Annotated in this window: 51 protein-coding genes (1 of these 51 cut by a window edge); 32 read left to right on the top strand and 19 right to left on the bottom strand. The window is 64.4% G+C overall.

Annotated features, from left to right (window positions below; translation table 11 throughout):
* From rseP to lpxB, 8 genes are all read left to right on the top strand, one after another.
* On the top strand, window positions 1-523 hold the final stretch of the coding sequence (gene rseP / locus ACEQXV_RS10840) for an RIP metalloprotease RseP (protein WP_370269124.1). Its footprint begins 809 nt before the window's first position; only the last 523 of its 1,332 coding nucleotides appear in the window; its start codon lies off the left edge, out of view; it ends in the stop codon at window positions 521-523.
* A 140-nt stretch (window positions 524-663) separates the two neighbouring features.
* Window positions 664-789, top strand: a complete 126-nt coding sequence (locus tag ACEQXV_RS10835; protein ID WP_370252558.1) for a hypothetical protein — start codon at window positions 664-666, stop codon at window positions 787-789.
* 247 nt (window positions 790-1,036) lie between these two features.
* Window positions 1,037-3,310, top strand: coding sequence for an outer membrane protein assembly factor BamA (gene bamA / locus ACEQXV_RS10830; protein ID WP_372525661.1), 2,274 nt, complete (start codon window positions 1,037-1,039; stop codon window positions 3,308-3,310).
* 7 nt (window positions 3,311-3,317) lie between these two features.
* On the top strand, window positions 3,318-3,908 hold the full coding sequence (locus ACEQXV_RS10825; RefSeq protein ID WP_370252560.1) for an OmpH family outer membrane protein: 591 nt from the start codon (window positions 3,318-3,320) through the stop codon (window positions 3,906-3,908).
* A gap of 66 nt (window positions 3,909-3,974) precedes the next feature.
* A complete protein-coding gene (fabZ, locus tag ACEQXV_RS10820; protein ID WP_370252562.1) occupies window positions 3,975-4,445 on the top strand; it encodes a 3-hydroxyacyl-ACP dehydratase FabZ in 471 nt (156 codons plus the stop codon).
* Between the two features lie 5 nt (window positions 4,446-4,450).
* Window positions 4,451-5,251 (top strand): acyl-ACP--UDP-N-acetylglucosamine O-acyltransferase, encoded by an 801-nt coding sequence (lpxA, locus tag ACEQXV_RS10815; protein ID WP_370269122.1) that lies wholly within the window; start codon window positions 4,451-4,453, stop codon window positions 5,249-5,251.
* Between the two features lie 4 nt (window positions 5,252-5,255).
* Complete coding sequence (locus ACEQXV_RS10810; protein WP_370269121.1) at window positions 5,256-6,038, top strand: LpxI family protein; 783 nt, start codon at window positions 5,256-5,258, stop codon at window positions 6,036-6,038.
* The gene (gene lpxB, locus ACEQXV_RS10805; protein ID WP_370252049.1) at window positions 6,035-7,204 is read left to right on the top strand and encodes a lipid-A-disaccharide synthase; all 1,170 of its coding nucleotides are present in this window, start codon (window positions 6,035-6,037) and stop codon (window positions 7,202-7,204) included. Before ACEQXV_RS10810 ends, lpxB begins: the two co-directional genes overlap by 4 nt.
* A 14-nt stretch (window positions 7,205-7,218) precedes the next feature.
* On the opposite strand, the gene ACEQXV_RS10800 is transcribed toward lpxB, so the two are convergent.
* Window positions 7,219-7,692 carry a YbaK/EbsC family protein gene (locus ACEQXV_RS10800; RefSeq protein ID WP_370252050.1) on the bottom strand — a complete coding sequence of 158 codons (474 nt, stop codon included), beginning with the start codon at window positions 7,690-7,692 and terminating at the stop codon, window positions 7,219-7,221.
* Window positions 7,693-7,785: 93 nt separating this feature from the next.
* On the opposite strand from ACEQXV_RS10800, the gene ACEQXV_RS10795 reads away from it, so the two are divergent.
* Both ACEQXV_RS10795 and ACEQXV_RS10790 read left to right on the top strand, forming a co-directional pair.
* A complete protein-coding gene (locus tag ACEQXV_RS10795) occupies window positions 7,786-10,581 on the top strand; it encodes a glutamine-synthetase adenylyltransferase (RefSeq protein ID WP_370269119.1) in 2,796 nt (931 codons plus the stop codon).
* Window positions 10,581-10,847: a hypothetical protein gene (locus tag ACEQXV_RS10790; protein ID WP_370269118.1), complete on the top strand. Its 267-nt coding sequence runs from the start codon at window positions 10,581-10,583 to the stop codon at window positions 10,845-10,847. Before ACEQXV_RS10795 ends, ACEQXV_RS10790 begins: the two co-directional genes overlap by 1 nt.
* Here ACEQXV_RS10790 and ACEQXV_RS10785 read toward each other — a convergent pair whose 3' ends face one another.
* On the bottom strand, window positions 10,848-11,837 hold the full coding sequence (locus tag ACEQXV_RS10785; RefSeq protein WP_370252054.1) for a GlxA family transcriptional regulator: 990 nt from the start codon (window positions 11,835-11,837) through the stop codon (window positions 10,848-10,850).
* 162 nt (window positions 11,838-11,999) lie between these two features.
* Between ACEQXV_RS10785 and ACEQXV_RS10780 the strand changes: the two genes are divergently transcribed.
* Window positions 12,000-13,370, top strand: coding sequence for a class II 3-deoxy-7-phosphoheptulonate synthase (locus tag ACEQXV_RS10780; RefSeq protein WP_370269117.1), 1,371 nt, complete (start codon window positions 12,000-12,002; stop codon window positions 13,368-13,370).
* Window positions 13,371-13,495: 125 nt separating this feature from the next.
* Here the strand turns inward: ACEQXV_RS10780 and ACEQXV_RS10775 are convergent, their stop codons facing one another.
* Window positions 13,496-14,125, bottom strand: a complete 630-nt coding sequence (locus ACEQXV_RS10775; protein ID WP_372525656.1) for a PAS domain-containing protein — start codon at window positions 14,123-14,125, stop codon at window positions 13,496-13,498.
* A 158-nt stretch (window positions 14,126-14,283) separates the two neighbouring features.
* On the opposite strand from ACEQXV_RS10775, the gene ACEQXV_RS10770 reads away from it, so the two are divergent.
* The 3 genes from ACEQXV_RS10770 to ACEQXV_RS10760 are packed head-to-tail and all read left to right on the top strand — an operon-like array spanning window position 14,284 to window position 16,336.
* The gene (locus tag ACEQXV_RS10770; protein WP_370269114.1) at window positions 14,284-15,162 is read left to right on the top strand and encodes a YicC/YloC family endoribonuclease; all 879 of its coding nucleotides are present in this window, start codon (window positions 14,284-14,286) and stop codon (window positions 15,160-15,162) included.
* A 2-nt stretch (window positions 15,163-15,164) separates the two neighbouring features.
* A complete protein-coding gene (gene gmk, locus ACEQXV_RS10765; protein WP_370269113.1) occupies window positions 15,165-15,818 on the top strand; it encodes a guanylate kinase in 654 nt (217 codons plus the stop codon).
* Window positions 15,815-16,336, top strand: a complete 522-nt coding sequence (locus ACEQXV_RS10760) for a gamma carbonic anhydrase family protein (protein ID WP_370269112.1) — start codon at window positions 15,815-15,817, stop codon at window positions 16,334-16,336. The genes gmk and ACEQXV_RS10760 overlap by 4 nt, the downstream gene beginning before the upstream one ends.
* On the opposite strand, the gene ACEQXV_RS10755 is transcribed toward ACEQXV_RS10760, so the two are convergent.
* Window positions 16,333-16,962 carry a histidine phosphotransferase family protein gene (locus ACEQXV_RS10755; protein ID WP_370269111.1) on the bottom strand — a complete coding sequence of 210 codons (630 nt, stop codon included), beginning with the start codon at window positions 16,960-16,962 and terminating at the stop codon, window positions 16,333-16,335. The two genes, ACEQXV_RS10760 and ACEQXV_RS10755, sit on opposite strands and share 4 nt — an antisense overlap.
* Before the next feature lie 18 nt (window positions 16,963-16,980).
* Here ACEQXV_RS10755 and ACEQXV_RS10750 point away from each other — a divergent pair, with 18 nt between their 5' ends.
* The 3 genes from ACEQXV_RS10750 to ACEQXV_RS10740 all read left to right on the top strand — a co-directional run bounded on the left by ACEQXV_RS10750 (window position 16,981) and on the right by ACEQXV_RS10740 (window position 18,877).
* Entirely contained in the window at window positions 16,981-17,160 is a 180-nt protein-coding gene (locus ACEQXV_RS10750; protein ID WP_370253289.1) for a DUF3553 domain-containing protein, read from the top strand.
* A gap of 131 nt (window positions 17,161-17,291) precedes the next feature.
* Window positions 17,292-18,056: a GNAT family N-acetyltransferase gene (locus ACEQXV_RS10745; RefSeq protein ID WP_370269109.1), complete on the top strand. Its 765-nt coding sequence runs from the start codon at window positions 17,292-17,294 to the stop codon at window positions 18,054-18,056.
* Window positions 18,056-18,877, top strand: a complete 822-nt coding sequence (locus tag ACEQXV_RS10740) for a lysophospholipid acyltransferase family protein (protein WP_370269108.1) — start codon at window positions 18,056-18,058, stop codon at window positions 18,875-18,877. The genes ACEQXV_RS10745 and ACEQXV_RS10740 overlap by 1 nt, the downstream gene beginning before the upstream one ends.
* Here ACEQXV_RS10740 and ACEQXV_RS10735 read toward each other — a convergent pair.
* Window positions 18,858-19,484: a thiamine phosphate synthase gene (locus ACEQXV_RS10735; RefSeq protein WP_370253286.1), complete on the bottom strand. Its 627-nt coding sequence runs from the start codon at window positions 19,482-19,484 to the stop codon at window positions 18,858-18,860. The genes ACEQXV_RS10740 and ACEQXV_RS10735 overlap by 20 nt on opposite strands.
* Before the next feature lie 102 nt (window positions 19,485-19,586).
* On the opposite strand from ACEQXV_RS10735, the gene ACEQXV_RS10730 reads away from it, so the two are divergent.
* The 4 genes from ACEQXV_RS10730 to ACEQXV_RS10715 all read left to right on the top strand — a co-directional run bounded on the left by ACEQXV_RS10730 (window position 19,587) and on the right by ACEQXV_RS10715 (window position 24,212).
* Window positions 19,587-20,330, top strand: a complete 744-nt coding sequence (locus tag ACEQXV_RS10730; protein ID WP_370253285.1) for an RNA methyltransferase — start codon at window positions 19,587-19,589, stop codon at window positions 20,328-20,330.
* 79 nt (window positions 20,331-20,409) lie between these two features.
* Window positions 20,410-21,546 (top strand): heme A synthase, encoded by a 1,137-nt coding sequence (gene ctaA, locus ACEQXV_RS10725; RefSeq protein ID WP_370269107.1) that lies wholly within the window; start codon window positions 20,410-20,412, stop codon window positions 21,544-21,546.
* A gap of 1 nt (window position 21,547) precedes the next feature.
* A complete protein-coding gene (locus ACEQXV_RS10720) occupies window positions 21,548-23,020 on the top strand; it encodes a carboxypeptidase M32 (RefSeq protein ID WP_370269105.1) in 1,473 nt (490 codons plus the stop codon).
* A gap of 1 nt (window position 23,021) precedes the next feature.
* Window positions 23,022-24,212, top strand: coding sequence for an MFS transporter (locus tag ACEQXV_RS10715; protein ID WP_370269104.1), 1,191 nt, complete (start codon window positions 23,022-23,024; stop codon window positions 24,210-24,212).
* A 13-nt stretch (window positions 24,213-24,225) separates the two neighbouring features.
* Here the strand turns inward: ACEQXV_RS10715 and ACEQXV_RS10710 are convergent, their stop codons facing one another.
* The 3 genes from ACEQXV_RS10710 to ACEQXV_RS10700 all read right to left on the bottom strand — a co-directional run bounded on the left by ACEQXV_RS10710 (window position 24,226) and on the right by ACEQXV_RS10700 (window position 25,928).
* Window positions 24,226-24,357, bottom strand: a complete 132-nt coding sequence (locus ACEQXV_RS10710; protein WP_370253279.1) for a hypothetical protein — start codon at window positions 24,355-24,357, stop codon at window positions 24,226-24,228.
* A gap of 3 nt (window positions 24,358-24,360) precedes the next feature.
* Window positions 24,361-24,972, bottom strand: a complete 612-nt coding sequence (locus tag ACEQXV_RS10705; RefSeq protein WP_370253278.1) for a hypothetical protein — start codon at window positions 24,970-24,972, stop codon at window positions 24,361-24,363.
* A gap of 146 nt (window positions 24,973-25,118) precedes the next feature.
* Window positions 25,119-25,928: an enoyl-CoA hydratase gene (locus ACEQXV_RS10700; RefSeq protein ID WP_370253276.1), complete on the bottom strand. Its 810-nt coding sequence runs from the start codon at window positions 25,926-25,928 to the stop codon at window positions 25,119-25,121.
* A gap of 65 nt (window positions 25,929-25,993) precedes the next feature.
* On the opposite strand from ACEQXV_RS10700, the gene ACEQXV_RS10695 reads away from it, so the two are divergent.
* Entirely contained in the window at window positions 25,994-26,416 is a 423-nt protein-coding gene (locus ACEQXV_RS10695; protein ID WP_370269101.1) for a PaaI family thioesterase, read from the top strand.
* Here the strand turns inward: ACEQXV_RS10695 and ACEQXV_RS10690 are convergent.
* Complete coding sequence (locus ACEQXV_RS10690; protein WP_370269100.1) at window positions 26,392-27,012, bottom strand: trans-aconitate 2-methyltransferase; 621 nt, start codon at window positions 27,010-27,012, stop codon at window positions 26,392-26,394. The two genes, ACEQXV_RS10695 and ACEQXV_RS10690, sit on opposite strands and share 25 nt — an antisense overlap.
* Window positions 27,013-27,143: 131 nt before the next feature.
* Between ACEQXV_RS10690 and ACEQXV_RS10685 the strand changes: the two genes are divergently transcribed.
* From ACEQXV_RS10685 to ACEQXV_RS10675, 3 genes are all read left to right on the top strand, one after another.
* On the top strand, window positions 27,144-29,750 hold the full coding sequence (locus ACEQXV_RS10685; RefSeq protein WP_370269099.1) for a penicillin-binding protein 1A: 2,607 nt from the start codon (window positions 27,144-27,146) through the stop codon (window positions 29,748-29,750).
* Window positions 29,751-29,848: 98 nt separating this feature from the next.
* The gene (prfB, locus tag ACEQXV_RS10680; RefSeq protein WP_370269098.1) at window positions 29,849-30,976 is read left to right on the top strand and encodes a peptide chain release factor 2; all 1,128 of its coding nucleotides are present in this window, start codon (window positions 29,849-29,851) and stop codon (window positions 30,974-30,976) included.
* A 141-nt stretch (window positions 30,977-31,117) separates the two neighbouring features.
* Window positions 31,118-31,909 (top strand): DUF2189 domain-containing protein, encoded by a 792-nt coding sequence (locus ACEQXV_RS10675; RefSeq protein ID WP_370269096.1) that lies wholly within the window; start codon window positions 31,118-31,120, stop codon window positions 31,907-31,909.
* A 78-nt stretch (window positions 31,910-31,987) separates the two neighbouring features.
* Here the strand turns inward: ACEQXV_RS10675 and ACEQXV_RS10670 are convergent, their stop codons facing one another.
* The 4 genes from ACEQXV_RS10670 to ACEQXV_RS10655 all read right to left on the bottom strand — a co-directional run bounded on the left by ACEQXV_RS10670 (window position 31,988) and on the right by ACEQXV_RS10655 (window position 35,335).
* Window positions 31,988-32,521 (bottom strand): polymer-forming cytoskeletal protein, encoded by a 534-nt coding sequence (locus ACEQXV_RS10670; protein WP_370253267.1) that lies wholly within the window; start codon window positions 32,519-32,521, stop codon window positions 31,988-31,990.
* Window positions 32,511-33,851: a DUF5930 domain-containing protein gene (locus ACEQXV_RS10665; RefSeq protein WP_370269094.1), complete on the bottom strand. Its 1,341-nt coding sequence runs from the start codon at window positions 33,849-33,851 to the stop codon at window positions 32,511-32,513. The genes ACEQXV_RS10670 and ACEQXV_RS10665 overlap by 11 nt, the downstream gene beginning before the upstream one ends.
* Window positions 33,852-34,037: 186 nt before the next feature.
* Window positions 34,038-34,853, bottom strand: a complete 816-nt coding sequence (locus tag ACEQXV_RS10660) for a ferritin-like domain-containing protein (protein WP_370253296.1) — start codon at window positions 34,851-34,853, stop codon at window positions 34,038-34,040.
* Between the two features lie 20 nt (window positions 34,854-34,873).
* On the bottom strand, window positions 34,874-35,335 hold the full coding sequence (locus tag ACEQXV_RS10655) for a peroxiredoxin (protein WP_370253263.1): 462 nt from the start codon (window positions 35,333-35,335) through the stop codon (window positions 34,874-34,876).
* A 123-nt stretch (window positions 35,336-35,458) separates the two neighbouring features.
* On the opposite strand from ACEQXV_RS10655, the gene ACEQXV_RS10650 reads away from it, so the two are divergent.
* The 5 genes from ACEQXV_RS10650 to lpdA all read left to right on the top strand — a co-directional run bounded on the left by ACEQXV_RS10650 (window position 35,459) and on the right by lpdA (window position 43,386).
* Window positions 35,459-38,725 (top strand): hypothetical protein, encoded by a 3,267-nt coding sequence (locus tag ACEQXV_RS10650; RefSeq protein ID WP_370253262.1) that lies wholly within the window; start codon window positions 35,459-35,461, stop codon window positions 38,723-38,725.
* A gap of 39 nt (window positions 38,726-38,764) precedes the next feature.
* A complete protein-coding gene (gene queA, locus ACEQXV_RS10645; RefSeq protein WP_370269093.1) occupies window positions 38,765-39,829 on the top strand; it encodes a tRNA preQ1(34) S-adenosylmethionine ribosyltransferase-isomerase QueA in 1,065 nt (354 codons plus the stop codon).
* An 87-nt stretch (window positions 39,830-39,916) separates the two neighbouring features.
* Window positions 39,917-41,212, top strand: coding sequence for an MFS transporter (locus tag ACEQXV_RS10640; RefSeq protein ID WP_370253259.1), 1,296 nt, complete (start codon window positions 39,917-39,919; stop codon window positions 41,210-41,212).
* A 51-nt stretch (window positions 41,213-41,263) separates the two neighbouring features.
* Window positions 41,264-41,854, top strand: coding sequence for a DUF924 family protein (locus ACEQXV_RS10635; RefSeq protein ID WP_370253258.1), 591 nt, complete (start codon window positions 41,264-41,266; stop codon window positions 41,852-41,854).
* A gap of 137 nt (window positions 41,855-41,991) precedes the next feature.
* Window positions 41,992-43,386: a dihydrolipoyl dehydrogenase gene (gene lpdA, locus ACEQXV_RS10630; RefSeq protein WP_370253257.1), complete on the top strand. Its 1,395-nt coding sequence runs from the start codon at window positions 41,992-41,994 to the stop codon at window positions 43,384-43,386.
* Between the two features lie 60 nt (window positions 43,387-43,446).
* Here lpdA and ACEQXV_RS10625 read toward each other — a convergent pair whose 3' ends face one another.
* Both ACEQXV_RS10625 and ACEQXV_RS10620 read right to left on the bottom strand, forming a co-directional pair.
* Window positions 43,447-46,689, bottom strand: a complete 3,243-nt coding sequence (locus ACEQXV_RS10625) for a VWA domain-containing protein (RefSeq protein WP_370269092.1) — start codon at window positions 46,687-46,689, stop codon at window positions 43,447-43,449.
* 80 nt (window positions 46,690-46,769) lie between these two features.
* The gene (locus ACEQXV_RS10620) at window positions 46,770-47,120 is read right to left on the bottom strand and encodes a rhodanese-like domain-containing protein (protein WP_370269090.1); all 351 of its coding nucleotides are present in this window, start codon (window positions 47,118-47,120) and stop codon (window positions 46,770-46,772) included.
* Between the two features lie 279 nt (window positions 47,121-47,399).
* Between ACEQXV_RS10620 and uvrA the strand changes: the two genes are divergently transcribed.
* Window positions 47,400-50,258 (top strand): excinuclease ABC subunit UvrA, encoded by a 2,859-nt coding sequence (uvrA, locus tag ACEQXV_RS10615; RefSeq protein WP_370269089.1) that lies wholly within the window; start codon window positions 47,400-47,402, stop codon window positions 50,256-50,258.
* A gap of 138 nt (window positions 50,259-50,396) precedes the next feature.
* Here uvrA and ACEQXV_RS10610 read toward each other — a convergent pair whose 3' ends face one another.
* Window positions 50,397-51,566, bottom strand: coding sequence for a cytochrome P450 (locus tag ACEQXV_RS10610; RefSeq protein WP_370269088.1), 1,170 nt, complete (start codon window positions 51,564-51,566; stop codon window positions 50,397-50,399).
* 148 nt (window positions 51,567-51,714) lie between these two features.
* Between ACEQXV_RS10610 and ACEQXV_RS10605 the strand changes: the two genes are divergently transcribed.
* The gene (locus tag ACEQXV_RS10605) at window positions 51,715-52,953 is read left to right on the top strand and encodes a DVUA0089 family protein (protein ID WP_370269087.1); all 1,239 of its coding nucleotides are present in this window, start codon (window positions 51,715-51,717) and stop codon (window positions 52,951-52,953) included.
* Between the two features lie 66 nt (window positions 52,954-53,019).
* On the opposite strand, the gene ACEQXV_RS10600 is transcribed toward ACEQXV_RS10605, so the two are convergent.
* From ACEQXV_RS10600 to ACEQXV_RS10590, 3 genes are all read right to left on the bottom strand, one after another.
* Window positions 53,020-55,485, bottom strand: a complete 2,466-nt coding sequence (locus tag ACEQXV_RS10600; protein ID WP_370269085.1) for a penicillin acylase family protein — start codon at window positions 55,483-55,485, stop codon at window positions 53,020-53,022.
* A gap of 115 nt (window positions 55,486-55,600) precedes the next feature.
* Window positions 55,601-56,158 carry a YSC84-related protein gene (locus ACEQXV_RS10595; protein ID WP_370253789.1) on the bottom strand — a complete coding sequence of 186 codons (558 nt, stop codon included), beginning with the start codon at window positions 56,156-56,158 and terminating at the stop codon, window positions 55,601-55,603.
* Window positions 56,159-56,284: 126 nt separating this feature from the next.
* On the bottom strand, window positions 56,285-56,560 hold a 276-nt coding region (locus ACEQXV_RS10590; RefSeq protein ID WP_372525644.1), incomplete at its 5' end, for a beta-lactamase hydrolase domain-containing protein.

Genomic DNA, 56,560 nt, shown 5'->3' with positions numbered 1-56,560 from the left:
CGATGGCGAGATGCTGGACATCGCCCTGGCTCCGCGCCGGATGGATTTGCCGTCGCCCGAGGGCGGGTTCGAGACCCGCTGGCTGATCGGGGTGACGGGCGGGCTGTTTTTCGACCCCGAGATCACCCGCGTCGGGTTGGGCGAAGCCATCACGGCGGGCGGGTCGACGGTGGTCAACGTTGTGCAGACCTCTCTGTCGGGCTTGTGGCACATGATCACCGGCGCGATTTCCAGCTGCAATCTGCAAGGCCCCATCGGCATCGCGGAAACCTCGGGCGCGGCTGCAAGCCAGGGTCTGGACAGTTTCTTCTGGTTCGTGGCTGTCCTGTCGACCGCCGTGGGGCTGTTGAACCTTTTCCCCATCCCGGTGCTGGATGGCGGTCACCTGCTGTTTCACGCCTTCGAGGCGGTTGCGGGCCGTCCACCCTCTGACCGGGCGATGCGGCTTTTCATGACCATTGGCCTGACGCTTATCCTGTCGCTGATGTTGTTCGCCCTGACCAATGACCTGTTCTGCCCCTGATCGGGGGCGGGCAGGCCGGGCCGGGCCAGTAATGAACATTTCGTAAAAGCGTCAAGGGCAGGTCAAATTCCCGCCCCAATTCAGCGTCAGACTCGGAACCACGACGGGGGAAATCCCCGCGAAAACCGAGGGCAAGACCGATGCGAATGATTAATGAAAGCTACCGCTCCATCAGCTTCTTCGTCGAAGTGAACATCGACCGTTTCCTGGTGCCGATCACCATCGTGGGCGCCCTGACGGTTGCCGGATGGCTGGTCAGCCTCTGATCCCATTGATTAGATGACAGAAGCGGGCCCGCACGCGGCCCGCTTTGCGCATGGCCAAAGCGCCGTTCGCGCCCCCCGATCCCCCGAAATTGTATATCTTGTGCCACGGTTGGGAAAATGTCCCACACCGTGGGGTCTCGCGTTTTGACATCACCCCACCCAAGCGGTAGAGCTTTGGCAAGCTAGGTTACTTGGCGGGGCGGATACGATGACGGTGATTGCTGGTATTTCCAGTGGAATAAGGCGTTTGGGCGCGATTCTTCTGGTGGCGGTTTCGGTGCTGATTCTTCAGCCGGCCGATGCGGAGGCACAGACCTACCGCTTCACCAGTTTTGCGGTCGAAGGCAATGATCGTGTCGATCCTGCAACCATCCTCGCCTTCCTCGGGATCGAGTCCGGCCAGACGCTGACCGCAGCCGAACTCAACGACGCCTACCAGCGACTTCAGAACTCCGGCCTTTTCGAGAGCGTCGATCTCGATCCGCGCGGCAATCGCCTGGTGGCGATCGTGCAGGAATACCCGACGATCAACCGCATCAATATCGAGGGTAACCGCCGCATCGACGACGAATTGCTGCTGACGGTGATCCGGTCGCAGCCGCGTCGCGTCTATTCGCCGTCGCTGGCCGAACAGGATGCCGCCTCGATCACCGAAGCCTACCAGGTGCAGGGCCGCCTGACCGCAACCGTGACGCCCGTGATCATCCGCCGTTCGGAAAACCGTGTGGACCTGGTCTTCGAAGTGACCGAGGGCCGCGTCGTGGAAACCGAGCGTATCGCCTTCGTGGGCAACCGCGAGTTTTCCGACCGCCGTCTGCGCCGGGTTCTGGAAAGCACGCAGGCCGGGATCTTCCGCCAGCTTATCGGATCGGACACCTTCGTTGCCGACCGGGTGGCCTTCGACCAGCAGCTGCTAACCGATTTCTATCGCGATCGCGGCTATATCGACTTCACGATCCAGAGCGTGACTTCTGAACTGGCCCGCGAACGCAACGCCTATTTCATCACCTTCAATATCCGTGAAGGGCAGAGCTTCTCTTTCGGGGAGATCACCACCGTCAGTGAATTGCCCGACGTGGATGCGGAACCCTTCAACGAAACCATCCGTAGTCGCGAAGGCGTGACCTATTCGCCGCGCCTGGTGGATAACACCATCACCCGGATGGAAAACCTCGCCAGCCAGATGGGCCTGCGTTTCATCCGCATCGAGCCGCGCGTGACCCGCAACGACGCCGACCTGACGCTGGATATCGAGTTCGTCATCTCCCGCGGTGACCGGGTCTTCGTGGAACGCATCGACATCGAAGGCAACGCCACCACGCTCGACCGCGTGATCCGCCGCCAGTTCCGCAGCGCCGAGGGCGATCCGCTCGACCCGCGCGAAATCCGCCAGGGCGCGGAACGGATCCGGGCGCTTGGCTTCTTCGCGGATGCATCCGTCGAGGCGCGCCCCGGCTCGGCCCCCGACCAGGTCATCGTCGATGTGGACGTCGTGGAACAGCCCACCGGCTCGCTCGGCTTCGGCGTGAACTACTCGACCGATGCCGGTGTGGGTCTTGCGCTCAGCTTCTCTGAACGCAACTTCCTGGGTCGTGGGCAGGCCGTGAGCTTCTCGCTCGACACCGCACGTGAATCGCGCAGCTTCAGCTTCTCGTTCACCGAGCCTGCCTTCATGGGTCGTGACGTTGCCCTGACTCTGGATGCCTATCACACCACCACCGACGGGCAGAACGCGAGCTATGACACGCAGAACACCGGCTTCCGCCCGTCCTTCAGCTTCCCGCTCAGCGAATTCAGCCGCTTGGGCCTGTTCTACCGGATCTCGCAGGATGGCATTTCCAACGTGCCGCCGGCCTCTTCGATCATTCTGCAGAACGATGCAGGCGATCTCATCACCTCGGCTGTGGGGTATAACTACTTCTTCAGCACCATCGGCACCGGCCTGAACCCCAATGCCGGGGTCAGCCTGCGCTTCGGCCAGGAATTCGCGGGTCTCGGGGGCGACGTGGAATATGTGCGCACCACCGCAACTGCCACCGCCGAAACCACGATCATGCGTGAAGAGGTGTCTCTGCGGGCCACTGTCGAAGGCGGCGCGCTGAACATGCTGAACGGCGACAGCCGCCGGGCAGACCGCTTTGCCCTGTCCACGCGCCAGCTGCGCGGCTTTGAAAGCAACGGCATCGGCCCGCGCGATCTGACCGATGCCGGCACCCAGGTAGATGGTCTGGGCGGTAATTTCTACGTCGCCGCGCGCTTTGAAACCGCTTTCCCGATCGGCCTGCCCGAGGAATACGGTGTAACCGGTGGTCTGTTCTATGACATCGGTTCCGTATGGGGGCTTGATAACACCGCTGGATTGATAATTGATGACGATCTGCACTGGCGCCAGTCGGTCGGTTTCTCGATCTTCTGGGATACCCAGATTGGCCCGCTGCGCTTCAACTTCAGCCACGTGCTGGACCAGGAAGTCTATGACCGGACCCGCAGTTTCGACTTCACCGTCGAAGCGCGCTTCTGACGGATCCATGATGCTCTGCGTCCGGCGTGCCGCCGCTCTGGTTCTGGCCCTTGGCCTGACCACGGTGGCCGCCGGGGCTCAGCCGCTCTCCTTTGGCCAGCTCGACGGGCCGGGTGTCGTCATTCTCAACCAGGAGCGTGTGTTCGCGGAATCGCTCTTCGGCCAGCGCGTCCAGCAGGAACTGGAAGCCGCTTCCGCCGAGCTTGCCGCCGAGAACCGCGAAATCGAGACCGCGCTTTTGGAAGAAGAGCGCCAGTTGACCGAGATGCGCGCCACCATGAGCGCCGAGGAATTTCGCCCCCTGGCAGATGAATTCGACCAGAGGGTCGAGGAAATCCGAGCCGCCCAATCTGCCAGGTTGCGCACGCTGACGGCGCTGGCCGACCGGGCCCGGCAGGCGTTCATCGAACTGACGACACCGATCCTGCGCGAGCTGTTGCAGGACCGTGGTGCTTCTGCCGTCATCGATTCCCGCGTGGTGCTCTATGCCGCCGAAGGCGCGGATATCACCGAAGCGGCGCTGGAGCGGATCGACGCGCTGCTCGGTGACGGCGGAGACCGGCCCATTCTCGAACAGCTCGGCCAGTCGGCCCCGTAACCGCCGCTTGTCCGACAGGGCCCGAGTTGCTATCCCGATTGCGGATTACAAGAAGGACCGCTGCCCATGACGGCTGAAACGCCCACCACCGCCGATATCGAGCTGATCCAACGGCTCATCCCGCACCGCTACCCGTTCCTTCTGGTCGACAAGGTGCGCGATATCGTTCCGTTCAAGAGCGCCGTGGGCATCAAGAACGTCACCATGAACGAGCCGCATTTCCAGGGCCATTTCCCCGGCGTGCCGGTGATGCCCGGGGTGACGATCGTCGAGGCCATGGCCCAGACCGCAGCCATCATGGTGGGCGTGTCGGCCGACCTGGCCGACAAGAACCTGCTGGTCTACTTCATGGGCATCGACGGGGTGAAGTTCCGCCGCAAGGTGGGGCCGGGTGACGTGCTGGAACTGCATGTGACCGCGCTTCGCGGCAAGCCCGGTGGCAAGGTGTGGAAATTCTCGGGTCGCGCCGAGGTGGAAGGCGAACTGGCCTGTGAGGCCGAGTTTACCGCGATGATGGACCTGCCCGCCGAGGAGTGAGCCAAATGGCCATTGATGCCAGCGCCGAGATCCACGGATCGGCGGTGATCGAACCAGGGGCCGTGATCGGCCCCGATTGCAAGATCGGGCCTTTCTGCGTGGTTGGCCCCGAGGTCGTGCTTGGGCGCGGCGTGGTGCTCAAGCCCCATGCGGTCGTGACCGGGCGGACCGAGATCGGGGATGAAACCACGATCTTTTCCTTCGCCGTCATCGGCGAGATTCCCCAGGACCTGAAATTTCGGGGAGAAAAGTCGCGCCTCGTGATCGGCAAGCGTAACCGTATCCGCGAACATGTCACAATGAACTGCGGCACCGAGGGCGGGGGTGGTGTAACCCGAATAGGCGATGACGGGTTGTTCATGGCCGGGTGTCATATCGCACATGATGCCCAGGTCGGCGACCGGGTGATCGTGGTCAATTCCGCCGCCGTGGCCGGGCACTGCGTCATCGAGGATGACGTGATCATCGGCGGGCTCTGCGGAATCCACCAATGGGTGCGCATCGGCCAAGGCGCCATCATCGGCGCGTTGTCCATGGTGACCAATGACGTGATCCCGCACGGGCTGGTGCAGGGGCCGCGCGGGCAGCTCGATGGGCTGAACCTGGTGGGTCTCAAGCGGCGCGGTGTCGACCGGGCCGAGATCACCGCGCTGCGCGCGGCCTTTCAGCAGCTGGCTCAGGGCGAGGGCACCTTCATGGACCGCGCCCGGCGCCTGTCCGAAGAAAGCCCCGATTCCGATCATGTGCAGCAGATCGTCACTTTCATCATGGGCGAGACCGACCGGTCTTTCCTGACCCCGGGCTAAGCCGATGGCGCGCGCGATCATTGCCGGATCGGGGCGTTTGCCGGGGCTGTTGCTGCAGGCCGGGCCCGCCCATCTGGTGCGGCTGGCCGGTGTTGACAGCGATCCGCTGGAGACGCCGGTCATCGAGGCCCGCTTTGAACGGCTAGGCACGCTCTTTGCCGACCTCAAGGCGGCAGGGATTGCGGAACTGGCCTTCGCCGGGGCCCTTAGCCGTCCGGCCTTCGATCCCTCTTTGATGGATGCCGAGACCATGGCGCTGATGCCGCGCGTGGCGGGCGCGATGATGCAGGGCGATGACGCATTGCTGCGCACCGTTGCTGAGATTTTCGAGGAACAGGGCTTCAAGGTTCTGGGGGCGCTCGACCTGCGGCCCGATCTAGCCGCCTCCGAAGGCCCGATCTGCGGAAACCCGACCGACGCGCAAACACGCGATGCCGCGCGCGCGCGTGCGGTTCTGGAGGCGCTCGGACCGCTCGATGTGGGGCAGGGTGCCATCGCCGCGAAGGGGCAGGTGATCGGGATCGAGACCCTGCAAGGCACCGACGCGATGCTGCGCTTCGTCGGGGTATCGCTGCCGGGCTCGGGCGGGGTGCTGGTCAAGCGGCCCAAGCCCGGCCAGGACCTGCGCATGGACACGCCCGTGATCGGCCCCGCGACGATCATGAAGGCCGCCGAGGCCGGACTGTCTGGCATCGAGATCGGGGCTGGCGGAGTGCTGATCCTGGATCGTGAGGCCACGCTCGACGCCTGCGAGGCCGCGGGCATCACGCTCTGGGCCGCGCCATGACGCTCAGCCTCTTCCTCATCGCCGGGGAACCGTCGGGCGACCGGCTCGGGGCGGCGCTGATGGCAGGGGTGAAGACGTTGAACCCCGATGTGATCTTTCACGGGATCGGCGGGCCGTTGATGAAGGCCGAGGGGCTGGAAAGCATCTTTCCGATGGAGGAACTGTCGGTCATGGGGCTGGCCGAAGTGCTGCCCAAGCTGCGCCACCTCTTTGCGCGCAAGCGTCAGGCGGCCGAGGCGGTCATTGCCTTGAACCCCGATGCGCTTGTGACCATCGACAGCCCCGATTTCTGCCTGCGCGTGGCACGGCAGGTGCGCGAAACCGCGCCCCATATCCGCACCATGCACTACGTGGCCCCCTCGGTCTGGGCGTGGCGCCCGGGCCGCGCGACCAGGATGGCACGATCCATAGACCACGTCCTGGCTCTGCTGCCCTTCGAGCCACCCTACATGGAAGCCGCGGGCATGACCTGCGATTTCGTGGGTCATCCGGTGGTAGGCGAACCGGTGGCGAGCGAAGCCGAGGCTGCGGATTTCCGCGCCCGCTATGACATTGCCCCCGATGCCCCGCTTCTGCTGATGTTGCCCGGGTCGCGCCGCAGCGAGATTGCGCGCCTTGCGCCTGTCTTCGGTGAGGTTCTGGCTGGTCTTTCCGCGCGCGTGCCGGGGCTTCAGGCGGTGTTGCCAACGGTGGCCCACGTGGCTCTGATCCTGCGGGAAGCCGTGGCAGGCTGGCCTGTTCGGCCCATCCTTCTAGATCCCACCGAAGCGCCCGAAAGCCACATTGCCGACAAGCGCGCGGCCTTCAGGGCGGCGGATGTGGCGCTGGCGGCCTCGGGCACCGTGTCGCTGGAACTGGCGGCCAATGCCACGCCGATGGTCGTGGCCTACGACATGAACCGCCTGTCCTTCTTCCTGATGAAGCGGGCTGCGCTGATTGATACGGTCACGCTGGTCAACCTCGTCTCTGATACCCGCCATGTACCCGATTTCCTGTCACCGGACTGCAAGGCCGACAAGATTGTCCCTGCGCTGGAACGCTTGCTGACGGACCAAGGCGCGCGCGCCGCTCAGCTGGACGCGATGGCCGTGACGATGGATCGGATCGGGGCCGGGGGCGAGCAGCCGGGCCTGCGCGCGGCACGCTCGGTCCTGGCGCATCTCTGACGGGCTGGCCCTGGTCAGTCGGTCGTGAACTCCGCCACCTTGGCCCCCGTCAGGCGCAGGATGTCGGCCGGGGCGACAGGCACGATGTGGCGGGGCGTGCCCGCCGCGGCGTAGACCTTCTCGAAATCCGACAGGCGCGGGTCGAACCAGGCCCGGATCGGGTTTATATGACCCACGGGCGATACACCGCCGATGGCAAACCCCGTCTGCGCACGGATGAGGCCCGCATCGGCCTTGCCAAGCGCCTCGCCCGCCAGCGCGCTGGCCTTGCCCGCATCCACCTGGTTGCCGCCTGCAGTGATGAACAGAACCGCCTCGCCGCTGGTTTCGCCGCGAAAGATCACCGATTTGCAGATCTGGTCGATCTCGCAGCCCGCCTGATCGGCCGCTTCAACGGCCGTCCGAGTGCTGCCGTCCATCTCCATCACATCAGCGGGTAGCCCAGCCTCTTCGAGGGCCCGGATAACGCGCTTGAGGCTCTTGCTCATGTCTTGTCTCCCGTTCTGGGACCCTTGTTGCCTGCTTCCCCTGCGACGCGCAAGCAATTGACCTTGCCCATGCCGCCCGCCATCACTTGATGCATGAGCTTCGCTTCGCACCTGACCCGCCATCCCATTCCCCACGACCGCGACAGGGGCGCCGATGCCCTGGCGCATCTGCCCGGGATTGCCCCGGACTTGCGCCCGCTCATTGAGGGAACAGGGGGATGCAGCCCCTATCTGCTGTCCCTCATGGGAAAAGAGCGCGACTGGATCACCGAGGCCCTAACGATGGATCCCGACGAGGTGCGCCGGGGGCTCTTGCTGGATACGGGCAGCGTGGCCCTCGCCGATCTGGCACCGGGGCTGAGACGGCTCAAGCGGCGCGTGGCGCTTTACGCGGCCCTGGCTGACCTCGGCGGCGTCTGGCCGCTGGAAAAGGTCACGGGGCTGTTGACCGACTTCGCCGATGCGGCGGTGGACGTGGCCCTGCGTGAACTCGTGGGTGCGGAAATCCGGCGCGGCAAGATTCCCGGCGCGACCGAAGAGGATGCGGCCACCGGCGCAGGCATGGTGGCGCTTGCCATGGGCAAGATGGGTGCGGGCGAGCTGAACTATTCCTCCGACATCGACCTCATCATGCTTTTCGATGAAACGCGCTATGAACCGGGCGATGAAATGGACGCGCGGGCGAGTTTCATCAAGGTCACGCGCCGCATGGCGGCGGCCCTGTCGGATGTGACCGGGGATGGATATGTTTTCCGAACCGATCTGCGCCTGCGGCCCGATGCCTCTGTCACCCCGGTCTGCATCTCGATGGCGGCGGCAGAACGCTACTACGAGGCCGAAGGCCGCAACTGGGAACGCGCGGCCTATATCAAGGCGCGCGCCTGCGCGGGCGACATCAAGGCGGGTGAACGGTTCCTGGATACGCTCACCCCCTTCGTCTGGCGCAAGCACCTGGATTTCGCGGCCATACAAGATACCCACGAGATGCGGGAAAAGATAAGGCGTCACAAAGGCTTGCACGGCCCGATCACGCTGGAAGGGCATAACATGAAGCTCGGCGCGGGTGGCATCCGCGAAATCGAGTTCTTCGCCCAGACCCGCCAGATCGTCTCTGGCGGTCGCGACCCTGACCTGCGGTGCCGGGGCACGGTGCCCGCGCTCGACGTGCTTGCACATAAAGGCTGGATTGCGGGCGAGACGGCAGAGAAGCTGATCCGGCACTACCGCCTGCACAGGGAGATCGAGCACCGGGTGCAGATGATCAACGATGCCCAGACCCATGCCCTGCCGAATGCGCCAGAGGGGATCGAGCGGCTGGCCCATTTCTGCGGCGAAAGCGACGTGAAGGCGTTTCGCGCCGATCTCCGGGGGCGGCTGGTCGAGGTCGAGGCCCTGTGCGAGCCGTTCTTCAAGCCCGAGGAAACTGCCACCGAGGCCCCGCAACTCTCGGAAAAGGCGGAAGAAATCGTTGCCCGTTGGCCCGGCTACCCGGCCCTGCGCTCGGCCCGTGGGCAGGCCATCTTCGCGCGGTTGAAGCCCGATCTGCTCGCCCGGTTCGCCGCCACCGCCCGCCCGGAAGAGGCGCTTGGGAATTTTGATGGGTTTCTCAAGGGCTTACCGGCTGGTGTTCAACTCTTCTCACTATTTCAGGCCAATCCGCCCCTGGTGGACTTGATCGTCGATATCTGCGGCACGGCTCCGGGGCTGTCGCGCTACCTGTCTCGCAACTCTGGCGTTCTCGACGCGGTGATCGGGGGCGATTTCTTTGCCGGTTGGCCTGATCGGGCGCATCTAGATGCGCATCTGGAGGCCGAACTTGACGGGCTCGACTACGAAGGCGTTCTCAATGCCGCGCGCCGCTGGCTGAAGGAATGGCATTTCCGCGTGGGCGTGCATCATTTGCGCGGCCTGATCCATGCCGAGGAGGCCGGTGCGGAATACTCGATGCTGGCCGAGGTGATCCTGTCTGCGCTCTGGCCGCGTGTCTGCGCTGAAGCCGCGCGTCGCCACGGCCCCGCACCGGGGCGCGGCGGAGCGGTCGTGGCCATGGGCAGCCTTGGGGCCGGGCGGCTCACGGCGGGCTCCGATCTCGATCTGCTGGTCATCTACGATCCCGGTGATACCGACTTTACCGACGGGCCGCGTCCGCTCGACCCGCGCGGCTGGTTTGCCAAGGCCACCAAGACGCTGATCACCGCGCTGACGGCCCCCACGGGCGAGGGCAAGCTTTACGATGTCGATATGCGACTGCGGCCATCGGGCCGGCAGGGTCCTGTTGCGACCTCGCTGGAAAGCTTCCGTCATTACCAGATGACCGAAGCCTGGACCTGGGAACACCTGGCCCTGACGCGCGCGCGCCCCGTGGCGGGCGATGCCAGCCTCATGTCGGATGTCGAGGCCATCCGCATGGACGTGCTGACCACATCGCGCGACCCCGCGAAAGTCGTGGCCGATGCACAGGACATGCGCGACAGACTGGCCGCGGCGGGCCGCGTGGGCGAGGGTCTGGATGCCAAGGAGGGGCCGGGGCGGATGAAGGATATCGAGCTTTTGGCCGAAACCGCCGCCCTCATCGCGGGGGTGCCCGCGCGTGATGTGACGGGGCAACTGGAATCGGGCGTATCGCTTGGCTGGATCGGACCGGACGACGCGCGCGTTCTGGCCAATGCGCATCACCTTTACGGGCGGCTCAACCACGCCACGCGCCTTCTGACCGATCGCAGGCTGGACCTCGAAGAGATCGGGCAAGGCGGGCGTGCGTTCATCGCGCGTGAGGCCGATGTCGCAGACAGTGCCGATCTGGCCGCAAAATCGGAGAGCCTGCGCGCCCAATGCGCGGCTATCATCGACACGGCCCTGGCGACCCCGCCGCAACTGGAGCAGCCGTGATGAAAGACGCAAGCGACCCCAAGGGTCTGATCCGTGAGTCCTACCGAATCGATGGGATCACAGATGGTGAATGCCGTTCGATCTTCATGGATTGGGCGCTGAGCCTCGCAGACCCCGACCCGGTGCCCCATATCGCTGCGCTGATCGAGCGCTACGGTAGGGACGCCCCCGACCACCCGATGAGTGCCGTGCTGCGCGAAGGTCTGGACAGGCCGCCCGCCGCGAAACGCAGGGGCGGGCGCATGGGGCGGACCCGGCAGACCTGATCAGCTATGCGCCTTGGCGCCCTGCGTTCCACGTTCCCGGTAGGGGGTGGTGTCGTAATGCGCCCGGTAGCATTTCGAAAAATGCGACGGGGAGGCGAATCCGCAGGCCAGCGCCACGTTGATCACGCTCATGTCGGTCTGCATCAACAGGTTGCGCGCCTTCTGTAGCCGCAATTCCATGTAATAGCGCTTTGGGCTGCGGTTGAGATAGCGGCGGAACAGCCGTTCCAGCTGTCGCGTGGACATGCCGACCTCTTGGGCGAGGATCGAGGGGCTGATCGGCTCTTCGAGGTTCTGTTCCATCATCCGGATGACCTGGCTCAGCTTGGGGTGACGCACGCCGATCCGGGTCGGGATCGACAGGCGTTGCGTATCCTGGTCGGTGCGGATCGAGGTATAGATCATCTGGTCGGCAACCTGGCTGGCCAGTTCCTCGCCGTGATCCGTGGCAATCAGTGTCAGCATCAGGTCGATCGACGCCGTGCCGCCCGCCGTGGTCATCCGGTTGCCGTCTATCACGAAGACCGATTTGGTCAGGCGGACTTCTTCGAATTCCTCGGAAAAGCTGTCCTGGTTTTCCCAGTGGATCGTCGCGCGGCGGTCATCGAGAAGCCCGGCCTTGGCCAGCGCGTAGCCTGCCGTGCAGAGCGCGCCCATGGCCACACCCCGGCGAGCCTCACGCCGCAGCCAGTTGATCAGCCGCTTCGAGGTGGCCTTCTGCACATCGACACCGCCGCACAGAATGACCGTGTCCTCGCGCTCCAGTTCATCGAGATCGAGATCCAGCGCGATCCGGCAATTGGCGCTGGAGGCAACGACCTCGCCCCCTTCACCGGCATATTTGATATCGTAGAGCTTGCCGCCCCCGATCCGGTTGGCGATCCGCAGCGCATCGACCGCGCCAGCGAAGCTGAGCATGGTGAACTGGTCCATCAGCACAAAGACAAATCTCTTCGGCTGGCGGGGAACGCCATTCAAGAGGGTGACCATTCCGCTCCCTTTCCTGCGCGGCCGAAGTGGTGGAGGTGGGCCGCTTCCCTAGCGAAACCACCATTTTTTCAGCAGCGCAATCCCCCCGATCATCGATTTTCGCATTGGCCCGACCGCGAAGCCCCCTTATAAGACCCCCCGGACCTTACAGGAGATGCGCTTATGGCACAGGCATGGACGAAATCGGATTGGAGACAAAAGCCCCGAGTTCAGATGCCCGACTATCCCGATGCAGAGGCATTGGCGGCAGTCGAGGCTCAGCTTGCCAGCTATCCGCCGCTCGTCTTCGCGGGTGAAGCCCGCAAGCTGCGCAGCCAGCTGGCCGCCGTGTCGCGCGGCGAAGCGTTCCTGTTGCAAGGCGGCGACTGTGCCGAGAGCTTTGCAGAATTTTCTGCCGATTCCATCCGTGACACCTACAAGGTGATGTTACAGATGGCCGTCGTGCTGACCTTCGGGGCCAAGGTCCCGGTGGTGAAAGTGGGCCGCATGGCGGGGCAATTCGCCAAGCCGCGCAGCGCCCCGACCGAGGTCAAGAACGGGGTGGAACTGCCCTCCTACCGTGGCGACATCATCAACGAGCTCGACTTCACCCCCGAGGCGCGCATTCCCAACCCGCAGAAGATGCTGCAAGCCTATACCCAGGCCGCCGCGTCGCTGAACCTGCTGCGCGCCTTCAGCCAGGGTGGTTTCGCGGATATCCATCGCGTGCATTCATGGACGCTTGGCTTTACCGATGCCGATGATGCTGATCGCTACCGTGACATGGCCAACCGGATTTCCGACGCGCTCGACTTCATGACCGCTGCCGGCCTGAATTCCCAGACCGCGCATACGCTCGGCACCGTGGATTTCTACACCAGCCACGAGGCGCTGCTGCTGGAATATGAAGAGGCGCTGTGCCGGATCGATTCGACCTCTGGTCTGCCGGTTGCGGGCTCGGGTCACATGATCTGGATCGGCGACCGCACCCGCCAGCCCGATGGCGCACATGTGGAATTCTGCCGCGGCGTTCAGAATCCGATCGGGCTGAAGTGCGGCCCCACCACCAGTGCCGAGGACCTCAAGGTGCTGATGTCAAAGCTGAACCCGAAGAACGAGGCGGGCCGACTGACCCTGATCGCGCGCTTCGGTGCGGGCAATGTGGGCGACCACCTGCCGCGCCTCGTGAAGGCCGTTCAGGAAGAGGGCGCCAACGTGGTCTGGTCCTGTGATCCGATGCACGGCAACACGATCAAGTCGGCCACCGGCTACAAGACCCGTCCCTTCGACAGCGTGCTTCGCGAAGTGCAGGAGTTCTTCTCCATTCACCGCGCCGAGGGCACCGTTCCGGGCGGCGTGCATTTCGAGATGACCGGCAAGGACGTGACCGAATGCACCGGCGGCGTGCGGGCCGTGACCGACGAGGACCTGTCGGATCGTTACCACACCGCCTGCGACCCGCGCCTGAACGCGTCTCAGGCGCTGGAACTGGCCTTCCTCGTGGCCGAGGAGCTGTCGCGTGATGGCCGCACCCCGGCCCAGGCGATCGGCTGATCTGACCGCTGGCACCTAAAAGGAACCGCCCCGGCCATGACGGTCCGGGGCGGTTTTCGTTAACCCAACCCCCTGGAGCGCAGGACAGAAGGGTTAACGATTCCGTCAAGTTTTCCGGATGCGTTTCAGGCCAGGCCACCAGTAATCACCCGCAAAGATGGTCTCCCTGCGGTTCCGGGGTCCTGGCTGGATGGGTCGTGAGCTATGGCCGGATCGGTGCCGAGCGGGCTCAGGGCCAGATGGCGAATGCGGAACCGGCGCGGTGTCAGGCCGATCAGGCCCTCGGTCACAAGCACGCCAAGCGCCCGGTCGGTTTCCCCCTCGGGGCCGGTGACGGGCATAAGAACCATTCGCCCGGTCAGGGTGGCGCGGCCCTGCGCATCCGAAACCAGGTCCAAGTCAAGGCGTGCGCAGGTCTCGAAAATTGATTCCACCTTTTCCATCAGGCGCTTACGATCCGTAATTTCCATGAATGCCCGCAGGGGCATCCCGCGCACATCCATGCCCATCACCTGTGACAGATGCTGCCCGGCAACGCGAAACCTGACGAGCCCCGGGCGGACGCGGTCAATCAGGAAGGCATTGGGCAGGATGTCGGACAGCGCGGCCGGTGTCAGTGCCTCCCGATCCGGAAGGGCGCTATCGCGGCGCAGCGATTCCCAGATTTGCCCGAGACGCGCCACCACGGGGCATCCCTTGGGGTCCCGTTGCCGCCACAGGGGAATCACGTTCGACATCGTCCGGACCTGGTCCATTCCTCGGTGCTCCTGTCCTGATGCCCCCGGATCAGCCCCGCCTGCGATAGCCTCATCTGATTGGATGTGTTAACGCTTGGGCTCAGACCCTTACCCAATTCTTAATAACATCCGGACAATTCGACGAGCAGGGGGGAAAGTCTTAAGTGGTTAATTCGATGACAGGATATGCCGCCCGCGATGTGGCCTCCGAGGGGTTTCAGCGCAGTTGGGAACTGCGCAGTGTCAATGGACGCGGGCTCGATATGCGGCTGCGCCTTCCCGACGGACTTGGACGGCTGGATATTGCCCTGCGCGAGCGGCTGAAAAAGGCGCTGAGCCGCGGCTCGGTCACGCTCAGCCTGCGGCTGACACGAGAGGCTGGCACAAGTGGGGCCGAAGTCGATGAGCCCGCCTTGCTTGCGGTGCTTGGCGCGCTCTCGCATGTGCGCCGCGCCGCCGAGGCGCAGGGCCTGCCCGTGGCCGACCCCGACCCTGTGCGCATCCTGACCCTTCCGGGCGTCATGGCTGGTGCCGGGGCGCAGGCGGACCTGCCCGCCGATGAGGCATTGCTGGCGGAGTTCGATGTGCTGCTGGCGGATTTCCTGGCCTCCCGCGCCGAGGAAGGCCGGGCGCTTCATGAAAAGCTTCAGGGTCAGATCGGCCAGATGGCACCGCTGATCAAGGAAGCGGCGACGCTGGCCGATGCCCGGCGCGAGGCTGCCGGGACGCGGCTTCACGAACAGATGCAGAAAGTTCTGGACAACACCGAAGGTGCAGACCCCGACCGTCTTGCACAGGAACTGGCGCTTCTGGCGGTGAAGTCGGATGTGACCGAGGAGATTGACCGCCTGGCCAACGCCCATGTGCCGGCGGCCAAGGCGCTTCTGGAGGCAGAGGGGCCGGTGGGGCGGCGCTTCGATTTCCTGATGCAGGAATTCAACCGCGAGGCCAACACGCTGTGTTCCAAGTCGGGCGACGCCACGCTGACCCAGGTCGGTCTTGACCTCAAGGTGCTGATCGATCAGATGCGCGAGCAGGTCCAGAACGTGGAGTGACAATGCCCCAAGCCGACAACCGCCGTGGTCGTCTCATCATCCTGTCCTCGCCTTCTGGTGCGGGCAAGTCGACGCTGGCCAGACGGTTGATGGAGTGGGACCCGACGCTGAGCTTCTCGGTGTCGGCCACGACGCGGCCGGCACGGCCGGGCGAAGTGGATGGCAAAGACTATCACTTCCTGAGCGAAACCGCGTTCAAGGACATGGTTCGTGACGGCACGATGCTGGAACACGCCCATGTCTTCGGCAATTTCTACGGCTCGCCCATGGGCCCCGTGAAAGAGGCGATCGAGGCCGGGCGCGACGTGCTGTTCGACATCGACTGGCAGGGGGCGCAGCAGATCAAGACAAGCGCCCTGCGCGACCACGTTCTGTCCATCTTCGTGCTGCCGCCCTCGATTGCCGAGCTCCGCCGTCGCCTGGTGAGCCGGGGACAGGACACGCAGGATGTGATCCAGAAGCGGATGCAGAAAAGCTGGGACGAGATCAGCCATTGGGACGGCTATGATTACGTCCTTGTCAATGACGATCTCGATGCCACCTTTGAACGGCTCACGACCATCGTGTCGGCCGAGCGCCTGCGCCAGCCGCAACAGCCGGGGCTTGTCGGCTTCGTGCGCGGGCTTCAGTCGGAATTCCAGGAGGATGAACAGTGATTTACGAACTTGATGGCATCGCGCCCGAGATCGCCGAGGATTGCTGGGTCGCCCCCGACGCCAACCTGATTGGCCGCGTCGTGCTGGAACCCGGCGCCTCGGTCTGGTTTGGCAGCACCCTGCGTGGCGATAACGAGGAAATTCGCGTGGGCGCGGGTTCGAACGTTCAGGAAAACTGCGTCTTTCACACCGATCCGGGCTATGCGCTGCAGATCGGGGCCAATTGCACCATCGGTCACAAGGCCATGCTGCATGGCTGCGTGATCGGGGACGGATCGCTCATCGGCATGGGGGCCACTGTCCTGAACGGGGCCCGGATCGGCAAGGGGTGCCTGATCGGTGCCGGGGCCCTGGTGACCGAGGGCAAGGACATTCCCGATTTCTCGCTGGTCATGGGCACGCCCGGCAAGGTCGTGCGCGTGCTGGACGAGGCCGCTCAGGCCGGGCTTCTGAAATCGGCCGAGCATTACCGGCAGAACATGCGCCGTTTCCGGACCGGGCTGCGCCCGGTCGGTTAAAGCCGGGACAGGCGCAGGCTGAGGGCGCTGTTTTCCTCGTCGAAGCGAACCAGCAGACCCGCCCCCAACCGGTTGCATTCCTGCCGTAACATGGCGAATTGCACGCGGGATGCAGGCGGTGCCGCGGGCGCCAGACCGGGCCGATCAAGGATCGACCAAAGGACGCCATCGACCACCAGTTTCCGGCCGCGCCCGCTGCTGACCCAATCGGATCCATCGCGGCTGATCACGAGGTCTCCGCCCAGGGGCAGGGCCGTTTCCGCGCAGTTCAGCATCAGGAAGGCCAGCTTTGCCTCGCGTCGGGGCAGGTCGCCGGTCACGTCCCACTGCACGTTCAGGCGTCCCGCGGCATAGACCTCTGAGATGACATCGCCCAGTTCGCGTTCCGACAGGGTTTCCCCGTCGCGCACGGCCCCGAAAGCTACGCGAAAAAAGCGCACCCTTGCCATGGCATCCCCAAGGGCCGAGGCAATCAGGTCAAGCTCGGGCGAGCGCGGCGCGCCGGAAAGCTGCAAAAGCTCCATCCCGTTGGAAATTGCCGAAAGCGGGTTTACAAGATCGTGGCAGAGCCGCGACCCGACCAGTTCGGCCAGGACGGCCTGCGCAAAGTCATGCCGGTCATCCATCACGAAAGGCCCCCGCCCATGTCAAAGGACCTTAACGCCATGCTGGAACCGGGCATGCTGGTGCGCCACCCGAACCAACCCGATTGGGGGCTTGGGCAGGTGCAGTCCAATATAGGTGGGCGCATCACCGTGAATTTCGAGAATGCGGGTAAGGTCGTCATCAACGGCGAGCACGTGGGCCTTCTCATCGAGTTCTGATCCCCTTCTGGTTCATTGCCCGATACGCTAGGCCCCCGCCGGTTAATGCTTTCCTAACGCGGGACGCCCCGTTGCAATATTTCCGCCGATCGCTTAGGCGCAGGCACAGGCAGGACGGGACGACACCGGGCATGGACGGCGACAAGTTCGAATTACGCCTTGCGCAGGGGGCCGAGGATCTGAGGCTCGCGCAGAACCTGCGTTACGAGGTCTTCGTGCAGGAGCTTGGCGGCGACGGCGACATGGTCGATCACGCGCGCCGGCTGGAAGCCGACCGCTTCGATCCCTTCTTCGATCACCTGATGCTTCTGGACCATTCCCGCGGGGGCAATCCCTGCGTCGGCGTCTACCGGGTGATGCGAGAGGATCAGGCCGCCGAGGCGGGGCAGTTCTACTGCGACGACGAATACGATCTGTCCCGGCTCAAGAACGGGCCGTTCAAGCTGCTGGAGCTTGGCCGGTCCTGCCTGCATCCCGACTACCGGGGTGGGCTTGCGCTCATCCATCTGTGGAACGGGCTGGCCGCATACGTGGAAGATCACGGGATCGACCTGCTGTTCGGCGTGGCGTCGTTCCACGGCACGGATGCGGCAGCTTTTGCCGAACCCCTCTCGCTTCTGCATCACCGCTACCTTGCGCCCGAGGACATCCGCGTGCGCGCGCGCGCCGATCATTTCCAGCGCATGGACCTGATCGAGGAAGCCCGGCTCGACCGGGTTTCGGCAGCGCGCGCGATCCCGGCGCTGATCAAGGGCTATCTCAAGATGGGCGGCGTGGTGGGCGAGGGCGCCTATATCGACCGCCCCTTCAACACCACCGATATCTGCCTTCTGATGAACGTGAAGCAGATCTCGGAAAAGCAGCGGGGGCTATACGCCAAGGGGGCGCGCCGGTGATGCATTGGGATGATGGCAACTGGCCCGAGGACCGGCCCATCACATGGGCGGGATGGTTGCGTGTCGCCGGGCGCGGGGTGCCGCTTTTCGTGCTTCACCTGGTCTGTTTTCCCGCGCTTCTGATCTTGCGGGTGCCGGAAAAATGGATCTGGGGCTATCGCCGTCCGATCACGCCCTGGATCACGCAATTTGTCTGTATATCAGCCTGTTGGATCATGGGGCTCAAGCGGAACGTCAGCGGCGTTCCCAGCCCTGCGCGCGGGGCCTATGTGGCCAATCACTCCAGCTGGCTCGATATCTTCGTGCTCAATGCCTCGAAGCGGATCTATTTCGTCTCTAAGGCCGAGGTGCATGCCTGGCCCGGGATCGGCTGGCTGGCGCGGGGGACGGGCACGGTCTTCATCCGCCGCGACAGGCGCGATGCGAAGCTCCAGCAGAAGGTTTTCGAAGAGCGTCTGGCAGCCGGGCACCACCTGTTGTTCTTCCCCGAGGGCACCAGCACCGACAACCAGCGCGTGCTGCCCTTCAAGTCCACGCTCTTCGCGGCCTTCACCACCGAGACACTGCGCGACTTCCTGACCATCCAACCCATTTCCGTCCGCTATCACGCGCCCGAGGGCGAAGACCCGCGCTTTTACGGGTGGTGGGGCGACATGGATTTTGCCTATGGGCTGATCAAGGTGCTGGCCGCGCGCCGACAGGGAACGGTCTACGTGATCTACCACCCGCCGCTGCGGGTGGCGGATTACCCCGATCGCAAGGCGCTTGCCGCAGCTTGCGAAGCCGCAGTCCGCGAGGGGTTCAGCGCAGCGGCGCGGTGATGGCCTTCAGGGCCGCCAGCGGGTCCTCGGCCTTCCAGATTTCAGCGCCGATGGCGAAGAAATCTGTCACCGGTGCCAGTTGCGCGACAAGATCAACCGTCAGCGCGCCCTCGGCAACGACAGGCAGCTCGATCATCTGCGACCACCAGGCGAAAAGGTCCGCCTCGGCCCGGGTGCCGTCGCCAAGCGGGCTGTCGCCCACGGGACCGAAGGCGATATAGTCGGCCCCGACTTCCCCGGCGGTCATGCCCTCGTGGGTGGAGGCGCCGCAGAAGGCACCGACGATGGGGTCGGCGCCAAGCTCCTTTCGGGCCTTGCGCACCGATCGGGCGGCATCCGTCAGGTGCACGCCGTCCAGGCCAAGCCGTTCGACCATGCCGATATGCTTCTCGATCACGATGGGAACGTCGCGTTCATGGGCGATCATCCGCAGGGCATCCGCGGCTCGGGCCACCTCGTCGGCATCGGCCGAGGCATGGGCCAGTCGCAGGCAGGCAATCTCGGCCCCGTCCAGCACCGCCGAAAGGGTCGGCGCGAAGGCGTCGATCTCGAAGGTGGGCGGCGTGATCAGGTAGATCTGCGGCTGCTCGGGGGCGTCCTGGGGCATGGGTCTTTCCTCGTCCGGGTCTGGCGGCGGTGATAGCGGGTTCAAGGCGCGGTCACAATGGGGCGCTTGCATCGCGCGGTCCCCGGTTTTATGCGGCAGGCCATGGACAGCAAGCATCCCCAACCCGCCTTCATCCTGGTGCGCCCGCAGATGGGCGAGAATATCGGCGCCGCCGCGCGGGCGATGTGGAATTTCGGGCTCGACCACATGCGCGTTGTCAGCCCCCGCGACGGCTGGCCCAATGAACGCGCCGTGGCGCTGGCCAGTGGCGCGGGGCGGCTTCTGGACCAGGCCGGGCTTTTTGATACCACGCAAGAGGCGCTGCGCGACTGCACCTATGTCTTTGCCACCACCGCGCGCCAGCGCGGCCTGACCAAGCCCATCGTCACGCCCGAACGCGCGATGGAGCAGGCCCGCGCCATCCATGCCGAGGGTGGCAAGGTGGGTGTTCTCTTCGGCCCTGAACGTGCCGGGCTGGAAAACGAGGATATCGTGCAGGCCAACGCGATCATCTCGGTCCCGGTGAACCCCGAGTTCGCCTCGCTCAACCTTGCGCAATGCGTGCTGCTGACCGCCTATGAATGGCGCCGTGCGACGCAAGAGATCGTGGCAGAAGTCATGGAACTGGCGGGCACCGAGTTCGCAAGCGGGCTTGAAGTGGAAAAACTGGGCGATCATTTCGAGGAACGCCTGGCCGACGCGGGGTTCTTCTTTCCCGAAGCCAAGGCAGAGAGCATGCGGCTCAACCTGCGCAACATGTGGGCGCGGCTGCCGCTGACGCGGGCCGATGTGCAGACGCTGCACGGGGTCCTGCGCCAGATGGTGCGCTGGAAGGAACGGGGCTGACCGCGACGCTTTGCCGTGGCGCTTGATCCCCATGCATGGCGGGGCTAGGTCTGGCGGGACGAGTTAAGGAGCCCGAGGCATGGCCGAAAAGCGCAGCATCTTCGAAGAGGTCACCGAAACGCAGAAACCCGCGGCAACGCCGGGCGCGCTCAGCGCCGGACGGGGCAGGGGGCGGCGCTTCGCCAGGGCCTGGTTGATGGTGCTCTTCGTCATGGTCGTGGCGATGATCGCCGTTGGCGGGCTGACGCGGCTCACGGATTCGGGGCTGTCCATCACCGAATGGGCGCCGATCTCGGGCGCGCTGCCGCCCCTGTCGGATGCCGACTGGCAGGCCGAGTTCGAAGCCTACCAGCAGACCGATGAATACCGGCTGCAAAACGCAGGTATGAGCCTGGCGGAGTTCCAGTTCATCTACTGGTGGGAATGGGGCCATCGCCAGCTTGGCCGCACCGTGGGCCTGGTCTGGGCGCTTGGGTTTGCATTCATGCTGGCCACGAGCCGGATGCCAACGGGCTGGAGCGGACGCTTCGTGCTTCTGGGCGGGCTTGGCGGGCTTCAGGGCGCGATCGGCTGGTGGATGGTGCATTCGGGATTGCAGGAAGGGATGCTCGACGTGGCTTCTTACCGGCTTGCGACGCATCTGGGGCTGGCCTTCCTGATCCTGTCGATCATCGCCTGGTTCGTTCTGCGCCTTTCGCGCGACGAGGCAGAGCTGATGCAGGCCCGGCGCAACGCGGATGGCAAGATCAAGGGGATGAGCACCGGGCTTTTGCACCTGGCCTTCGTGCAGATCCTTCTGGGTGCGCTCGTCGCAGGTATCGACGCGGGCCGCATGTTCCCCGACTGGCCGCTGATGTCGGGCGGATTTACCCCGCCCGACATGTGGCAGATCGAGCCGCTGTGGCGGAACTTCTTCGAGAACGCGGGCACAGTGCAATTCATCCATCGCATCGTGGGATACGTGCTGGTTGCCATGGCCATTGGCCTCCTGATGGCCGCGCGCAAATCGGCCAACCGCAGCGTCAAGGGCGCAGCGCAGGTCGCGGCCAGCATGATCTTCGTGCAAGCAGTCCTTGGGATCGTGACCGTCATGCATTCCTCGCCCCTTGCGCTGGCGCTGCTGCATCAGCTTGGTGCGGTCGTGACCATCGTGCTGATCCTGCGCGCCCGGTTCACCGCCATGCATCCCTTTGCCCAATCCGTAAGAGGCTCCTGACATGACCGCCTATGACGAACTGATCGCCTACCAGAAAGACACGCATGCGCTGGCGCAGGTCATGGGCCGGCTTGGCTGGGACCAGGAAACCGTGATGCCGCGGGGCGGGGCCGAGCAGCGGTCCGAGGAAATGGCGGCGATGGAAAGCGTGCTGCATGCCCGCCGCACCGATCCGCGCGTGGGCGACTGGCTGGCCAGCGCCGAGGCCGCCGACGAGGTGGGTCGCGCCAACCTGCGGCTCATCCGCCGTGAATATGACCGCGCCACCAAGGTGCCCGCCGATCTGGCAAAGGCGCTGGCCAAGGCCACCTCTCGGGCGCAGGGCATCTGGGCCGATGCGCGCGCGGGCGAGGACGTGGCCGCCTTCCTGCCGACCCTGGCCGAGATCCTGCGCCTGCGGCGCGAGGAAGCTGCCGCCATCGCGGGCGATGCGGACCCCTATGACGCGCTCTTGCAGGATTACGAACCGGGGATCACCGGGGCCGAGATCGAGGCGCTCTTTTCGCGCATGCGGCCGCGGCTGGTCGATCTGCGTGGGCGCATCCTGTCCTCGGGCTTTGACCCCGAACCACTGAAAGGGCATTTCGCAGAGCAGGTTCAACTGGCGCTCTCGACCGAGATCGCCCAGGTCTTCGGCTACAATTTCAGCCATGGCCGCATCGACAAGGCGGTGCATCCCTTCAGCTCGGGCTCTGGCCAGGATGTGCGGATCACCACGCGGGTGGATGAAAGCGAGCCCTTCGGCTGCCTCTATTCCACCATCCACGAGGTGGGCCACGCCTGCTACGAGCTTCATGTCGACGACGCCTATTTCCTGACCGCGCTTGGTGGGGGCGTGTCCATGGGCGTGCATGAAAGCCAGAGCCGGTCCTACGAAAACCAGATGGGCCGCAGCCGCGCCTTCACCGGCTGGCTCTTCGGGCGCATGCGCGACGCGTTCGGGGATCTGAACCTGAAGGACGCAGACGCGTTTCATGCCGCCGTAAATCGGGTGCGCTCGGGCTATATCCGCACCGAGGCCGACGAGGTGCATTACAACCTGCATATCCTGCTGCGCTTCGACCTCGAACGCGCACTGATCCGGGGTGATCTGCAGGTGGCGGATCTGGAATTGGCCTGGAACGATCGGTTCGAGGCCGATTTCGGGGTGGCCGTAGACAAGCCCTCGCACGGGATGTTGCAGGATGTGCACTGGTCGGTCGGGCTGTTCGGTTATTTCCCCACCTACACGCTTGGCAATGTCTACGCCGGTTGCCTGTTCAATGCGCTCCGCGCCGACATGCCGGACGTGGATGCGCAGATGGCGGTCGGCAACCTGAGGGGTGCGACGGGTTGGATGAAGGACAACCTGCAAACCCATGGCGGGCTTTACGAGCCGCGCGACGTGGTGGAACGGGCGGCCCGCGCGCCCGTCAGCGAGGCGCCCCTGCTCGATTACCTCGACGCCAAGTTCGGCGCGATCTACGGGCTCTAGGATGCGTGCGCGGCCCGACCTGGCCGCGCGCGGGCCTGCCGTCTGGATGCTGGCGGTCGGGCAGACGCTGAGCTACGCCTGCCTCTACTACATCTTCGCGGCCCTGATCCTGAGCTGGGAGGCCGATCTGCACTGGCCCCGCTCGCTGCTGGCGACGGGGCCTTTCATCGCCATCGTGATCTCGGCCGCGTTGGCCCCCTTTGCCGGGCGGCTGGTCGACCTGGGCAAGGGGCCCGAGGCGATGGTGGCTGGCTCTGTCATCGGGGCGGGGGCGCTGGTCCTTCTGGCCACCAGCCAGAGCCAGGGCGCCTATCTGCTGGCCTGGGCCGTCATCGGGCTGGCGCAGTCTGTCACGCTTTATGAAACCTGCTTTGCCTTCCTGATCCGCCGCCTTGGCCCCCATGCCCGGGCCGCCATCGTGCGGGTGACGCTTGTGGCGGGCTTTGCCTCGACCATTGCCTTTCCCGCTGGCGCGGCGCTCAGCGCCTGGATCGGCTGGCGCGGCGCGGTCTGGGTGGCGGCAGGCGTCATGGCGTTTGTCCTGGTGCCGATCTTTGCGCTGGCAGGGCGGATGCTTCGCCGCGTAGAGGGCGAGCCGGACCAGCGCGAGGCCGACAAGGGCGCGCTGTCACGGGCCATGCGGGCCGGAACGTTCTGGCTGCTGGCGCTTGTCTTCGCGCTTGTCGCGCTCAATCACTGGATGCTGATCAGCTACGCGGTGCCCATCTTCGTCGAGCAGGGGGCAGGCGAGGCGCTGGCGGTCTTCGCGGCGTCGACCGTCGGCCCCGCCCAGGTGGCAGGCCGGCTGGTCCTGATGCGGTTCGAGGCACGGATCGGAACCGCTGCTGCCACGCGCGTGACCTTCGTCGCCATGCTGGCGGGCACGGCCGCCCTTTGGCTGGCGGGGCTGTCGCCCTGGCTCATCTTCGGCTTCACCGCGATCCAGGGGGCCGCCATCGGGGTGATGACGATCCTGCGCCCCGTTCTGATTTCCGAGGTTCTGGGCCCGGCGGGCTATGGCGCCATCGCGGGCACGATCCAGATCCCGGCCCTGCTGGCCGGGGCAGCGGCCCCGGTTGTCGGAGCCTTCGTTCTGGACCATGCCCATGTGCCGGGCCTGATCGCCTTGTCAGCTGGCCTGATAGGCCTGTCCAGTCTGCTGGCCTGGCGACTGGCCGGTCAGCAGGACTGATCCGCCACGGGGATCAGTTGGCGCTGTAGCGGAACACGCGAGAGTCCTCGGACGAACCGCCGAAAGTCAGCATGTAGCCAAACTGGAAGAGATCGACCGACGAGGTCGGGCTACCGGGAAGATCGCTGCGCGAACTGCCAAACATCGCTTAGACACGGTTCCGCGGGGTGACATCATAGGCAAGACCCGCCATGAAATTCTGGAAGAGCGATCCGTCGTCGCAATCGAAGAAGATGAACTCTCCGACCAGGTCCAGCCCGCCAAAGAGGTCCGCGCTTGCCAGGATCTCCCCCTGGGTCGCACCGGTGCCCATGGGATCCTCGAAAAAGCCCAAACGCCCTTCCAGCCGGCCACGCTCCGGGGTCCAGACGCCTTCGATGCCGAGGATGGAAATCTCGTCCCGGCTGTCGAAGGTTTCATAAGAATAGAAAACACCAACGCGGGTGTCGTCGGTCGGGTCGTAGAAGAGGTGGGCCTGAAGGCCATCCGCTTCGAACAGGCCGATACTCTGGAATACGCCCTCGTTCGAGTGATCTCGAATATGCTGGAAGCCAAGCTGAACCCCGACGCGGGGTGTCAGCATATACGCCCCGGCGCCGGTGAAGAAACGGTCGGCCTGATCCCCGAAAGGATCGAGAGTGTTGTGAAAGCCGAGGTCGATAAAGGCGCCGTCGAAGGCGAAGCCTGAGTCCTGAGCGGAAGCGGAATATGCGGAAAGGGGCAAGGCCGCGACTGCGGCGAGAATGGACTTGCGAAACATGGGTTTACTCGTGCTCGTCCCGGGCGGGCCGGGTTAATGCTTACTATCGTGTCGAAAGACAAAAAGAGGGCAGGTGGAGCGTCCACCCGCCTGCAGTTTCAAGACCACCGGTGTTGCGTCATGGCTTCAGGCCTGCGTGCCCGGCACTATTCCTCGGCTGACCAGGACGGTTTGCGCTTGTCGATGAAGGCCGCGATGCCTTCGGCGGTGTCGTCATCGAGCATGTTGTCCACCATGACCGCGCCGGTGAAGTTATAGGCCTGGTCCAGGGGCATCTGGATCTGGTCGTAAAACGCCCGCTTGCCGATCCGAACCGCGCTGCCAAGCTTGCCCGCGACGGTCTTGGCAAGCTCCATCACCTCGGTCTCCAACTTGTCGGAATGGACAGAACGGTTGATCAGGCCCAGTTCCACGGCACGCTCTGCCAGGATGAACCGGCCCGTGGTCAGCATCTCGAAGGCCTGCTTGCGCGGGATGTTGCGGCTGAGGGCCACCATGGGGGTCGAACAGAACAGACCGATGTTGACGCCGTTCACGCCGAAGCGCGTGTCATCGGCAGCCACGGCCATGTCACAGCTGGCCACCAGCTGGCATCCCGCCGCCGTGGCAATACCGTGCACTTCGGCAATCACCGGCTGCGGCAGGCGCGGGATCATCTGCATGACGGTGGCGCAGCGATCGAAGAGATCGCGCAGCGCGGCGGCCCCCTTGTCGGGCGCATCGCGCTTGGCCTTCATTTCCTTGAGGTCATGCCCGGCACAAAACGCCTTTCCGGCGCCGCGCAGGATCACGACTTTCTGGGCGTGGTCGTCCATCAGGCTGGAGAATTCCGCGTTCAGCCGCGCCAGCATGGCATCGGACAGCGCATTGAGCGCGCCGGGCATGTTCAGCGTCAGCCGCGTGACCGGGCCCAGGTCCTCTCGGACGAGAATTTCTTGTGACGTAGCGTCCGACATATGGCCCTCCCTTGCCAATCGCCTCCAAGCGCCGGAATGCTAGGGCGAAACACGGAGGAGGGGCAATGGCACTGGCCATGGACAAATCAGCGCTGGCGGAATTTCTGGATGCAGAGTTCCCGCAGGTCGCGCATGAATTCACCGTCGAACATGTCGAGGAGATGGCCATTCGGGTGCGCCTCAACGTGGGCGAGCAGCACCTGCGCCCCGGTGGCACCGTGTCCGGCCCGTCGATGTTCGCGCTGGCCGATGTTTCGATCTACCTTGCCACGCTGGCCATGATCGGCCCCAAGGCATTGAGCGTGACCACCAATATCGCGATGGATTTCATGCGCAAACCGGCGGCGGGGACGGATCTGATCTGCGAGGCACGGCTGTTGAAGCTGGGGCGCAGCCTGGCCGTCGGGGATTGCCTGCTTTATTCCGAGGGCGGATCGGAGCCGGTGGCCCGCGCCTCGATGACCTACGCCATTCCGCCCGCGCGCTGATCGCCTTCATATCGGGCCAGCCAGACGGAGCGGCCCCAGAACTCCGCGTCGCGGGGGCGGAACCAGAGCACGCGAAACCCGTGAGCGGCGAAGAGATCCCGGTAGGCTGCGGGCGAGAGGCTGGCGTGAATGACCGGCTCTTGGCCCACCCGGCCCATCGGTTCGCCCTCGGCATCCCCCGTCGTCAGCAAAAGCCGGGCCCCGCGCGCGGCATGGGCTTCAAAGACGGCAAACATGGCGCGCTGATCGGGTTTCGAGAGGTGAAAGAAACTGTCCCAGCCAAGGATCACATCGAAGCGTTGCCTCAAGGCGATCCGGCGCATATCGGCATGAACGGCCCCTGCGCCGGGCAGGTTGGTGCGAAAGTAGCGCAACATGGGGGCCGATCCATCCACCCCCGTGACCAGGCAGCCCTGGTGCGCGAACCACTCGGCGATTGGCAAGCCGGTGCCGCATCCAAGATCAAGCACGCGCGCGCCCAACTGGCCCGCAAGCGCGGCCTGTAGCGCGGCTTTCTCGAACAGGGACCGGTCACGCGTGGCGGCCCAGTGGTCGGCAACCCGGTCATAGGCTGGAAGAATGTCATCGAAATCCATGCGCCCAGTGTGGTCAGGGCAGGGATGGGTGCAACCGGAAAAGGCGCGATTTCCCGCCGTTGTGATCGCGGGGCTTTTGACCCTGTCGGCGGTGCCGCCTATAAGGCGAGAACGCCATTGGAGTCGCGGGCATGATCCGATTCATTTTTTCGTTTTTCGGGGGGATTTTTACCTTCCTGACCAATGGCCTTGTCATGGGGGCGCTTCTGGCTGGCGGCGTGGTCTATTCCTACGCCCGCGATCTGCCCGACCATGAAACGCTTGCGCAATATTCGCCCGCCACGATCAGCCGGATCTACACCCGTGACGGGCAGATCATGGACGAGTTTGCCGCCGAGCGCCGGATCTTCGCCTCTTACGAGGAAATCCCCGATGTGGTCGCCAACGCCTTCGTCAGCGCGGAGGACCGCAATTTCTGGGAACATGGCGGCTACGACCCGCGCGCCATCGCGGCAGCCTTCATCGAGGCGGTGCGTTCGCGCGGGCGCGATGTGCGCGGGGCGTCGACCATCACGCAGCAGGTGATGAAGAACTTCCTTCTCGACGGATCGCGCACGATCGAGCGCAAGATCCGGGAGATCATCCTGGCAGCACGGATCGAGACCACCCTGTCCAAGGAACGGATCCTGGAACTCTATCTCAACGAGATTTTTCTGGGCCAGAATTCCTATGGCGTCGCCGCCGCGGCGCAGACCTATTTCAACACGCCGCTGTCCGAACTGCGCCCCGAACAGGCGGCCTATCTTGCGGCCCTTCCGCAGGCCCCGTCGCAGCTGCACCCTGTGCGCAATTACGACCGGGCGATCAGCCGTCGCAACTACGTGCTGCGCGAGATGTTCGAAAACGGCTACATCTCTCGCGAGGAGATGGAGGTGGCGCAGGCCGCGCCGCTGGAAACCGTGCAGGGCGGACACCTTGAGCCGTTCCGAGCGCAACTGCCACCGCGAAACTACTTCTCCGATGAGATCCGCCGGCAGCTCAGCCGCAATTTCGGAGAAGAAGAATTCTTCTCGGGCGGCTACACCGTGCGCGCGACGATGGATGAAAGCCTGCAGCTGGCGGCCGAACGCGCGCTGCGCCGGGCGCTGGAGCGCTATGACCGTGAGCGGGGCCTGTGGCGCGATCCGCTGGCGACAATCGACCCTGACGCGCTGGCCGCGGCCGAGGGCGAAGGCTGGCGAGACCTGCTGGCCGAAGTGACCTTCCCACGCGACATCGACGGCTGGCACGCGGCCGTGGTGCTCGAGGTTGGCAATACCCATGCCCGGATCGGGATCGAGGGTATTGAAAACGACGAGGACGGCCATTTCATCGCGCCCGAAGACGTGACATGGGCACGCCCGGTGGATACCGAGGGCAACCGGGGGGACACCGCCCGCGTCGCGGGCGACCTGCTCGATGTGGGTGACGTGATCCATGTGCGCGCGCTCACCGACAACGCGGGCGAGTTCGACCGCTGGTCCCTGCGCCAGATCCCCGAGGTGCAGGGCGGCTTCATGGCGATGGACGTGAACACGGGCCGGGTCCTGGCGATCCAGGGGGGCTTTTCCTACCAGCACAGTTCGTTCAACCGCGCCACGCAAGCCACGCGCCAGCCGGGTTCGGTCTTCAAGCCCTTCGTCTACGCCTCGGCGCTCGACAGCGGCTACAGCCCGAACACGATCGTGATCGACGCACCGATCGAAGTCGACACGGGCGAGGGCATCTGGCGTCCGACCAACGCATCGAACGAATTCTACGGACCGGCCCCTTTGCGCACCGGAATCGAACAGTCACGCAACCTGATGACGGTGCGCCTGGCCCAGGACCTGGGAATGGAAACCGTGGCCCGCTATGCCGAACGCTTCGGGGTCTATGATGACTTGCAGCCCTACCTCGCCAATTCGCTCGGCGCCCAGGAGACGACGCTTTACCGGATCGTCGCGGCCTACGCGATGTTTGCCAAGGGCGGCGAGCGGGTGGAACCAACGCTGGTCGACCGGGTGCAGGACCGGTTCGGGAACACGATCTATCGCCATGACCAGCGGATTTGCCAAGATTGCCTGCTGGCCTCGCTGGAGCCCGGTCATGCGCCCCGGATCGTCTCGAACCGCGAACAGGTGATCGACCCGATTACCGCCTACCAGATCACCTCGATGATGCGCGGCGTGGTCCAGCGCGGCACCGCTGCCGGGTCCGTGGGCAATGCCGGGCTTGGCGTGCCCGTGGCTGGCAAGACCGGGACCACCAACGATGCGCGCGACGTGTGGTTCGTGGGTTTCACGAATACCATCGTGGCCGGCTGCTACATCGGCTTTGACAACCCCCGCACCCTTGGGCGCGGCGTCTATGGCGGCAATACCTGCGGTCCGGTCTTCGCGGAATTCATGCGCGAGGCCATCGACGAATACGGTGCCGGCGAATTCCAGGTGCCGTCGGGCGGGCATTTCTACCCGATCGACCGCTATTCCGGCCAGCGTCTGGAGCAGGGCGCAAATGGACCCGATGTTGTGATGGAATATTTCCGTGACGGCGAAGAGCCGTTCTTCGGCATGCTCTCGATCATCGACGGGGGCTTCGGAATGGGCACCAACCTGCCCATGTTCGCCCGAGGCGAAGATCCATCCGGCAATGGCGAGCTTGTCGATGGCGGCGTGCTGACGCCCGAGGACAGCACGGTCGAGACCTCGACCGGGGGCACGGCGCGCGTGCCGCTTGGCACCGGCTTCGGCCAGCTGACATCGGGCGGGCTTTACTGACAGAGCTGATTGCACCTGCCCCCTTCGATGCTTGCAGCGGGGCAGGGGACGGTCTACATCACTCGGACCGAAGCAGCACGAGCCAGGCGAGTTGAACCATGCGGGCCGAAACCCAGAGCCATATCGAGAAAATCCGCAAATCCCTGGCCCTTCTGGGCCAGCGGATGGACCTTGAGACGGCGGAACACCGGCTGGAGGAATTCAACGCGCGCGTCGAGGACCCGGACCTGTGGAATGACCAGGAAAAGGCCCAGAAACTGATGCGCGACCGGCAGCTTCTGGTCGACAAGCTCGGCACCTACAAGGCGATCAAGAGCGGGCTGGAAGACAATATCGAGCTTATTGAACTGGGCGAGATGGAAGGCGATGCCGAAGTCGTCGCCGAGGCCGAAGCCGCGCTGAAGGACCTCGTGGCCACGGCCGCCCAGAAAGAGCTGGAGGCGCTTCTCGATGGCGAGGCCGACAGCAATGACACCTTCCTCGAAATCAACTCGGGCGCGGGTGGCACCGAAAGCTGTGACTGGGCCTCGATCCTGGCGCGCATGTATGTGCGGTGGGCCGAGAAGAAGGGCTACGATGTGGAGCTTCAGTCCGAAAGCGCGGGCGAAGAGGCGGGCATCAAGTCGGCCACCTACAAGATCTCCGGCCACAACGCCTATGGCTGGCTGAAATCGGAATCGGGCGTGCATCGCCTGGTGCGGATCTCGCCCTATGACAGCGCCGCGCGGCGGCACACCTCGTTTTCCTCGGTCTGGGTCTACCCGGTGGTGGACGACAATATCGAGATCGAGGTGAACCCCTCTGACATCCGCATCGACACTTACCGTTCGTCCGGCGCGGGGGGGCAGCACGTCAACACCACCGACTCTGCCGTGCGGATCACCCATATCCCGACGGGGATCGTGGTGACGAGTTCCGAGAAATCCCAGCACCAGAACCGTGACATCGCCATGAAGGCGCTGAAGTCGCGGCTCTACCAGCAGGAACTGGACCGCCGGAACGCCGCTATCAACGAGGCACACGAGGCCAAGGGCGAAGCGGGGTGGGGCAACCAGATCCGGTCCTACGTTCTGCAACCCTACCAGATGGTGAAGGACCTGCGGACGGGCTTCGAGACCTCGGACACGCAGGGCGTGCTCGATGGCGATCTCGACGGGCTGATGGGCTCGGTCCTGGCCATGGACGTGGCCGGCAAGTCCCGCGCCGATGCCCAGGCAGAAGACTGAGCGCATCGCGCGGGGCAAATTCCGTCGACGGAATTTGTCCGGAAATGAATATTTCCGCCCCCCGCCCGGCCTGACCGCTGCACTTAATCCTTGGCAGGATCGAGATGCCTCCCTTAGCATTTGGGTGGGGAGGACGTGAGCATGAGCGAGACCGGGCAGGCATTGCCAGCAGCATCACGGGTGCCCGACATCCGGGCGATGGAGATGGGCGATATCGGCTATGCGTTGCGCGCGGGCTGGCGGGACTTCCGGCGCAAGCCCATGATGGGCCTTTTCTTTTCCCATATCTACGTTGTGGGCGGTTGGCTGATCTACATCTTCTTCTTCGTTACCGAGCAGGTCTGGTGGGCGCTGCCCTTCACCGTCGGGTTCCCGCTGATGGCGCCGTTTCTTGCCGTCGGGCTTTACGAGGTGTCACACAGGCTGGAACAGGGGGACACGGATTTTCGCCGCAACGATATTTTCGGCGTGGTCTGGCGTCAGCGGCTCCGTCAACTGCCGCTGATGTCCTGGGTCATCATCGTCTATTTCCTGTTCTGGTCCTTCTTCGCGCATATGCTCTTCGCGCTGTTCATGGGGCCATCGGTGTTGATGAACGTCTCGTCGAGCTATGCCTACCTTCTTCAGCCGGAAGGGCTGCTCATGTTGCTGACCGGCACGGGCTTCGGCGCGGTCTTTGCCTTCGTCCTGTTTTGCCTGACGGTGATTTCGCTGCCGCTTTTGCTGGACAAGGAACTGGATTTCGTGACCGCAATGCTGACCTCGACCGCGGTGGTCAAGCGCAACCCAAAGGTCATGATCGCCTGGGGCATGGAGATCGCTGTGCTGACCTTCCTTGCGATGTTGCCCGCGCTTTTGGGGCTTTTCATCGCGCTGCCGGTTCTGGGCCATGCCAGCTGGCACATCTATCGCCGCGCGTTGGAACACGACTGAGGTAAAACTAAACCGGCCCCGCACCAGCTTGGGTGCAGGGCCGGATCATCCGTGGACCGGATCAAAGGGTGTCGGGGCTCAGGCCTCGGCGCCGTTGTTCTTGGGGGCAGGGGCCGCGGCTGCGGGGGCTGCGCGCTTGGCGCCACCATTGCCCGACAGCGGGTCTTCCTGGCGCTGCACGGAGCCTTCGAAATGGGCACCGCTTTCGATCGCGATGGTCTTGTGAATGATGTCGCCTTCGACCTTGGCGGTCGAGGTCAGGCGCACCTTCAGGCCGCGCACGCGACCGATCACGCGACCGGTGACGACGATATCGTCCGCCACGATTTCACCCTCGATGGTGGCGCCCTCGCCCACGGTCAGAAGATGCGCGCGGATATCGCCCTGCACATGGCCTTCGACCTGGATATCACCGGTGGTGCGCAGGTTGCCCACGATGGTCAGGTCAGACGACAGGAGCGAGGCGGGCGGCTTGGGCTTGTTCGAGGTAAGGGGCATTGCGGGCTTGTCCGTGGATCCTGCCTTGGCGGCATCGGCCGCGGTTTCGGGTTTGTCGGTGGCGGAACCAGCCTGCTTCGGGCCGGGTTCGTTGATCTTTGATTTAGAAAACATCTCTACCTGCCATGATGTAGTTCATAGGGTTGCGCGGCGTCTCACCGGTGCGCACTTCATAGTGCAGATGAGGACCCGTCGACCGTCCGGTGCTTCCCATATCACCGATGCGCTCCCCGCGCGAGACCCTTTGGCCCTCGGTCACGCGGATGCGCGACAAATGGGCATAACGGGTTTCGAAACCGAAGGCATGGTCGATGGTGATGATGAGTCCGTAGCCGCTTTGACGACCGGCAAAGCTGACAACGCCGTCAGCGGTTGCATAGATGGGGGTGCCCGTGGGGCCCGCCATGTCGACGCCGGAATGCAGACGGCTGCCGCCATTGAAGGGGTCACGGCGGTAGCCGAAGGGCGAGCTCAGCCGGTAGCTGGCCAGCACTGGGCGCGAAAAAGGCAATCTTTCCGCGACCATACGGTGCAGGTTCAGCAAATCGAGCTGCGCCAGAACCTCGTTGGCGCGCAGAGTCGCATCGTCGGGATCTTCGCCGCGGGTCGACATGGTGATCGGCATCATCGGGCCGCCCTGGCCGTCATAGCTTGCGCGCATCTGGCTGACGAGGTCTTCGGTCGACAGGCCTGCCGCCTCGAACATCGAGTTAAGGGGCGACATCGACATCTCGACCGCGTCTTCGATCTGCGCGAAAATCCGCTCGTTGCGTTCGTAGGAAAGGGCCTGGGTGAATTCCAGGTCGTAGACCTCGGCCTCTGCGGCCTCGGCGACCACGAAGGCATCGTCGCGCTCGTTCGCGGCGCGGGCGAGGGCCTGGGTCATGTAGTCGATGGTGCGTTCCAGTTCGGCCTGGCGCGCGGCTGCGCTTTGCTCGGTGCCGCCGGTGCCGTTCAGTTCGGCCAGAAGGGCGGTCGCCTGCTCGCGGGCCTCGTCACGCTCGCCCATGACCCGGCGCAGCGTGGTCTGGATCACCTCGACGGCGGTTTCCAGCTCGCGACGGCGCTCTTCCGAGGCCAGGAGGCGCGACTGCATGGCCGACACCTCGTCCATCGCGACGGCGAAGCGTTCCTGGCTGGCCTGGGCTTCGCTGGCGCGGGAATCGCGTTCCTGCGAAATGGCATTGAGGCGCGTTTCATATGCGGCCTGCGCCCGTTCGGCCTGCTCACGCACACCTTCGGCGCTGATCGAGTCGATCAGGAAGATCGCCGTCACGATCACGGTCCAGCCCACGAAAAGCGACGACCCGGTGATCATGATGGCCTGCGTGGCCGGGCGCAAACGCACGTAGCGCATGCCCTGGTCGGATTTCAGAAAAAGACGCTGCTCGGGCAGATATCGCTCGAGAGCCGCGTTGATGCGGTCGGTCAGGCGTGTTTTCACGTCACTGTGCCCCATTTCCCTTTTCAAACGCCGGGCGACCCTCCCTGTCCCCACAAATAGGACGCCGACAGGTAAGGGGAGTAGACCAATTCACCGGGCAGGGACAAAGCTTTTTTGCCGCGCCTGTGGATAAATCGGCCATTTCGCGCCCGGTTGGGCGGAATTTTGCCAAGCCATCTGCCCGCTTCAACCCACGGAACCGGTCTCGGACAGGGGCCAGTAGAAATCGGGCGGCAGGCCTGCCTCGGCGCGTTTTTCCTCGTTGAAGGGCGGTTTCAGCGCGCCGTGGAAATAGGTGCGCACAAGGCGGTGAAATGCCTCCTTGGGGTCGGTGTCCTGCCGCCCGCATAGGAAGTGGAACCATTTCGAGCCATAGGCGACGTGATGCACCTCTTCGGCATAGATGACCTCCAGCGCCTCGACGGCCTGCTTTGCCGCCGGATCGCCTGCCTTGCGGAAGACCTCGATCATGCCCGGGGTCACGTCCAGGCCACGGGCCTCCAGCACCATGGGAACGACGGCAAGACGGCCCATGATGTCCTCGGCCGTGTCCTCAGCAGCGCGCCACATGCCCGCATGGGCGGCAAGCTCGCCATAGAAACTGCCCATCGACTCCAGGCAGCCTGACACCAGTTGGAAGTGCTTGGATTCCTCGTCGGCCGATTTCACCCAGTCATCGAAGAAGCCCATCGGAAACCGAACCCGGCCCCCGAAGCGCGCGATGATGTCCCAGTGCAGATCGACGGCATTCAGCTCGATGTGGGCGACCGCATGCAGCAGCGCCTTGCGCCCCTCGGGGCTGCCGGGCCGGCGGCGCGGCACGTCGCGGGGATCGAGCAGTTCGGGCTTTGCGGGCCGGGCCGGGCGCAGCGGCGGGCTGGCGGTGCCGATCTTGATCTCGGGCGTCTCGCCGCGCCGCGCTGCGAACCAGCGCGCGGCATAGTCACGGCTAAGCGCGGTCTTGGTCTTGGCGTCGGCGGTTTCCAGCACCGCCGTCGCCATCTGTGTCAGTGTCAGGGCCGTCACAGCGCCTTCACCGCCTCCAGCACCTCGGCGGCATGGCCTGCCACCTTTACCTTGGGCCAGACCCGGGCCACTTTGCCCCCGGCGTCGATCAGGAAGGTCGCGCGCTGGATGCCCATGCTTTTCTTGCCATACATGTTCTTCTCCACCCAGGTCCCGTAGCGTTCGCACAGGTCGCCCTCGGCATCGGAGACAAGGATGACCCCGAGGTCATGCTTGGAGATGAATCTCTCATGCTTGGCGACCGTGTCCTTCGACACTCCGATGACGGTTGCGCCCGCGGCCTGGAACTCGGGCAGCATGGCGGTAAAGTCATTGGCTTCCGTCGTGCAGCCGGGTGTGTCGTCGCGCGGGTAGAAGTAGAGCACGACCGGTCCGCCTTTCAGCGCCGAAAGGCTCACGTTGTCGCCGCCATCGCGGGGCAGGGTGAAATCGGGGGCGGGGCTGCCGACGTCTAGCATGGGGTCAGGTCCTTTCCATGAGCGGGTTCTTGCATCTGCCGTTTGCAAGCTAGGCGAATTCAGGCGAAGATAAAGACCGAAACACCGCGATAATCCCCGAGCGAGATCGAGCGCACGAGATCCATGACAGAACCCGGCCCCGATCCGCAGTCGCGCCGCCCGAGGCGAGGCCGTGCCTTGCGCTGGTTCCTGCGCGGGATGACAGTGCTGGTTCTTGCCCTCGCGGGGCTTCTCCTTCTGCTCGCATTTCCCCCGAATGGCCGATCGGTCGGAGTTCCGGAATTTGCGCGCGCGCGGATCGAGGCGGGGCTCGACGCTTCGATGCCCGGTGGCGATGTCACCGTCGATCGTGTGGGCCTGTCGATTGCACGCGGAACGCTCATGCCGCGGATCCGCTTCGTCAACCTGCGCCTGTCCGAAGCGGGTCGCCCACGCGTTGTGTTCCCCGCGCTGGAGGTAGAGATCGACCGGGCCGCCCTGCTGGATGGCGAGATGCGGCCGCGGCAGGTGTCGCTGGCCGGGGCGGGGCTGAGGATCCGGCGGACGGCAGACGGGCGGCTCGACCTTGCCTTTACCGGTGCCCAGGACGGGGACGCGCGCGACCTTGCGCAAACCCTTGGCGGGATCGACCGCATGTTCCGCCAGACCGTGTTTTCCAGTCTGCAACGGGTTGTCGGCGAAGGGCTGACGCTGGTCATCGAGGATGGAGAAACCGGGGACGAGCTGCGCATCGACAACGCTGCCCTATCGCTGGTGCCGGAAGGGGAGGCGCTGATCCTGACCCTTGGCGGGGAGGTCGCGGGCACCCCGGACAGTTCGCTTGCCCTGCGTTTCACGCGCCATCCGGAAGCTGGCGAAACCGATGTTTCCGCCGCATTCCAGAACCTGCAAAGCACCGATGTTGCGGCGGTCTCTGCCGCGCTGGAGTGGCTTACGCTGGTTGATGCGCCGCTTTCTGGCCGGATGAGCACGACGCTATTCGACGATGCCACGCTTGGCACCCTGTCAGGTGAGCTGGATGTGGGGGCGGGCCGGATCACCCCGGGCGGCGGTGTCGATCCTTTGCCGCTCGATGCCCTGTCACTGCGCTTTGACTACGACGCGTCAACGGCACGGATGCATCTCGACGAGTTCCGCGTCGAATCCCCGATCCTGAGCGGCAGCATCTCGGGCCACGCCACGCTGCTGGAAGGGCCTGTCTACCTGTCCCAGTTCCAGATCAGCGAATTCGTGGCTGATCCGCCCGGCGTCTTCGAGGCCCCGATATCCTTCGCAGGGGGCGCGCTTGACATGCGCTTGCAGCTTTATCCGCATGTGGCCATCGATTTCGGCCAGGCCGTTCTCTACGACGAGGGGCTGCATGTCACCGCGCGCGGGCGCATTGCAGCCGAACCAGAGGGGCTGTCGGTGCGCATTGATGCCGACATTCCGGAAGTGGCGACCGATCGGGTGCTGCCCCTGTGGCCGGTCAATGCCATTGCGAATACACGCCGCTGGCTTGCGGAAAACGTGATCGGCGGCACCGTCCGCGACGCCCATGCCGCGATCCGCCTGGCACCGGGGGAAAGCCGCCCGCGTCACGGGATAACCTTCGATTTCGAAGAGTCCGAGGTGCGCGCCATCCGCAACATGGCCCCGATCGAGGCAGGGCGCGGATACATGGATATCAGTGGCACCACGGTCTCGCTGGCGCTTCATGATGGCTATGTCACGGCCCCGAATGGCGGGCGGCTGCAACTGGCCGAGTCCGTCATGCTGCTGACCAATACCCGTCAACGCCCGACGCCTGCGCATTTCGAACTGTCGATCAATGGCCCGATCTCCTCGGCCATGACCCTGATCGGGGCCGAACCCTTCAACCTGCTGAACCGTTTTCCCTTCGATCCCGGCACGGTGGCAGAGGGGCAGGCCGATCTTCTGCTGACGCTGGACATGGACCTGCGTCCGCGCATTCCGCCCGAAGAGGTGCGGTTCGGCATTACCGGGCGTCTCCTGGATGTGCGTTCAGAGGAACTGGTGCCGGGCCGGGTGTTGCGGTCTCAGCAACTCCATATCGAGGCCGACAATCATTCGCTTTCGATTGGCGGTCCGGCCATGCTGGACGGGCTATCGGCCAACGCAACCTGGAGCCGCGAGCTTGGCCCGGACGCGCCGCAGCAAAGCCGGGTGACCGGTGAAGCGATCCTGGAACCGCAGGGTTTGGCCGATTTCGGCGTGGTGCTTCCCGAGGGGATGCTGAGCGGCCGGGGGCCTGCAAGCTTCGTGCTGGATCTTGTAGAAGATCAGCCGCCCCGCCTTGCCATCACGTCGGACCTTTCGGGCGTGACCCTGGCCATCCCGTCCCTGGGCTGGCGCCTGCCTGCCAGTGACACGGGCAGCCTGGAGCTCGACATCATACTGGGCGATGCACCTGACGTGCCAAGCCTCGTTCTGCGCGGGGACGGGCTGTTCCTGGAAGGTGCGGTTGAACTCGCCGACAGGCAGTTTGACAGGTTGCGCGTGGATCGCTTCCTGCTCGATGACTGGCTTGACGTGTCGGGCAGCCTCGTGTCGCGGGGGCCGGGGCTGTCGCCGCGCATCCAGATCACCGGGGGAGAGGCTGATCTGCGCGGCCTGCCTGTCGGTGGTGGCGGCGGGTCAGCAGGGGCGCTTCCGCTCAATATCCGGCTGGACCGGCTTGAGGTGACAGACGGGATATTCCTGACGGATCTGCGTGCGGAACTGTCCGGCAGCCCGATCCGGGGTGAGTTCCGGGGGCTGATGGGCGGTCAGGTGCCCGTCAACGGCACCATCCTGGGAGAAGCGGATGGCGTGGCGATCCGGCTTCGGTCCGATGACGGGGGGGCGGTGCTGCGTGCTGCGGGCATCTACCGCAATGCCTATGGCGGACGGATGGATCTCATCCTGCGCCCCTTGCCCGGCGAAGGGCGCTATAGCGGCAGTCTGACCATCGACAACCCGCGCCTGCGCAATGCCCCGGCCATTGCCGAATTGCTCAGCGCCATTTCCGTTGTGGGGCTGATCGAGCAGCTCGCTACTGGCGAGGGCGTGGCCTTGGGCGATGTCGAGGTGATCTTTTCACTGACACCTGACGTGATGACGATCACGGAAGGCACCGCGCTTGGCGCGTCGATGGGGCTTTCGCTGGACGGGATCTACAACACGCGCAGCGGGTATTTCGACTTCGAAGGCGTCGTTTCGCCCTTGTATGTGGTCAACGGGCTGGTAGGAGGCCTGTTCACGCCCCGGCGCGAGGGATTGTTCGGATTCACCTACCGGCTGACGGGAACGGCAGATAACTCGGATGTGACGGTGAACCCGCTCTCGGTTCTGACCCCCGGCATCTTCCGCGAGATCTTCCGCAGACCGCCGCCGGAAGCCGCTGAGTAAGCGCAGTCAGACGGCAAAACCACAGGACAGGCACACGGCATGAAACTGGACGATTTCGATTTCGATCTGCCCGAAGAGCTGATCGCGACGCGGCCCGCGAAGCCCCGGTCCTCGGCGCGGCTGCTGCATGCCGTGGGTGACAGCTTTCGCGACATGCACGTGCATGATCTGCCCGATCTGCTTGGGCCGGGCGACCGGCTCATTCTCAATGACACCAAGGTGATCCCCGCGCGGCTGTTCGGACGGCGCTGGCGCGACAGCGCGCAGGGGCGCGTTTCAGCCAAGATCGAAGTCACGCTGCTGGAGCCTCAGGCCGATGGCAGCTGGTCTGCCCTGGCCAAGCCCTTGCGAAAGCTTGCACCTGGCGAAAGCGTCGACTTCGACGCAGGGCTCTCAGCCGAGGTCGTGGGGCTGGAGGGCGGCCTGCGCCTGCGCTTCAACCTTGCGGGCGAGGCGTTCGACGCGGCGCTGAACCAGGCCGGCGCAATGCCGCTTCCGCCCTACATCGCCGCCAAGCGCCCGGCCGACAGCCAGGACAAGGACGACTACCAGACCATATGGGCCCGCAACCAGGGCGCGGTTGCGGCCCCCACGGCCAGCCTGCATTTCGACGAACCGCTGATCGAGGCGCTCAAGGCGCGCGGGGTCAGTTTCACCTTCGTGACACTTCACGTTGGCGCGGGCACCTTCCTGCCGGTGACGGTCGAGGATGTGACCACGCACCGGATGCACGCGGAATGGGGCGAGGTGACCGAAACGGCAGCCGCCGAGATGAACGCCACCCGAGCGGCAGGCGGGCGCATCATTCCCGTGGGTACGACCGCGCTGAGGCTGATCGAAACGGCCGCATGTGAAGACGGCAGCATGCAAGCCTGGCAGGGCGATACCGACATCTTCATCTACCCCGGCTACCGCTTTCGCATCACCGACGGGCTGATGACCAATTTTCACCTGCCCAAATCGACCCTTTTGATGCTGGTCTCGGCGCTCATGGGCGAAGAGACCATCAAAAGCCTTTACAATCATGCCGTTGCCGAAAAGTACCGCTTTTTTTCATATGGCGACGCATCGCTTCTTTTTCCCGAAATTGCCGCAAAAGGCTGATAGCGTGACAGATAACGTCGCTTTCTGACGGGACCGGACAGGCCCGGACTGCCAGAGAAACAAGACGGCAAGAGGCGGAGCAGCGCCATGAAACAGGTCATCGCCAGCGCTTGGGCGATTCTACTCGGGCTGATGCTTCTGCAGGTTGGAAACTCCCTGCAAGGCTCTCTCATGGGTGTGCGCGGCGCGCTCGAAGGCTTCAACACGCTTGAACTGTCGCTGATCGCCTCGGCCTATTTCGTGGGATTCCTGGGCGGCTCCCGCCTGGCGCCACGGATGATCCGGCGGGTGGGGCATGTGCGTGTCTTCGCGGCCCTTGGCTCGTTCATCTCGGCGGTGCTGATCCTCTATCCGGTGCTGACCAATCCCTACGCCTGGATGGCGCTGCGGGTGATCCTCGGGTTCTCGCTGTCCGGCGTTTACGTGACGGCGGAGAGCTGGCTCAACAATGCCTCCAGCAATGATACGCGCGGCCAGGCGCTGTCGGCCTACATGCTGGTGCAGATGGTGGGGCTGGTGCTGGGGCAGGGGCTTCTGAACTTCGGCGATCCGTCGGGCTTCGTGCTGTTCATCATCCCCTCGGTTCTGGTGTCGCTCTCCTTTGCGCCCATCCTTCTGGCGGTGCAGCCCACGCCCTCCTTCGAGGAAACCCGGCCCATGAGCCTGGGCACACTCTACAAGAAATCCCCCCTTGGCTTTGTCGGCATGATCCTTCTGGGATTCGTCTTTTCCGCGCAGTTCGGAATGGCCTCGGTCTATGGCACCCAGGCCGGGATGAGCGTTCGCGAAATCTCGTTCCTTGTCTCGGGCTTTTTCGTGGGCGGCATCCTCTTCCAATACCCGATCGGCTGGTTGTCGGACCGGATGGACCGCCGCGTCCTGATCTTCTTCATCGCGGCCTTTGGCGCGGTTTCGGCGCTGATCGGGGTCTTCTTCGATGACGTGTTCGAACTGGTGCTGCTGACCGCGCTTCTGACCGGGGGGCTGGCGCAGCCGCTTTACGCGCTGCTCATCGCCTACACCAATGACTACCTCGATCCCGAGGACATGGCCGCCGCTTCCGGCGGGCTCATCTTCATCAACGGGCTTGGCGCGATCGTCGGGCCGCCTGCCGTGGGCTGGCTGATGGGCATGACCGGGCCCACGGGATTCTGGCTCTTCCTGACGCTGACGCTCGCCATGATGGCGCTATACGGCGGCTGGCGGATGACCCGGCGCCAGAGCGCCTATGCCGAGGACGACGATTACGACGCGGTGTCCTATGCACCGATCATGCCAACCGCGACATCTGTGGCCCTGACCACGGCGCAGGAACTTTACGCGGAGGCCAGCGAAGAACAGGCCGACGCGCAAGAGGAGGGGAGCCCGACAGGCGCATCGTGATCCTTCGGGCAAGACAGGATGAGGCAGAGACAGGAAAAGGAGAGCACTGTCATGACACACCCATCTGAGGAGATCATCTCGTTCTGGCTGGAGGAAGCCGGGCCCGAGAAATGGTATGCAGGGGGCGAGGAGTTCGACACGCTCATTCGCGACCGCTTCATGGAGATGTGGGAAGAGGCGCGCCGCGGGCTTTACGACGGCTGGACCAGCCATCCGCGCAAGGCGCTGGCCCTGATCATCCTGCTCGATCAGTTCCCCCGCAACATGTTCCGGGGCGACGCCATGGCTTTCGAGACCGATGCCAAGGCCAAGGCCGCGGCCTGCACGTCCCTGTCGCGGGGCTGGGACGAACGCTTTCCCCAGAACGTGCGGCAGTTCTTCTACATGCCCTTCATGCATTCCGAGGCGCTGACCGACCAGGACCATTCCGTTCGCCTGACCTGCCAGAAGATGCCGGACGAGCGGGAAGACAAGCTGCCCCATGCCTGCGCGCATCGGGAAATCATCCGCCGCTATGGCCGTTTCCCCTATCGCAACGAGGCGCTTGGACGGGACAGCACCGATGAGGAAAAGGAATTCCTCGACTCGGGCGGTTATGGCAAGGTCGTGGAAGAAGTCCGCGCGGCCGTGATGTGCAAGTAGTTCAGCCATTGAACTAATAATCATTTCTCCCCGGCGGAGCCTTGCGTCTGACGCAAGCCGGCCTTGTGTTGCAGGGCTTGCTTGAAGATTTCGTATAGTTTAACGTTAAACAAATTTCAGCCGGAGGAGTGGATATAGTGGCGGCTCAGTCTTTTGATACGGTGGTCATCGGGGCAGGCCCCGGCGGATATGTGGCAGCGATCCGGGCGGCGCAGCTTGGCCAGAAGGTCTGTGTCGTGGAACGCGAACACCTGGGCGGCATCTGCCTGAACTGGGGCTGCATTCCCACCAAGGCGCTGCTGCGCTCTTCCGAGGTGTTCCACCTGATGGAGCGGGCCAAGGAATTCGGACTGAAGGCCGATAACATCGGTTATGACCTCGACGCCGTGGTGAAACGCTCTCGCGGTGTGGCCAAGCAGCTCTCCTCTGGCATTGGCCACCTGATGAAGAAGAACAAGATCACCGTGATCATGGGATCGGCCACCATTCCCGCCAAGGGCAAGGTGAAGGTGGAAACCGACAAGGGCACCGAGGATCTGACCGCCAAGAACATCGTCCTGGCCACCGGCGCGCGCGCCCGTGAATTGCCGGGGCTGGAAGCAGATGGCAAGCGTGTCTGGACCTACAAGCACGCGCTGGTGCCGCCGCATATGCCCAAGAAGCTGCTGGTCATCGGATCGGGCGCCATCGGCATCGAGTTTGCCAGTTTCTACAACACGCTCGGCGCCGACACGACCGTGGTGGAAGTCATGGACCGCGTGCTGCCCGTGGAAGACGCCGAGATCAGCGCCTTCGCCAAGAAAGCCTTTGAAAAACAGGGGATGAAGATTCTGCAAAAGGCGATGGTCAAGAAGCTCGACCGCGCCGCCGACAAGGTGACCGCGCATATCGAGATCGGCGGAAAGGTCGAGACGCAGGACTTCGACACGGTGATTTCCGCGGTTGGTATCGTCGGCAATGTCGAGGGGCTGGGGCTGGAGGCGCTTGGCGTTCAGATCGACCGCACCCACGTGGTGACCGATGAATACTGCCGCACCGGTGTTGACGGGCTTTATGCCATCGGTGACATCGCTGGCGCGCCCTGGCTTGCCCACAAGGCCAGCCATGAAGGCGTGATGGTGGCCGAACTGATCGCGGGCGGCAAGCCGCACCCGATCAAGCCCAATTCCATCGCGGGCTGCACCTATTGTCATCCGCAGGTGGCCAGTGTCGGCCTGACCGAAGCCAAGGCCAAGGAAGCGGGCTACCAGGTGAAAGTGGGCAAGTTCCCCTTCATCGGCAACGGCAAGGCCATCGCGCTTGGCGAGCCAGAGGGGCTGATCAAGACCGTGTTCGACGCCAAGACCGGCGAGCTTCTGGGCGCCCACATGATCGGAGCAGAAGTGACCGAAATGATCCAGGGCTATGTCATCGGCCAAAAGCTGGAAACCACCGAGGAGGATCTCTTCGAGACGGTCTTCCCGCACCCGACGCTGAGCGAGATGATGCACGAGGCCACGCTCGACGCATATGGTCGCGTGATCCACATGTGATCTTCAGCATTTTGACAATTGTGGCCCCCGCGGATGCGTTCTGCGGGGGCCTTTTTCGTGTCAGGGCGCGGTCACCGTGAACGGGATCCGTCCCAGGATGCGGCGATCCTGGTTCATGAAATAGCGGATCTCGTAGGCCCCAGGCTCATCGGGCAGGGTGACACGCACAGGGTTGCCGTCGCGTGTATAGCCATAGGTTTCATAGCCGTCGGGATCATCGGCGCGCGAGATCGCGATATAGTCGTTGCGATAATTCGGACCTTCGAAGGCCACCATCACGCTGCCGCCTGCAACGCCCGAGGGATCGGCGCTGAGCGTGGCCACGATATCGGCCACCGTCACGGGGATCCGCGCCACGACCGTGCGATCCTGGTTCACGAAATAGCGGATCTCGTAGCTGCCGGGCTCGCTCGGCATTTGCAGGCGGGCCGGGTTGCCGTCGCGGGTATAGGTGTAGGTCTCGTAGCCGTCATCGTCGGGCAGGGACGCCGCGATGAAATCGTTGCGATAGTCCGGCCCTTCCCACGTGACCGACACGGTTTCGCCTACACTTGCGCTTGGCGGCGCGCTGAGCGTTACCGAAAGCGCCGTGACCTCGATCACCCGTCGCGCAATCACGGTCCGGTCCTGGTTCACGAAATAACGCAGCTCGTAGGTGCCGGGTGCCGTTGGCATTTCCACGCGGGCGGGGCTGCCGTCGCGGGTATAGGCGTAGTTTTCGTAGCGGTCGGGCTCATCCATCCGGCCCACGCCGATGAAGTCGTTCTGGTAGTCAGGCCCGGTCCAGGTGACCGACACGGTTGAGCCTGCGGCCGCGCTTTCCGGCGCTTCAAGGCTGGCACCGACCTCTGTCACCTCGATCACCCGCCGCGCAATCACCGTGCGGTCCTGGTTCACGAAATAGCGAAGCTCGTAGGTGCCGGGTGCCGTTGGCATCTCCACGCGGGCGGGGCTGCCGTCACGGGTATAGGCGTAGTTCTCGTAGCGGTCGGGTTGATCCATCCGGCCCACGCCGATGAAGTCGTTCTGGTAGTCAGGCCCCGTCCAGGTGACCGACACGGTAGAGCCTGCGGGCGCGCTTTCCGGCGCTTCCAGTGTCGCGACCACGTCACTGACCGTGATCGGATGACGGGCAATGACGGTCCGGTCCTGGTTCACGAAGTAGCGGATTTCGTAGTCGCCGGGCTCTGCCGGCATGAGCAGGGCGGCAGGGCTGCCGTCACGCGTGTAAGCGTAGTTCTCATAGCGATCCGGTTCATCCATGCGGCCAACCCCGATGAAGTCATTGGCATAGTCGGGCCCGGTCCAATGCACCCGGACGGTCGATCCGGCCTCGGCGCTGGCAGGGGCTTCCAGGGTGGCGACGACATCGCTGACCGTGATTGGATGGCGCGCGATGACGGTGCGGTCCTGGTTCATGAAATAGCGAATTTCATAGTCGCCGGGCTCTGCCGGCATCAGCAGGGATGCCGGGCTGCCATCGCGCGTATAGGCGTAGTTGGCGTAACGGTCGGGTTCGTTGATCCGGCCGATACCAATGAAGTCATTGGCATAATCGGGCCCGGTCCAGTCCACCCGAATGGTCGAGCCGGCGGTGGCGGCGGCTGGGGCCTCCAGCGTGGCCAGGACCTGCGTGACGGTGATGGGTCGGGTGGCAATCACCTCTTCGTCGTCCTGCATGAGATAGCGCAGTTCATACTGGCCCGCGACCGGCGGCAGGAGCATGTCCTGCGGGGTGCCATCGCGCATGTAGATGCGGTTGAGGACGCGGGTTTCACCGGGCCGCGCGATCACGATCTGGTCGGGCTCGTAGGCGGGCCCGGTCCATGCGACCGAGATGGTGCTGCCCATCGGCGCGCTGTTGGGCGCCTCGATGGTGGCACTGGCCGGCGTGACGGTCAGCGGGGCCGTCGCCAGAACGCGGCCGGTTCCGTCGATGTAGCGCAGTTCGTAGTCACGGGCCTGAGAGGGCACGCGCAACTGGGCCGGGTTGCCATCACGTGTATAGACCCGCGTAACATTGCGATCCTGCGAAACGATGGCCGCCGTGATCATGTCATCCTCGCCGCCCGGGCCGTCCCATGTCACGGCAATGGTGGAGCCTGCCACCGCCGTTGCAGGGGCGGTGATCGTGGCGGGCAGCGGCACGGCGCGGATGGGCCGTTCGGCCAGCACGCGATTGAGCGCGGGATGCACGTATTGCAGCAGGTAATCGCCTGCCGTGTCGGGCAGCGTCACCATCAGCGGGTTGCCATCACGCGGGAAGACCTGAACGAGGCTGGCCGAGCGGTCCGGCAGCGCGAGCAGCAGGTAATCCTCGGGCGCGCCGGGACCCGACCACTGCACCGGCACGGAAGTTCCCACGGGGGCCTCGGCAGGTGCCATCAGGCTGGCCTCGGGAACAAGCTGGGGCAGGGGAACGATCACGGTCTGATCCTGGCCCGCGACCACGGTGAAGGGCCCGCCATGGGTGGTTTCCTGCGTCACGCGATAGAGCCACACCTGGTACTCCCCTTCAGGAAGGGGCTGCATCAGGGTGGGCGCCTCGGTGCGCGGGATCACGACCTGACCGGAGGCATCGAAGACTTCCCAGATCAGCGGCGAAACCGGCGCCGTGTTGTCGGGTTCAACCACCGCGCGGAAGGTGATCTGCGACAAGACCGGGGCAGGCGGCGGTGCAACCGCGACACGATCAAGAGCCTCGGCCAGTTCATCGGCGTTGGAGGCGGTCAGGAACTGACCTCCGGTATTGTCGGCAAGGCATTGAAGTTGGGCGATATCCTCGGGCTCGGCCACGTCGAAACCAACCACATGTGCGGTAAAGTCGATCCCGGCTTCTTCCAGCGCACGGCCCACGGCGCAGGGATCGGCATCGCAGGTTTCGCGCCCGTCCGACACGAGGATGACAGTGGCGGGATTCTCGGTGTAGCGCAGCTGTTCTGCCGCCTGGATCACCGCTGCCGACAGGGGCGTGCGCCCGCGCGGGTTCACGGTGTTGACGATCTGGGCAATCTGGTCACGGTTGCCCACCCCCGGCGGCACCATGGTTTCGATATCCGAGCAGTCGCCGCGACGGTTGTGGCCATACATCGTCAGCCCCAGTTCCATCGTCTCGGGAATGCGCGTCAGGAGGTCGGAAATGACCTCGCGCGCGATGACGATCTTGTTGACCCCATCAATCTGGCCCCACATGGACCCGGACGCATCGAGAACAAGGATCGTGGCGGGCCTGTCCTGTGCCTGCGCAACAGGCGCAAGGGCGCAGAAGAGGACAAGAAGACAAAACGAGAGCAGACGGCGCATCGTGAAACCTGTGACATGATGAAATAAAGTTCCATCACATTAGGGCGAAATGCGCCATCTTGCAAAACATTCGATAGCAATCAGCGGGTAATCGCGCCGCCGGCCATTTCCCAGTGACCGAGCCCACCAAGGTTGTAGACCTCGTCGAGTCCCATCTGGCGCAGCATCCGCACGGCCATTTGCGACCGCCCGCCCGAGGCACAGTAGATCACGACGGGCTTACCGTTGCGAAACTCGGGCAATTGCTCGGGGCTGGCAGGATCGGCCTTCATGCGCAGCGCGGCCAGCGGCACATGGATCGCGCCCTTGGCCTTGCCAGAGGCCTGAACCTCGGCATGTTCGCGAATGTCGATGACGGTGATGTCGCCGGTCTCGGCCATCTTCACGGCGTGAAACGGGTCATAGGCGACGGAGGGGGCGGTGGACTGCATGAAACCTAACATAGCGGTGTGCCTCAAGAGGTAATTGTCAACGTCAATAAAGAAAGCGGTGAGCAGTTTTCAAGTGGTAAAGATCATGAATAATGAATGTGAGACAACTAAAGATAGCGTGATCCCCCTGATTTCTGCCGGGAATGGTGACGCTTGCCTTTTTTTTCAGCAAAGAGCGCCGTCGCCCTGTGGATAAGTTCGCCGAATGTTCTCATTTTTGAGTTGGAGACTCGTCCTGTCTCAACTATCTCTTAACCAGATTATCCCCCGGGGGCAGGCATGGCCGAACTGAAGAAGATCGAGGTGCGCGGCGCGCGCGAGCACAATCTGAAGAATATCGACGTGGATATTCCGCGCGACGAACTCGTCGTGATCACCGGGTTGTCCGGGTCCGGCAAGTCCTCGCTCGCCTTTGACACGATCTATGCCGAGGGCCAGCGGCGCTATGTCGAAAGCCTGTCGGCCTATGCCCGCCAATTCCTCGACATGATGGAAAAGCCCGATGTGGACCATATCAGCGGTCTCAGCCCGGCGATTTCCATCGAACAGAAGACGACCTCGAAGAACCCGCGGTCCACCGTCGGCACGGTGACCGAGATCTACGATTACCTGCGCCTTCTGTTTGCCCGTGTCGGCACCCCCTATAGCCCAGCCACCGGCTTGCCCATTGAAGCACAGCAGGTGCAGGACATGGTCGACCGGATCATGGCGATGGAGGAGGGCACCCGCGGCTACCTGCTGGCCCCGATCGTGCGCGACCGCAAGGGCGAGTATCGCAAGGAGATGCTGGAGCTGCGCAAGCAAGGCTTCCAGCGCGTGAAGGTCGACGGGCAGTTCTACGAACTGGACGAGCCGCCCACACTGGATAAGAAGTTCCGCCATGACATCGACGTGGTGGTTGACCGGATCGTCGTGCGCGAAGGGCTGGAAACGCGGCTGGCCGACTCGCTTCGCACCGCGCTCGACCTGGCCGATGGCATCGCGATCCTCGAAACCGCCCCCAAGGAGGGCGATCCGGAGCGCATCACCTTCAGTGAAAAATTCGCCTGCCCCGTGTCGGGATTCACAATTCCGGAAATCGAACCGCGCCTGTTTTCCTTCAACGCGCCTTTCGGCGCCTGTCCATCCTGCGACGGTCTTGGGGTTGAGCTCTTCTTCGACGAACGTCTCGTGGTGCCCGACCAGGCCCTGACGCTGGAAGACGGGGCTCTGGCCCCCTGGCGCAAGGGCAAGTCGCCCTATTTCCTGCAAACGATCGAGGCGATTGCGCGCCACTACGCCTTCGATCCGGCGACCCCGTGGAAGGATCTGCCCGCCACTGTGCAGCAGGTCTTCCTGCGCGGCTCGGGCGAGGAGGAGATTCCCTTCCGCTACGACGATGGCGGCCGGGTCTACCAGGTCACCCGCAGCTTCGAAGGTGTCATTCCCAACATGGAACGGCGCTACCGCGAAACAGATAGTGCCTGGATCCGCGAGGAATTCGAGCGTTTCCAGAACAACCGCCCTTGCGGCAGCTGCGGCGGCTACCGGCTGCGCGAAGAAGCGCTGGCAGTAAAGATCGCCGGTCTTCATGTGGGCCAGGTGGTGCAGATGTCGATCAAGGAGGCCGCCAAGTGGTGTGCCACTGTGCCTGACAGCCTGACCAACCAGAAAAACGAGATCGCCCGCGCCATCCTCAAGGAAATCCGCGAACGGCTCGGCTTTCTTAACAATGTGGGCCTCGAATACCTGACGCTCAGCCGCAACGCGGGCACGCTGTCAGGCGGTGAAAGCCAGCGCATTCGGCTCGCTTCCCAGATCGGCTCCGGCCTGACGGGCGTGCTCTATGTGCTCGATGAACCCTCCATCGGGCTCCATCAGCGCGACAATGACCGGCTGCTAACCACGCTCAAGAACCTGCGTGACCAGGGCAATACCGTGATCGTTGTGGAGCATGACGAAGAAGCAATCCGAGAGGCCGACTACGTCTTCGATATCGGCCCCGGCGCAGGCGTGCATGGGGGCCGGGTGGTCGCCAAGGGCACCCCGGCCGAGATTGCCGCCGATCCCGCCTCGCTGACCGGGCAGTATCTGTCCGGCGCCCGCGAAATCGCGGTGCCCGCGGAACGGCGCGAAGGCAATGGCAAGACTCTCCGCGTGGTCAAGGCCAGCGGCAACAACCTGCGCGACGTGACCGTGGATTTTCCCCTTGGCAAGTTCGTCTGCGTGACGGGCGTGTCGGGCGGCGGCAAGTCCACGCTGACCATCGAGACGCTCTTCAAGACCGCCTCGATGAAGCTGAACGGTGCGCGCCAGACACCCGCGCCCTGCGAAACGGTGCAGGGGCTGGAACATCTCGACAAGGTGATCGACATCGACCAGCGCCCGATCGGGCGCACCCCGCGGTCAAACCCCGCGACCTATACCGGTGCCTTCACCCCGATCCGCGACTGGTTCGCGGGGCTGCCCGAGGCGCAGGCGCGTGGCTACAAACCGGGCCGGTTCAGCTTCAACGTCAAGGGCGGGCGCTGCGAGGCCTGCCAGGGCGATGGCGTGATCAAGATCGAGATGCATTTCCTGCCCGATGTCTATGTCACCTGCGAAACCTGCAAGGGCGCGCGCTACAATCGCGAAACGCTGGAAATCAAGTGGAAGGGCAAATCCATTGCCGACGTGCTCGACATGACGGTCGAGGACGCGCGCGAGACCTTCAAGGCCGTGCCCGCTATCCGCGACCGGATGGAGGCGCTCAGCCGCGTCGGACTGGACTACATCAAGGTGGGCCAGCAGGCGACGACGCTCTCGGGCGGCGAGGCGCAGCGCGTCAAGCTTTCCAAGGAACTCAGCAAACGGTCCACGGGGCGCACGCTCTACATCCTCGACGAACCCACCACGGGCCTGCATTTCGAAGACGTGAAGAAACTCCTTGAGGTGCTGCATGAACTGGTCGACCAGGGCAACACGGTCGTGGTCATCGAGCATAATCTCGACGTGATCAAAACCGCCGACTGGATCATCGATATCGGTCCCGAGGGCGGCGATGGCGGTGGCTCGATTGTGGCCGAAGGCACGCCCGAACAGGTGGCCGAGGTCGAAGCAAGCCACACGGGCCGCTACCTCAAGCCTATGCTTGGCGGCCGCACACTCGCCGCAGAATAGCCTGCCCCTTCATTGTTCTGAAAATATCCCGGGGGGTCCGGGGGGCAGCGCCCCCCGGGGCATTTTCCGCGGCGGAAAATAAACCGCGATCCGCCACGGATCGCGCGGGTTGCCGCCCCTGGCGGCGACCCCTGTCGCTTATCGCGTGACTTGCAGGCTCTCCAGCCCGTGGAAGTGATAGATATCCGCGTAGCGCGGCGGCTCGGCCAGGCTCAGCCCCGGGCATCGGTCCCAGAGAATGGGAAGCGCGATCTGCAATTCCATCCGGGCCAGCGGTGCGCCCACGCAGAAATGCAGCCCCGCGCCGAAGGCCAGGTGCGTGGCTGCTGCCCTGTCCGGGTCGAAGGCGTCCGGGTTGTCATTCACGACCTCATCCCGGCCGACTGATCCCAGGAGCAACCCGATCTGCTCGCCGCGCTGGAAAACATGGCCGCAAAAGCTGATCTCTTCATAGGCATAGCGGGTGAACATGTGCAGCGGCGGGTCGAAGCGCATGATCTCTTCCACCAGAGCCTCGGGTTTCTCTCCCGGCACGACTCCATGCTCCAGCATGGATTTCACGCCGTTTCCAAGCGTGTGCACGGTTGCCTCGTGGCCCGCGTTCAGAAGCAGGATGCAGGTGGTGATCAACTCGTCGGTCGTCAGCCGTTCGCCATCTTCCTCTGCAGCGATCAGGCTGGTGATCAGGTCGTCACGCGGATCCTTGCGCCGCCGGGCGACGTAGTCGCGCATGAACGCCACGAAAGCCTCGGTCGCGGATACGGCGGCGTCCTCATCGGCCCGGCTGCGGCCAGCCATGTACATCCTCACCATGTCGTTCGACCAGCGCAGCAATTGCGGCCCCATCTCCTCGGGCACTCCGAGAAGCCGCGCGATGACGGTGACGGGCAGGGGCCGGGCATAGGCGTCAAGCAAGTCGAAGCGTCCCTCCGGTAAGCGGTCAATCAGCTCGTGACACAGGGTTTCGATCCCCGACTGAAGCCCCGCGATCCGGCGCGAGGTGAAGGCGCGCAGCACCAGAGAACGCAGCCGGGAATGGCGCGGCGGTTCCAGTTCCAGCATCGAATGGGCCTCCACCGCGTAGAAAGGGGCCAGATGATCGGGGATGGGGCGACGCAGTTCCTCGGGCTCTTCGCGCCCGAAACGCCGGTCCCGCAGGACAGCGTTCACCGCTTCGTGGGTCGTGGCGCAGGGCATGTGGTAATCTTCCCACCAGACCAGCGGCCCGGACGCACGGGCGCGCGCATAGAAAGGGTAGGGATCCTGCACGAAGGCGGGGTCGGTCGGGGATTGGCTCAGGCGCTGCATCGTCTGTCCTCGTTGCTTTCAGCCAGTCTGGCCCCGATCCGGTCCGGCTGCAACGGCCCCTGTCTTGGGGGCTGGCGCAAGGGCGGCTTCCTTGTATTCTGGTTCGGGCGGCGGTTCAGGCCACAGGATAGATTTCGGAGGATTTTCGATGACGACACACAGGACACTTGCGCTGGCGGCCGCGCTCCTTTCCCTCTCGGCGCTGCCGTCGCTGGCGCAGGAGGCCGCTTGCGGCGCAAGCGTGCCCGCCGGGCATTGGGCCGGCGGCAGTGCCGACAGTTCGGACATTTCCACCGCCGCAGGCCCGTTCGACCTGGTGGGCGCGGTGCCGCCGGGCAGCTACCACGTGTCGAACTTCACCCTCTCGCAGCCCATGGCAGTACGCGTCGAGGCACAGGGCCAGTTCGGGGCCGATCCGGTCATCGAGCTTTACGACCAGCAAGGCGCGATGGTTCTGACCGATGACGACAGCGGTGGCAACTGGGCCTCTCGCGGGGAAATCACCCTGCAACCCGGCACCTATTGCCTGGCCACGCGCAGCTATGGTGGCGGGCCGATCCAGGCCGATATCCGGGTGGGCCTGGTCGAGCATCCCGCGCTGACGCCGGGCTCGGGCGGGTCGAATATCCTGGCCTGCACATCGGATATGCCGGCCACGCCACTTGGCGGTGCCCCGCTCGACCGACTGCCAGGCCAGGAAGCCTCGGCCACGAACACCGTGAACGGCGCGCCCTATTACCGGTTCACGCTTGGCAGCGACATGCCCATCTCGATCCGGGCCGAGAACCCGAGCGCGGACCCCTATATCTATCTTTACGATGCGGGCGGGGCGCTGCTGGCGGAGAACGACGATTATGACAGCCTGAATTCGCGCATCGACTTCACCGAGGGGCTCGCAGCGGGCACCTATTGCATCGGGATGCGCGCGCTCAACAATCCCGATCTGCCGGTCACCGTGTCGATCAGCGTCTATTCCGAGGAAGACATGATGCGAGACCTTTACGCCGATGGCCGCGCCAGCCCGCCGCCGGACGGGTCGGTCGTGCCGGTGGTGCAGATGGGGGATCTGACGACCCGGCTCTTCAATGACGGGGCTGTCGGAGCCGATGCCCGCTGGCTCAGCTTCGACGTGCCCGAAGGCGGGCTGTTGCTGATCGACGCGATTGGCATCGGCCAGTCCGATCCGATGATCGCGCTCTTCGACGGGGTGGGGCGCGAGATCTCGTTCAACGATGACGCCAACAACTCGCTCGACTCTCAGATCGCGGTGCGCGTGGCCCCGGGCACCTACATGCTCGCGGTGATGCAGTATCACCGGCAGAACGGGGCAATCCGCGTGACGGTCGAGCGCTATATCCCGGCCCCGCCGCCGGGCCGGACGCGCTGACGCGGCCGACACGCTACCGATTGCAGCGCCGCCCCTCTTTCCGGGCGCGGCGTTTTGCTGTCGGGGTCAGCGCGGGCTGAGGGTGGTCACGCCGATATTGCCCGCGCGGGCAAGCTCGGGATCGAGCGACATGGGGATATACTCGCCGCGCCGCCCTAGCTCGCCCAGGTTGTCGTAGAAGCGGCTCAGCGGATGGCCCGACTGCCCGGTTGCGGTGATGAAGACGGAACTGTCGGGGTCGGCAAAGTCGTAGACGCCCCGGTAGCCCGCCGCGTGCACGTTCCGGAACGGCAGCGGCAGCGCGCCCGAGGTCCGGCCACGGTTCAGCGTGTTGTCGCCGCCCGAGGTCGACTGCCGGATATTCACCGCCCACCCGAACAGGGACGTGCCGCCAAGCACCTGATGCTCATGCACGGCCTCATGCGCGTCGCCCCATCTCCAGGACGAGATATTGTCGCCATAGGCCTCGATCAGGAATTGAAGCGCGTCGTCGAGCGCCAGGCGCGCGATGTCGGTGCAGCTTTCCTCGATTGTCGAGGGCTGCACATCACACCAGTCTGAGGCCCCGCCGATGTCGCGGTAAACCCGTTCAATGAAGATGGGCTCCAACCGCTCGAATTCGGCGGCAAGCGGCCCCAGTTCGTCCCGGATCAGGCGTTGCTGCAACTCGCGCATCCAGGCGGCGTAGATCAGCGGCTCTGGCAGATGTTCGTTCATCTCCCCGTTCCAGGCGGCCAGCAGGTCCAGCGCCTCTGCCCGGTAGGCCTCGATCGTCCCAGAGGGCGCGGCCTGTCCGGTAAACCACAGTTCACGGCCCACCAGCGGCAACAGCGTGCGCGCCGCCTGGGACACCGCATCGAGCTGCGCCTCGACGAAACTGTCGCGGGTATGCACCTGGCGCGCCTGCATCAGGTGTTCCCACCTGCGGATACGCTGTGTGTCGCCCCAGGAATGGCTGACATGAAGCGGGAAGTCGCGGTCTATCATGCGGTTGTTGGTATTGCCGATGATGCCGCCCTCGGGGTCTTCGAAATGGGGGTTGGCAAAATACTGGGTGACACCCTGCCAGCGTTCTTCGGCCACCCACCCGCGCGAGGGAATGCGCCCCTGGGTTTCGCTTTCGACCAGCCGCCAGGGCATGTGGCCGATGACCTGCATGGCGATCCGGTCGGGCGTGGCAATGGTCAGGTTCTGGGACGGGGCCACGAAGTGGCGGCCAGCGGCCATCGCCTCTTCGATCGTGCGCGCCTGCATCAGTTCCAGCCCGGTGCGCATCGACGTGTTCTGGTCGGTCAGTGCGGTCCAGGCCATTGCCATGACGTGTCCGGGCGGGGTGACGGTGGCGAAATCCCAGTGGCTGCCCGGTATCACCGGACCATTTTCCGTCCAACGCCTCGTGATCGTCACTGGTGCGGCCTCGGCCACCTCGATGATGGTTCGGTCGGTGCGAAACTCGGCCCAGCCCTCGGGCGTGCGGTATTGCTCGGGATTGTCCGGGTTCAACTGTTCGACGAAAAGGTCGATGTCATCCATGTAAGAGGAGGTCAGCCCCCAGCCCAGCTCTTCGGACCGTCCGACCAGAACGATGGGCATGCCGGGCACCGTCCCTCCGATGACCCCGCCCGTCGAAAGCTCCAGCCGGGCCAGGTACCAGATCGTCGGGGCGCTTAGGCTCAGATGCGGGTCATTGGCCAGCAGCGCCGATCCGGTGGCCGAGCGGGAAGGGGCCGCGGCCCAGGCATTGGACGCCCCGGCAAGGCCGGGCCCCATGTTGGGGAAAAGCGGATCACGCGGGCCATCCGACAGGCTGGCCACGAAGCGCGGCATTTCGGGGAAAAGCGCCGAATACTCGGGAAGTTCGGTAATAGGCGCGCCGGGCGGATCCGGCAGGATATCGAGCAGGCGCGCCGGATCATTCAGCATCAGCGAGGTGCGGGCGCGCAAAACCTCGGTTTCGTGGTGGCCCGCAAGTTGCAGCGCCATCATGTTCATCACGGCCAGGGAATCGGCCGGGCGCCAGGGGGCGATTTCGGGTGAAAAGAGCAAAAGCTCCGGTGCTCCGCGCCCAAGGGCTTCCTCGGCCACCAGGCCAAGCCAGGCATTCACCCCGTCGGCATAGGCCTCCAGCATGGTCATGGTCGCGGCATCCTGCGCCTCGACCGACCGGCGCGCGTGGCCGTAGAGGTCGAGCCGTCGCAGAAGTTCGTCGATCCGCAAGCTGCGCTCGCCGAAAAGTTCCGACAGGCGGCCCTGGGCCGTGCGCCGCAGCATCAGCATCTGCCACAGCCGGTCCTGCGCATGGGCAAAGCCCAGGCCGTAAAACACATCGCGGTCGGAGCTTGCGAAGATATGCGGCACGTTCGCGTTCGACCGCACGATCTCGACCTCGCCGGTCAGGCCCGGCACACGCCAGTCGGCCTCGTAATCCGGGATCGAGCGCGAAAAGATCCACCAGGCGATGAACAGCCCCGTGACCGTCAGAACGATCGCAGCCGTCACGATACGGATCATCCATCGCAGGAAGGTGGCCATCGGTGTCCTTGAGTCTGGTGGTGTCCAAGCGGGCGCACCCTAGCGCCATGTGGCGGGGATGCAAAGAAAGAGGCGGCCCGAAGACCGCCTGCAATCCGGAAAAACGCCGTTTCCGTCAGGGCAGGATGCGGCTGTAGCGCTGACCTTCGAGGGTTGCGCCCGCAATCAGGCCCGCCTGGCCGAAGATGATGGCGACGACGGGGCTGAGCAGCGTGTTGGTGTCGGCGCTGATATTGCCGCCCTGGTTGCTGACCGCGTATTCGATATCGCCGCCCACGGCCCATCCTGCCGAGTAGCGGAAATCGCGCAGCGCCTCCGGTGTCATGAAGAACAGCGCATGGGCATATTGCTGCGCACCGATCTGAAGCCCGAAAGTGGCCGAGGCCGAGGAATAGTAGTCGACCGTCGCGCCATTGATGCGCAGCGCACCGCGCCCGTAGCCACCGCCGATGCCGAAGCCCGCCTCGGTGATCAGCGGCATGATCAGCACGCCCTCGGCATCGCTCATCAGGTCGCGAGTGCCGGGGATGTTGTCATACATGAACTGGATCGCGCTATCGACCCGCGCGTCGATGCGGTCGGCTGCGTTGCTGCCAAGCCCATTGCCACATGCCGAAAGAAGGGGAACGGAGGCCGCCCCCATGATCAGGGATCGCCGATTGAGAGTGCTCATGTTCTTACCGCCTGTCTCTGTCCTCAGAAAAATGGGCCTTTTGGCCCTTGGGACGCAAGATACGCGCGAAAGATCGCCCTGTCACCACAATAGCTAGCGTTTTGCGAGATTTCGCCGATCGGCGCGTCAGGCCGACCGCGCGGCCAGCGCGTCGATCTGGCCGCGCATGCCCGCAAGCGGATAGCCTGCGGCCTCGGCGGCGTCGATGATGTCGGAGGTCTCCATCTGCCCGGCTTGCGCGAAGGCCCACATCACGGCCGAGCGCATGCCAGAGGCGCAATAGGCCACCACCTTGCCCTCGGCGCTGTCGAGCGCATCGGCCTGTTCCTCGACATTGTCTATCGTCATCGCCAGATCGGAAGAGCACACGTCTGAACTCCAGTCACACTGGTAGAGCTCGTA

The sequence above is a fragment of the Nioella sp. genome, assembly GCF_964229645.1.
GTDB lineage: Bacteria > Pseudomonadota > Alphaproteobacteria > Rhodobacterales > Rhodobacteraceae > Nioella.
The sequence above is the reverse complement of the archived record's forward strand: the minus strand, read 5'-3'. Positions and strand labels throughout refer to the sequence as shown.

Coding starts and splice junctions, on each gene's coding strand:
- ACEQXV_RS10835 (WP_370252558.1), top strand. CDS start 664: ATGCGAATGATTAATGAAAGCTACCGCTCCATCAGCTTCTTCGTCGAA.
- ACEQXV_RS10635 (WP_370253258.1), top strand. CDS start 41,264: ATGACACACCCATCTGAGGAGATCATCTCGTTCTGGCTGGAGGAAGCC.
- gmk (WP_370269113.1), top strand. CDS start 15,165: ATGCCCCAAGCCGACAACCGCCGTGGTCGTCTCATCATCCTGTCCTCG.
- ACEQXV_RS10800 (WP_370252050.1), bottom strand. CDS start 7,692: ATGAGCAAGAGCCTCAAGCGCGTTATCCGGGCCCTCGAAGAGGCTGGG.
- ACEQXV_RS10770 (WP_370269114.1), top strand. CDS start 14,284: ATGACAGGATATGCCGCCCGCGATGTGGCCTCCGAGGGGTTTCAGCGC.
- ACEQXV_RS10675 (WP_370269096.1), top strand. CDS start 31,118: ATGAGCGAGACCGGGCAGGCATTGCCAGCAGCATCACGGGTGCCCGAC.
- ACEQXV_RS10650 (WP_370253262.1), top strand. CDS start 35,459: ATGACAGAACCCGGCCCCGATCCGCAGTCGCGCCGCCCGAGGCGAGGC.
- ACEQXV_RS10825 (WP_370252560.1), top strand. CDS start 3,318: ATGATGCTCTGCGTCCGGCGTGCCGCCGCTCTGGTTCTGGCCCTTGGC.
- ACEQXV_RS10700 (WP_370253276.1), bottom strand. CDS start 25,928: ATGTCGGACGCTACGTCACAAGAAATTCTCGTCCGAGAGGACCTGGGC.
- ACEQXV_RS10595 (WP_370253789.1), bottom strand. CDS start 56,158: ATGAGCACTCTCAATCGGCGATCCCTGATCATGGGGGCGGCCTCCGTT.
- ACEQXV_RS10640 (WP_370253259.1), top strand. CDS start 39,917: ATGAAACAGGTCATCGCCAGCGCTTGGGCGATTCTACTCGGGCTGATG.
- ctaA (WP_370269107.1), top strand. CDS start 20,410: ATGGCCGAAAAGCGCAGCATCTTCGAAGAGGTCACCGAAACGCAGAAA.
- ACEQXV_RS10605 (WP_370269087.1), top strand. CDS start 51,715: ATGACGACACACAGGACACTTGCGCTGGCGGCCGCGCTCCTTTCCCTC.
- ACEQXV_RS10600 (WP_370269085.1), bottom strand. CDS start 55,485: ATGGCCACCTTCCTGCGATGGATGATCCGTATCGTGACGGCTGCGATC.
- ACEQXV_RS10655 (WP_370253263.1), bottom strand. CDS start 35,335: ATGCTAGACGTCGGCAGCCCCGCCCCCGATTTCACCCTGCCCCGCGAT.
- ACEQXV_RS10745 (WP_370269109.1), top strand. CDS start 17,292: ATGGACGGCGACAAGTTCGAATTACGCCTTGCGCAGGGGGCCGAGGAT.
- fabZ (WP_370252562.1), top strand. CDS start 3,975: ATGACGGCTGAAACGCCCACCACCGCCGATATCGAGCTGATCCAACGG.
- lpxB (WP_370252049.1), top strand. CDS start 6,035: ATGACGCTCAGCCTCTTCCTCATCGCCGGGGAACCGTCGGGCGACCGG.
- ACEQXV_RS10785 (WP_370252054.1), bottom strand. CDS start 11,837: ATGGTCACCCTCTTGAATGGCGTTCCCCGCCAGCCGAAGAGATTTGTC.
- ACEQXV_RS10620 (WP_370269090.1), bottom strand. CDS start 47,120: ATGCAGTCCACCGCCCCCTCCGTCGCCTATGACCCGTTTCACGCCGTG.
- ACEQXV_RS10690 (WP_370269100.1), bottom strand. CDS start 27,012: ATGGATTTCGATGACATTCTTCCAGCCTATGACCGGGTTGCCGACCAC.
- ACEQXV_RS10780 (WP_370269117.1), top strand. CDS start 12,000: ATGGCACAGGCATGGACGAAATCGGATTGGAGACAAAAGCCCCGAGTT.
- prfB (WP_370269098.1), top strand. CDS start 29,849: ATGCGGGCCGAAACCCAGAGCCATATCGAGAAAATCCGCAAATCCCTG.
- ACEQXV_RS10730 (WP_370253285.1), top strand. CDS start 19,587: ATGGACAGCAAGCATCCCCAACCCGCCTTCATCCTGGTGCGCCCGCAG.
- ACEQXV_RS10610 (WP_370269088.1), bottom strand. CDS start 51,566: ATGCAGCGCCTGAGCCAATCCCCGACCGACCCCGCCTTCGTGCAGGAT.
- ACEQXV_RS10795 (WP_370269119.1), top strand. CDS start 7,786: ATGAGCTTCGCTTCGCACCTGACCCGCCATCCCATTCCCCACGACCGC.
- lpxA (WP_370269122.1), top strand. CDS start 4,451: ATGGCCATTGATGCCAGCGCCGAGATCCACGGATCGGCGGTGATCGAA.
- ACEQXV_RS10660 (WP_370253296.1), bottom strand. CDS start 34,853: ATGGCGACGGCGGTGCTGGAAACCGCCGACGCCAAGACCAAGACCGCG.
- queA (WP_370269093.1), top strand. CDS start 38,765: ATGAAACTGGACGATTTCGATTTCGATCTGCCCGAAGAGCTGATCGCG.
- ACEQXV_RS10710 (WP_370253279.1), bottom strand. CDS start 24,357: ATGTTTGGCAGTTCGCGCAGCGATCTTCCCGGTAGCCCGACCTCGTCG.
- ACEQXV_RS10715 (WP_370269104.1), top strand. CDS start 23,022: ATGCGTGCGCGGCCCGACCTGGCCGCGCGCGGGCCTGCCGTCTGGATG.
- ACEQXV_RS10750 (WP_370253289.1), top strand. CDS start 16,981: ATGTCAAAGGACCTTAACGCCATGCTGGAACCGGGCATGCTGGTGCGC.
- ACEQXV_RS10735 (WP_370253286.1), bottom strand. CDS start 19,484: ATGCCCCAGGACGCCCCCGAGCAGCCGCAGATCTACCTGATCACGCCG.
- ACEQXV_RS10685 (WP_370269099.1), top strand. CDS start 27,144: ATGATCCGATTCATTTTTTCGTTTTTCGGGGGGATTTTTACCTTCCTG.
- ACEQXV_RS10790 (WP_370269118.1), top strand. CDS start 10,581: ATGAAAGACGCAAGCGACCCCAAGGGTCTGATCCGTGAGTCCTACCGA.
- ACEQXV_RS10740 (WP_370269108.1), top strand. CDS start 18,056: ATGCATTGGGATGATGGCAACTGGCCCGAGGACCGGCCCATCACATGG.
- ACEQXV_RS10695 (WP_370269101.1), top strand. CDS start 25,994: ATGGCACTGGCCATGGACAAATCAGCGCTGGCGGAATTTCTGGATGCA.
- ACEQXV_RS10705 (WP_370253278.1), bottom strand. CDS start 24,972: ATGTTTCGCAAGTCCATTCTCGCCGCAGTCGCGGCCTTGCCCCTTTCC.
- ACEQXV_RS10720 (WP_370269105.1), top strand. CDS start 21,548: ATGACCGCCTATGACGAACTGATCGCCTACCAGAAAGACACGCATGCG.
- ACEQXV_RS10775 (WP_372525656.1), bottom strand. CDS start 14,125: ATGGACCAGGTCCGGACGATGTCGAACGTGATTCCCCTGTGGCGGCAA.
- ACEQXV_RS10670 (WP_370253267.1), bottom strand. CDS start 32,521: ATGTTTTCTAAATCAAAGATCAACGAACCCGGCCCGAAGCAGGCTGGT.
- ACEQXV_RS10810 (WP_370269121.1), top strand. CDS start 5,256: ATGGCGCGCGCGATCATTGCCGGATCGGGGCGTTTGCCGGGGCTGTTG.
- ACEQXV_RS10755 (WP_370269111.1), bottom strand. CDS start 16,962: ATGGATGACCGGCATGACTTTGCGCAGGCCGTCCTGGCCGAACTGGTC.
- uvrA (WP_370269089.1), top strand. CDS start 47,400: ATGGCCGAACTGAAGAAGATCGAGGTGCGCGGCGCGCGCGAGCACAAT.
- ACEQXV_RS10625 (WP_370269092.1), bottom strand. CDS start 46,689: ATGCGCCGTCTGCTCTCGTTTTGTCTTCTTGTCCTCTTCTGCGCCCTT.